This window comes from Nocardia sp. bgisy134 (assembly GCF_965341865.1).
In the GTDB taxonomy this organism is placed as follows: domain Bacteria; phylum Actinomycetota; class Actinomycetes; order Mycobacteriales; family Mycobacteriaceae; genus Nocardia.
The window spans coordinates 629,277-685,418 of the sequence record NZ_CBDQZP010000001.1; the positions used below are offsets into that span (position 1 = coordinate 629,277).

The 56,142-nt window shown below is 69.6% G+C and carries 54 protein-coding genes, 1 tRNA gene, 1 other RNA gene and 2 pseudogenes (1 of these 58 cut by a window edge); 28 read left to right on the forward strand and 30 right to left on the reverse strand.

Translation table 11 applies throughout. The features are described 5' to 3' along the window. Positions 1 to 227: 227 nt before the first annotated feature. From ACRWNM_RS02775 to ACRWNM_RS02800, 6 genes and pseudogenes are all read right to left on the reverse strand, one after another. Entirely contained in the window at positions 228 to 626 is a 399-nt protein-coding gene (locus ACRWNM_RS02775) for a GNAT family N-acetyltransferase (RefSeq protein ID WP_431963098.1), read from the reverse strand. Positions 627 to 681: 55 nt separating this feature from the next. Next, positions 682 to 1,389, reverse strand: a pseudogene (locus tag ACRWNM_RS02780) (transposase); the annotation flags it as partial. A 307-nt stretch (positions 1,390 to 1,696) separates the two neighbouring features. Further along, positions 1,697 to 1,768 (reverse strand) — tRNA-Val (locus tag ACRWNM_RS02785). Between the two features lie 30 nt (positions 1,769 to 1,798). Beyond that, entirely contained in the window at positions 1,799 to 2,263 is a 465-nt protein-coding gene (locus tag ACRWNM_RS02790) for a peroxiredoxin (RefSeq protein ID WP_431963100.1), read from the reverse strand. 73 nt (positions 2,264 to 2,336) lie between these two features. Continuing rightward, a complete protein-coding gene (locus ACRWNM_RS02795; RefSeq protein ID WP_431963581.1) occupies positions 2,337 to 2,759 on the reverse strand; it encodes a DUF3052 domain-containing protein in 423 nt (140 codons plus the stop codon). Between the two features lie 116 nt (positions 2,760 to 2,875). Further along, on the reverse strand, positions 2,876 to 3,433 hold the full coding sequence (locus ACRWNM_RS02800; RefSeq protein WP_431963102.1) for a hypothetical protein: 558 nt from the start codon (positions 3,431 to 3,433) through the stop codon (positions 2,876 to 2,878). A gap of 399 nt (positions 3,434 to 3,832) precedes the next feature. On the opposite strand from ACRWNM_RS02800, the gene aceE reads away from it, so the two are divergent. The 8 genes from aceE (at position 3,833) to ACRWNM_RS02840 (ending at position 13,077) form a co-directional block, all read left to right on the forward strand. Then, positions 3,833 to 6,631, forward strand: a complete 2,799-nt coding sequence (aceE, locus tag ACRWNM_RS02805; protein WP_431963584.1) for a pyruvate dehydrogenase (acetyl-transferring), homodimeric type — start codon at positions 3,833 to 3,835, stop codon at positions 6,629 to 6,631. Between the two features lie 71 nt (positions 6,632 to 6,702). Further along, positions 6,703 to 7,977, forward strand: coding sequence for a PucR family transcriptional regulator (locus ACRWNM_RS02810; protein WP_431963586.1), 1,275 nt, complete (start codon positions 6,703 to 6,705; stop codon positions 7,975 to 7,977). Between the two features lie 128 nt (positions 7,978 to 8,105). After that, complete coding sequence (locus ACRWNM_RS02815) at positions 8,106 to 9,020, forward strand: ACP S-malonyltransferase (protein WP_431963104.1); 915 nt, start codon at positions 8,106 to 8,108, stop codon at positions 9,018 to 9,020. Between the two features lie 126 nt (positions 9,021 to 9,146). After that, positions 9,147 to 9,446, forward strand: a complete 300-nt coding sequence (gene acpM / locus ACRWNM_RS02820; RefSeq protein ID WP_014982996.1) for a meromycolate extension acyl carrier protein AcpM — start codon at positions 9,147 to 9,149, stop codon at positions 9,444 to 9,446. A 10-nt stretch (positions 9,447 to 9,456) separates the two neighbouring features. After that, positions 9,457 to 10,707, forward strand: coding sequence for a KasA/KasB family beta-ketoacyl-ACP synthase (locus ACRWNM_RS02825; protein WP_357454036.1), 1,251 nt, complete (start codon positions 9,457 to 9,459; stop codon positions 10,705 to 10,707). Between the two features lie 122 nt (positions 10,708 to 10,829). After that, positions 10,830 to 12,263: an acyl-CoA carboxylase subunit beta gene (locus ACRWNM_RS02830; protein WP_431963108.1), complete on the forward strand. Its 1,434-nt coding sequence runs from the start codon at positions 10,830 to 10,832 to the stop codon at positions 12,261 to 12,263. Between the two features lie 71 nt (positions 12,264 to 12,334). Continuing rightward, positions 12,335 to 12,565: a hypothetical protein gene (locus ACRWNM_RS02835; RefSeq protein WP_431963110.1), complete on the forward strand. Its 231-nt coding sequence runs from the start codon at positions 12,335 to 12,337 to the stop codon at positions 12,563 to 12,565. A gap of 44 nt (positions 12,566 to 12,609) precedes the next feature. Continuing rightward, complete coding sequence (locus ACRWNM_RS02840; protein WP_431963112.1) at positions 12,610 to 13,077, forward strand: winged helix-turn-helix transcriptional regulator; 468 nt, start codon at positions 12,610 to 12,612, stop codon at positions 13,075 to 13,077. Positions 13,078 to 13,114: 37 nt separating this feature from the next. On the opposite strand, the gene ACRWNM_RS02845 is transcribed toward ACRWNM_RS02840, so the two are convergent. Continuing rightward, positions 13,115 to 13,810, reverse strand: a complete 696-nt coding sequence (locus tag ACRWNM_RS02845) for a nitroreductase (RefSeq protein WP_431963114.1) — start codon at positions 13,808 to 13,810, stop codon at positions 13,115 to 13,117. Positions 13,811 to 14,042: 232 nt separating this feature from the next. On the opposite strand from ACRWNM_RS02845, the gene ACRWNM_RS02850 reads away from it, so the two are divergent. From ACRWNM_RS02850 to ACRWNM_RS02865, 4 genes are all read left to right on the forward strand, one after another. Continuing rightward, positions 14,043 to 14,393 carry a hypothetical protein gene (locus ACRWNM_RS02850; RefSeq protein WP_431963116.1) on the forward strand — a complete coding sequence of 117 codons (351 nt, stop codon included), beginning with the start codon at positions 14,043 to 14,045 and terminating at the stop codon, positions 14,391 to 14,393. A 764-nt stretch (positions 14,394 to 15,157) separates the two neighbouring features. Continuing rightward, complete coding sequence (locus ACRWNM_RS02855) at positions 15,158 to 15,952, forward strand: SGNH/GDSL hydrolase family protein (RefSeq protein ID WP_431963118.1); 795 nt, start codon at positions 15,158 to 15,160, stop codon at positions 15,950 to 15,952. A gap of 143 nt (positions 15,953 to 16,095) precedes the next feature. Then, on the forward strand, positions 16,096 to 17,418 hold the full coding sequence (locus tag ACRWNM_RS02860; protein WP_431963120.1) for an acyltransferase family protein: 1,323 nt from the start codon (positions 16,096 to 16,098) through the stop codon (positions 17,416 to 17,418). 18 nt (positions 17,419 to 17,436) lie between these two features. Then, positions 17,437 to 19,818, forward strand: a complete 2,382-nt coding sequence (locus ACRWNM_RS02865) for an Eco57I restriction-modification methylase domain-containing protein (protein ID WP_431963122.1) — start codon at positions 17,437 to 17,439, stop codon at positions 19,816 to 19,818. Here ACRWNM_RS02865 and ACRWNM_RS02870 read toward each other — a convergent pair. Further along, a pseudogene (locus ACRWNM_RS02870) lies at positions 19,792 to 20,259 on the reverse strand (TetR/AcrR family transcriptional regulator); the annotation flags it as partial. The gene ACRWNM_RS02865 and the pseudogene ACRWNM_RS02870 overlap by 27 nt on opposite strands. 290 nt (positions 20,260 to 20,549) lie before the next feature. Here ACRWNM_RS02870 and ACRWNM_RS02875 point away from each other — a divergent pair. Then, entirely contained in the window at positions 20,550 to 21,359 is an 810-nt protein-coding gene (locus ACRWNM_RS02875) for an SDR family NAD(P)-dependent oxidoreductase (RefSeq protein ID WP_431963124.1), read from the forward strand. Between the two features lie 30 nt (positions 21,360 to 21,389). Here ACRWNM_RS02875 and ACRWNM_RS02880 read toward each other — a convergent pair whose 3' ends face one another. From ACRWNM_RS02880 to ACRWNM_RS02890, 3 genes are all read right to left on the reverse strand, one after another. Further along, positions 21,390 to 21,554, reverse strand: a complete 165-nt coding sequence (locus ACRWNM_RS02880) for a hypothetical protein (RefSeq protein WP_431963126.1) — start codon at positions 21,552 to 21,554, stop codon at positions 21,390 to 21,392. A 150-nt stretch (positions 21,555 to 21,704) separates the two neighbouring features. After that, complete coding sequence (locus tag ACRWNM_RS02885) at positions 21,705 to 22,220, reverse strand: gamma carbonic anhydrase family protein (protein ID WP_068057335.1); 516 nt, start codon at positions 22,218 to 22,220, stop codon at positions 21,705 to 21,707. A gap of 45 nt (positions 22,221 to 22,265) precedes the next feature. Next, a complete protein-coding gene (locus tag ACRWNM_RS02890) occupies positions 22,266 to 23,213 on the reverse strand; it encodes a GlxA family transcriptional regulator (protein WP_431963128.1) in 948 nt (315 codons plus the stop codon). A 71-nt stretch (positions 23,214 to 23,284) separates the two neighbouring features. On the opposite strand from ACRWNM_RS02890, the gene ACRWNM_RS02895 reads away from it, so the two are divergent. Together ACRWNM_RS02895 and ald are read left to right on the forward strand one after the other, a co-directional pair. Then, positions 23,285 to 24,052: an MBL fold metallo-hydrolase gene (locus tag ACRWNM_RS02895; RefSeq protein ID WP_431963130.1), complete on the forward strand. Its 768-nt coding sequence runs from the start codon at positions 23,285 to 23,287 to the stop codon at positions 24,050 to 24,052. Positions 24,053 to 24,112: 60 nt separating this feature from the next. Continuing rightward, entirely contained in the window at positions 24,113 to 25,228 is a 1,116-nt protein-coding gene (gene ald, locus ACRWNM_RS02900; RefSeq protein ID WP_431963132.1) for an alanine dehydrogenase, read from the forward strand. A 101-nt stretch (positions 25,229 to 25,329) separates the two neighbouring features. Here ald and sigJ read toward each other — a convergent pair whose 3' ends face one another. After that, positions 25,330 to 26,286, reverse strand: a complete 957-nt coding sequence (gene sigJ / locus ACRWNM_RS02905) for an RNA polymerase sigma factor SigJ (protein ID WP_431963134.1) — start codon at positions 26,284 to 26,286, stop codon at positions 25,330 to 25,332. A gap of 129 nt (positions 26,287 to 26,415) precedes the next feature. On the opposite strand from sigJ, the gene ACRWNM_RS02910 reads away from it, so the two are divergent. Beyond that, entirely contained in the window at positions 26,416 to 27,363 is a 948-nt protein-coding gene (locus tag ACRWNM_RS02910) for a cobalamin biosynthesis protein (protein WP_431963136.1), read from the forward strand. Between the two features lie 379 nt (positions 27,364 to 27,742). On the opposite strand, the gene ACRWNM_RS02915 is transcribed toward ACRWNM_RS02910, so the two are convergent. Beyond that, entirely contained in the window at positions 27,743 to 28,633 is an 891-nt protein-coding gene (locus ACRWNM_RS02915; RefSeq protein WP_431963138.1) for an SURF1 family cytochrome oxidase biogenesis protein, read from the reverse strand. After that, positions 28,633 to 29,136, reverse strand: a complete 504-nt coding sequence (locus tag ACRWNM_RS02920) for a low molecular weight protein-tyrosine-phosphatase (protein ID WP_431963140.1) — start codon at positions 29,134 to 29,136, stop codon at positions 28,633 to 28,635. Before ACRWNM_RS02920 ends, ACRWNM_RS02915 begins: the two co-directional genes overlap by 1 nt. 44 nt (positions 29,137 to 29,180) lie before the next feature. Between ACRWNM_RS02920 and cobC the strand changes: the two genes are divergently transcribed. The 7 genes from cobC (at position 29,181) to ACRWNM_RS02955 (ending at position 36,614) form a co-directional block, all read left to right on the forward strand. Further along, positions 29,181 to 30,224: an Rv2231c family pyridoxal phosphate-dependent protein CobC gene (cobC, locus tag ACRWNM_RS02925; protein ID WP_431963142.1), complete on the forward strand. Its 1,044-nt coding sequence runs from the start codon at positions 29,181 to 29,183 to the stop codon at positions 30,222 to 30,224. A 339-nt stretch (positions 30,225 to 30,563) separates the two neighbouring features. Then, on the forward strand, positions 30,564 to 31,688 hold the full coding sequence (locus ACRWNM_RS02930; RefSeq protein WP_431963144.1) for a Nif3-like dinuclear metal center hexameric protein: 1,125 nt from the start codon (positions 30,564 to 30,566) through the stop codon (positions 31,686 to 31,688). Between the two features lie 123 nt (positions 31,689 to 31,811). Then, complete coding sequence (locus tag ACRWNM_RS02935) at positions 31,812 to 32,456, forward strand: hypothetical protein (protein WP_431963146.1); 645 nt, start codon at positions 31,812 to 31,814, stop codon at positions 32,454 to 32,456. 142 nt (positions 32,457 to 32,598) lie between these two features. Beyond that, on the forward strand, positions 32,599 to 33,336 hold the full coding sequence (locus ACRWNM_RS02940) for a zinc ribbon domain-containing protein (RefSeq protein ID WP_431963148.1): 738 nt from the start codon (positions 32,599 to 32,601) through the stop codon (positions 33,334 to 33,336). A gap of 37 nt (positions 33,337 to 33,373) precedes the next feature. Continuing rightward, a complete protein-coding gene (locus ACRWNM_RS02945; RefSeq protein ID WP_431963150.1) occupies positions 33,374 to 34,615 on the forward strand; it encodes a bifunctional RNase H/acid phosphatase in 1,242 nt (413 codons plus the stop codon). A gap of 320 nt (positions 34,616 to 34,935) precedes the next feature. Then, positions 34,936 to 35,640 (forward strand): hypothetical protein, encoded by a 705-nt coding sequence (locus tag ACRWNM_RS02950; RefSeq protein ID WP_431963152.1) that lies wholly within the window; start codon positions 34,936 to 34,938, stop codon positions 35,638 to 35,640. 209 nt (positions 35,641 to 35,849) lie between these two features. Then, positions 35,850 to 36,614: a class I SAM-dependent methyltransferase gene (locus tag ACRWNM_RS02955; RefSeq protein ID WP_431963154.1), complete on the forward strand. Its 765-nt coding sequence runs from the start codon at positions 35,850 to 35,852 to the stop codon at positions 36,612 to 36,614. 38 nt (positions 36,615 to 36,652) lie between these two features. Here ACRWNM_RS02955 and ACRWNM_RS02960 read toward each other — a convergent pair whose 3' ends face one another. The 3 genes from ACRWNM_RS02960 to ACRWNM_RS02970 form a co-directional block, all read right to left on the reverse strand. Beyond that, positions 36,653 to 37,237 carry an NUDIX hydrolase gene (locus tag ACRWNM_RS02960; protein ID WP_431963156.1) on the reverse strand — a complete coding sequence of 195 codons (585 nt, stop codon included), beginning with the start codon at positions 37,235 to 37,237 and terminating at the stop codon, positions 36,653 to 36,655. A gap of 197 nt (positions 37,238 to 37,434) precedes the next feature. Next, entirely contained in the window at positions 37,435 to 37,953 is a 519-nt protein-coding gene (locus ACRWNM_RS02965; RefSeq protein WP_431963158.1) for a TrmH family RNA methyltransferase, read from the reverse strand. A gap of 144 nt (positions 37,954 to 38,097) precedes the next feature. After that, positions 38,098 to 38,985, reverse strand: coding sequence for an alpha/beta hydrolase (locus ACRWNM_RS02970; RefSeq protein WP_431963160.1), 888 nt, complete (start codon positions 38,983 to 38,985; stop codon positions 38,098 to 38,100). Between the two features lie 64 nt (positions 38,986 to 39,049). On the opposite strand from ACRWNM_RS02970, the gene rnpB reads away from it, so the two are divergent. Further along, positions 39,050 to 39,464, forward strand: an RNA gene (gene rnpB, locus ACRWNM_RS02975) — RNase P RNA component class A. Between the two features lie 65 nt (positions 39,465 to 39,529). Here the strand turns inward: rnpB and ACRWNM_RS02980 are convergent. Together ACRWNM_RS02980 and ACRWNM_RS02985 are read right to left on the reverse strand one after the other, a co-directional pair. Beyond that, complete coding sequence (locus ACRWNM_RS02980; RefSeq protein WP_431963162.1) at positions 39,530 to 39,790, reverse strand: hypothetical protein; 261 nt, start codon at positions 39,788 to 39,790, stop codon at positions 39,530 to 39,532. Between the two features lie 168 nt (positions 39,791 to 39,958). Further along, complete coding sequence (locus ACRWNM_RS02985) at positions 39,959 to 40,351, reverse strand: hypothetical protein (protein ID WP_431963164.1); 393 nt, start codon at positions 40,349 to 40,351, stop codon at positions 39,959 to 39,961. 417 nt (positions 40,352 to 40,768) lie between these two features. On the opposite strand from ACRWNM_RS02985, the gene ACRWNM_RS02990 reads away from it, so the two are divergent. Both ACRWNM_RS02990 and ACRWNM_RS02995 read left to right on the forward strand, forming a co-directional pair. Next, positions 40,769 to 41,101: a hypothetical protein gene (locus tag ACRWNM_RS02990; RefSeq protein WP_431963166.1), complete on the forward strand. Its 333-nt coding sequence runs from the start codon at positions 40,769 to 40,771 to the stop codon at positions 41,099 to 41,101. An 11-nt stretch (positions 41,102 to 41,112) separates the two neighbouring features. Further along, positions 41,113 to 42,549, forward strand: a complete 1,437-nt coding sequence (locus tag ACRWNM_RS02995) for an RNB domain-containing ribonuclease (protein ID WP_431963168.1) — start codon at positions 41,113 to 41,115, stop codon at positions 42,547 to 42,549. A 70-nt stretch (positions 42,550 to 42,619) separates the two neighbouring features. Here the strand turns inward: ACRWNM_RS02995 and ACRWNM_RS03000 are convergent, their stop codons facing one another. From ACRWNM_RS03000 to ACRWNM_RS03010, 3 genes are read right to left on the reverse strand one after another with little or no spacing between them, the layout of a single operon-like run. Further along, positions 42,620 to 43,492 carry a CHAD domain-containing protein gene (locus ACRWNM_RS03000; RefSeq protein WP_431963170.1) on the reverse strand — a complete coding sequence of 291 codons (873 nt, stop codon included), beginning with the start codon at positions 43,490 to 43,492 and terminating at the stop codon, positions 42,620 to 42,622. Between the two features lie 3 nt (positions 43,493 to 43,495). Then, a complete protein-coding gene (pip, locus tag ACRWNM_RS03005; protein ID WP_431963588.1) occupies positions 43,496 to 44,458 on the reverse strand; it encodes a prolyl aminopeptidase in 963 nt (320 codons plus the stop codon). Further along, on the reverse strand, positions 44,458 to 44,868 hold the full coding sequence (locus ACRWNM_RS03010) for a hypothetical protein (protein WP_431963172.1): 411 nt from the start codon (positions 44,866 to 44,868) through the stop codon (positions 44,458 to 44,460). The genes pip and ACRWNM_RS03010 overlap by 1 nt, the downstream gene beginning before the upstream one ends. Before the next feature lie 247 nt (positions 44,869 to 45,115). On the opposite strand from ACRWNM_RS03010, the gene ACRWNM_RS03015 reads away from it, so the two are divergent. After that, positions 45,116 to 45,754, forward strand: coding sequence for an FHA domain-containing protein (locus ACRWNM_RS03015; RefSeq protein WP_431963174.1), 639 nt, complete (start codon positions 45,116 to 45,118; stop codon positions 45,752 to 45,754). Here the strand turns inward: ACRWNM_RS03015 and ACRWNM_RS03020 are convergent. The 3 genes from ACRWNM_RS03020 to ACRWNM_RS03030 are packed head-to-tail and all read right to left on the reverse strand — an operon-like array spanning position 45,735 to position 48,690. Continuing rightward, on the reverse strand, positions 45,735 to 47,576 hold the full coding sequence (locus tag ACRWNM_RS03020) for a protein kinase domain-containing protein (RefSeq protein WP_431963176.1): 1,842 nt from the start codon (positions 47,574 to 47,576) through the stop codon (positions 45,735 to 45,737). The two genes, ACRWNM_RS03015 and ACRWNM_RS03020, sit on opposite strands and share 20 nt — an antisense overlap. Further along, positions 47,573 to 48,412: a hypothetical protein gene (locus ACRWNM_RS03025; protein WP_431963178.1), complete on the reverse strand. Its 840-nt coding sequence runs from the start codon at positions 48,410 to 48,412 to the stop codon at positions 47,573 to 47,575. Before ACRWNM_RS03025 ends, ACRWNM_RS03020 begins: the two co-directional genes overlap by 4 nt. Further along, entirely contained in the window at positions 48,412 to 48,690 is a 279-nt protein-coding gene (locus ACRWNM_RS03030; RefSeq protein WP_431963180.1) for a hypothetical protein, read from the reverse strand. The genes ACRWNM_RS03025 and ACRWNM_RS03030 overlap by 1 nt, the downstream gene beginning before the upstream one ends. A 165-nt stretch (positions 48,691 to 48,855) precedes the next feature. Between ACRWNM_RS03030 and ACRWNM_RS03035 the strand changes: the two genes are divergently transcribed. Beyond that, the gene (locus ACRWNM_RS03035; protein WP_431963182.1) at positions 48,856 to 49,845 is read left to right on the forward strand and encodes a hypothetical protein; all 990 of its coding nucleotides are present in this window, start codon (positions 48,856 to 48,858) and stop codon (positions 49,843 to 49,845) included. Between the two features lie 354 nt (positions 49,846 to 50,199). On the opposite strand, the gene ACRWNM_RS03040 is transcribed toward ACRWNM_RS03035, so the two are convergent. The 5 genes in view from ACRWNM_RS03040 to ACRWNM_RS03060 are tightly spaced (at most 12 nt apart) and all read right to left on the reverse strand, a layout consistent with a single transcriptional unit that may run on beyond the window. Next, a complete protein-coding gene (locus ACRWNM_RS03040) occupies positions 50,200 to 51,144 on the reverse strand; it encodes an NADP-dependent oxidoreductase (protein ID WP_431963184.1) in 945 nt (314 codons plus the stop codon). Next, positions 51,141 to 52,358 (reverse strand): FAD-dependent oxidoreductase, encoded by a 1,218-nt coding sequence (locus tag ACRWNM_RS03045; protein WP_431963186.1) that lies wholly within the window; start codon positions 52,356 to 52,358, stop codon positions 51,141 to 51,143. The genes ACRWNM_RS03040 and ACRWNM_RS03045 overlap by 4 nt, the downstream gene beginning before the upstream one ends. Then, positions 52,355 to 52,849: an ester cyclase gene (locus ACRWNM_RS03050; protein WP_431963188.1), complete on the reverse strand. Its 495-nt coding sequence runs from the start codon at positions 52,847 to 52,849 to the stop codon at positions 52,355 to 52,357. Before ACRWNM_RS03050 ends, ACRWNM_RS03045 begins: the two co-directional genes overlap by 4 nt. Then, positions 52,846 to 53,946 carry a 3-oxoacyl-ACP synthase III family protein gene (locus ACRWNM_RS03055; protein WP_431963190.1) on the reverse strand — a complete coding sequence of 367 codons (1,101 nt, stop codon included), beginning with the start codon at positions 53,944 to 53,946 and terminating at the stop codon, positions 52,846 to 52,848. The genes ACRWNM_RS03050 and ACRWNM_RS03055 overlap by 4 nt, the downstream gene beginning before the upstream one ends. Positions 53,947 to 53,958: 12 nt before the next feature. Next, positions 53,959 to 56,142, reverse strand: the 3' portion of a protein-coding gene (locus ACRWNM_RS03060; RefSeq protein ID WP_431963192.1) for a beta-ketoacyl synthase N-terminal-like domain-containing protein. Its footprint extends 165 nt past the window's final position; 2,184 of the gene's 2,349 nt are visible here — the last part of the coding sequence; its start codon lies beyond the right edge, outside the window — the gene reads right to left on this strand; the stop codon is at positions 53,959 to 53,961.

Here is a 56,142-nt window from a genome sequence, read left to right on the forward strand (position 1 = left end):
GCCTGAGGCGCAGGTCAGGGAAGCGCGGCATCCGGGATCGACCGGCTCGGGGCCGGGGTTCCGGAGGCGAAGGGTGGCACCAGGTAGGCGGGCTCGAGGTGGAAGAACGCGGCATCGGGATCGGCGGGCCTCCGGTCGGGTCCGGAGAAGGCGGGACCAGGGGTGTCCCTATGGTTTTGGTCAAGCTGGATCGGTCGTGGTCGGTTGCGCCGCTGTGGCGTTCGGTGTCAGTTCAGCCGTAGTAGGCCGGCGTCGGTGGTTCGGAACCCGCAGGTGTCGCGATAGAAGCTGTTGAGGTGTGGTTCGTAGTCGACGTGGAGCCACTCGATACCGAGTTCGCGTAGGTCGCCGATAAGAGCCGCGACCAGGCTGGTTCCGATGCGCTGATGCTGGAAGTCGGGGGCGACCACGGTGTCGAGGAGGAACGCATGCCGACCTCCGCCCCAGACCGCGTGCACGAACCCGACAAGCCGATTGCCGACGAACGCACCGACCCACGATCTGCTGTGCCGTTCCAGGCGCGCCGTCCAAGGGCTCGGCACGTGGTCACCGCCGAAGGCGTCGGTGTGGAGCCGTGAGAGCTCCTCATCGTCGACAGCGAAACGGATGCGGAGATCCGCGATCATGCGGTGTCCTCTCAGCGCAGGTCGTCATGACGAATGAAGTCACGTCATCGTGGCATCACGTCGATGCTGGGACCAGCGGATTTCGGTAGGGCTGTTTGGTTTTGAGCATGGCGTAGAGGACGTCGCAGCGGCGCCGGGCCAGGCAGACGAGGGCGGTGTTGTGGTTCTTGCCCTCGGCGTGCTTCCGGTCGTGGTAGGTGCGGCTTGCCGGGTCGTGCAGGGCGGCGAAGGCGGACAGGAACAGGGCGCGTTCGAGTTTGTGGTTGCCTGATCGAGCTGGTGATTCCCGCGGATGGAGCTGCCGGATCGGTGGGTGACCGGGGCGATCCCGGCGTAGGAGGCGAGGTGGCCTGCCGAAGCGGAGCGCGTCGGCGAGTTTCGGTAGCACGACCTCGGCGGCTTTCGCGCCGGGAACGGTGACGGTCTGTGCGGGCAGGGCGGCCAGGACCTCATCGACCAGGCGTGTGTCCATCCGGGGCGCGTGCTCGGTGGCGATCGTGGTGAGTTTGCGTTTGCCCGCGGCTCGGATCCCTGCTGGACCGCCGCACCGGGACAAGATCTCCAGAACCGCAGGATGTGAGATCAGGGGCCCCAAGACGCGTTCGAGAGCTGGGTGGATGCTGGTCAGCAGGCCACGGATGCGGTTGCTGGTGCGAGTGGCTTGGCCAGCCAGGTCGTCGTCGAAGCCGACCAGGACGCCGAGCTCGGTGAGGGCTTCGTCGCCGGTGTCGAGCCTGGGAACTAAGCGCGGCACCAAGCGGGCACAGCATGGGATTGTCGAGCCACAGGTCGGGGTCCGGAGAAGAGGGTGGCACCAGGTAGGCGGGCTCCGGGCCGAGTCCTGGTGTGGCATTGGGATCGGCGAGTCCTGGGGTGGGCCCGGGGACGAAGCGCGGCACACCAGGTGGGACGGGCCTGGAGGGGAGCGCGCCGTTGGGATCGGCGACCCTGAGGCCGGGGGTCCGGGGGCGAAGCCCGCCGGGTGGGGCGTGAGGGCTTCGCCCCCACAAAACACGACGAAACGAGAGCGGCTCATGCTCTCCATGAGCATGAGCCGCCTGCGAGTGCTGTGGGCGCAGAGGGGATCGAACCCCCGACCGCTGGTGTGTAAAACCAGTGCTCTACCGCTGAGCTATACGCCCGTCCGCCGCCGAGGGATCGGCGGCAACGGTCTATGAATCTAGCGCGGCGAGCGCTTTCTCCCAAGCCGCCTGGTCACGGGGCTCTCCGGGGCCGTTCATCTCGGAGAAGCGGATGTATCCGTCGCGGTCGACGACGAAGGTGCCGCGGTTGGGATAGCCGGACTTCTCATTGAAGACGCCGTAGGCCTGGGCGATGGCGCCGTGCGGCCAGAAATCGGAGAGCAGGGGGAAGGTGTAGCCCTGCTCGGCGGCCCAGATCTTGTGTGTGGGCGGCGGGCCGACGGAGATGGCGAGGATGTCGGCGTTGTCGTTCTGGAACTTGGGCAGCTCGTCGCGCACCTTGCACAGCTCGCCCTGGCAGATGCCGGTGAACGCCAGCGGATAGAACACGATCAGCACGTTCTTCTTGCCCCGGTAATCCGACAGCGTGACGTCCTGGTTGTTCTGGTCCCGCAGCGTGAAATCCGGCGCGAAGGTGCCCACCTCGAGCGGCATACGCGAATCCTCCATCGGTTCGGGTCTCCACCGGGCGGCGGTAACACCGCCCGGCGAAACCATAGCGAAAGGCTCAGCGCTGCTTCGACGGAGCCTTCGGCTGTACCAGTCTGCTGCCGATCCAGGCGCCGAGGCTGATCGCCGAGGTCTGGGTCAGACCTGCGGTCGGCGCTGCCTCCGCGATCTCGCTCGGATCGACATGGCCAGGCAGGCCGGTCTTGGGAGTGAGGACCCAGATGAAACCGTCGTCGGCCAGGGGGCTGATGACCTCCATCAACTCGTCGGCCAGGTCGCCGTCGCCGTCTCGCCACCACAGCAGCACGGCGTCGACGACCTCGTCGGAGTCCTCGTCGACCATCTCACCACCGCTGGCGTCCTCGACATCGGCCCTCAGGTCGTCGTCGGTATCTTCGTCCCAGCCCAGCTCCTGGACAACCAAGCCGTGTGTAATGCCAAGCTTCTGAGCGTAGTTCTGCGCGTCCGCCGCGGCGACCACGGTGGTGTCCTCCTCAACTCCCGACAGTAGATAGTTGCAAGCGAACATGGTTATCGGCTCGAGCGCAAGCCGATCGGCCGAAATGATCATCGAATGTCGCGTCGGACGCCGTGTCGTCAGCGTTTCGGGCACGCGTCGCGGACCGCGTTGCGCGCGTCGTTCACCCGCTTGCTCGCCTCGTTGAGCGCGCCGACGGGCGCGGTGTAGGTCATGGTGCGGGTCTCCGCGGCCAACGCGCGTGCGGCGGCGACGTATTCGTTGAATTTCGCGGCCAGGTCCGGGGGCAGCGGCTCCGCGGCGGTGTTCACGCCGGTTTCGACTTTCGTCGCCGCGTCCTCGAGGGTTTGCGCGGCCGCGTCGCGCTTCGCGGCGTAGTCGGGCGCGTTGGAATCGTGTGCGTCGACGAAGTCGTTGTAGCTCGACACGCCCGCACCGGTGACGGCGGGGAATTGCGCGCAGTTGTCGGTGATCGCCTGGGCTTGCGCCGCCGCCTGCCGGGACGAGGTGGCCGCGGCCGACGATGCCGCCGCCTCGGTCTTGTAAGCGGCCAGCTCCGACGTGTTCGGATAAGCGCTACCCGCCACCTGCTCGGCGCAGCCTGCGACCGTCAATCCGGTCGCGACGGCGGCGGTCGCGCACACCAGTCCGAACCCGCGTGGGTTCAGCAGTTTCATCGTCCTCCCCGCTCTTGTTCGTCCATCGGCGGTCATCGAAAAACACGTGTTCAGGCGGCTGAGCGACGCCCGGTTCCCGGCGCGTGCCGGGGCAACTGGGGAGTAACCAGTTTCCTGCAAACGGTACTGGATTTCCTGCTGACATGATGACCTGGGACGCATCCTCGGCAAGGATGGAGGGTGCGCCCGAACCTTACGTAACGGGTGGTCCGCCCACCAGCGCGCCCGCCCGGGGAAACAGACGCCACAGCATGTCCACCCCCTGTACGAGGAGCACCTTTGACCGACCTGATCGACTCTTCCACTTCAGCGAAATCCGCTGAAAGCACCGCCGCCCCCGCTCCCGCCGCCGGACGCGAATCGAACGGTTCGCAGCCGCAGTCGGGTGGACGTGTGCGGGTGATCCGCGAAGGGGTGGCGTCCTACCTGCCTGACATCGATCCGGAGGAGACGAGCGAATGGCTCGAGTCCTTCGACGAGATGCTCGACCGCGAGGGCCCGGGCCGGGCCCGCTATCTGATGCTGCGCCTGCTGGAGCGGGCCGGTGAGCGCCGGGTCGCCATCCCGTCGCTGACCTCCACCGACTACGTCAACACGATCCCCACCGAGAACGAGCCGTGGTTCCCCGGCGACGAAGAGGTGGAGCGGCGCTACCGGGCCTGGATCCGATGGAACGCGGCCATCATGGTGCACCGCGCGCAGCGGCCCGGCATCGGCGTCGGCGGCCACATCTCGACCTATGCCTCCTCCGCGGCGCTCTACGAGGTGGGCTTCAACCACTTCTTCCGCGGCAAGAACCACACCGGCGGCGGCGACCAGATCTTCATCCAGGGCCACGCCTCGCCCGGCATCTACGCGCGCGCCTTCCTCGAAGGCAGGCTCAGCGCCGACAAGCTCGACGGGTTCCGGCAGGAGTACAGCCACGGCGGCCTCGGCCACGGGCTGCCGTCCTACCCGCACCCGCGGTTGCTGAACAACTTCTGGGAGTTCCCGACGGTGTCCATGGGCCTCGGCCCGATGAACGCCATCTACCAGGCGCGGTTCAACCACTACCTGAACGACCGCGGCATCAAGGACACCTCCGACCAGCACGTCTGGGCGTTCCTCGGCGACGGCGAGATGGACGAGCCGGAGTCGCGCGGTCTCGCGCACGTGGCCGCCATGGAGGGCCTGGACAACCTGACCTTCGTGGTGAACTGCAACCTGCAGCGCCTGGACGGTCCGGTGCGCGGCAACGGCAAGATCATCCAGGAGCTGGAGTCGTTCTTCCGCGGCGCGGGCTGGAACGTCATCAAGGTGATCTGGGGCCGCGAGTGGGACGCGCTGCTCGGCGCCGATCGCGACGGCGCGCTGGTGAACCTGATGAACACCACCCCCGACGGTGATTTCCAGACCTACAAGGCCAACGACGGCGCCTACGTCCGCGACCACTTCTTCGGCCGCGACCCGCGCACCAAGGCGCTGGTGCAGAACATGTCCGATCAGGACATCTGGAATCTCAAGCGCGGCGGGCACGACTACCGCAAGGTGTACGCCGCCTACGCCGCCGCGATGGCGCACAAGGGTCAGCCGACGGTGATCCTGGCCAAGACCATCAAGGGCTACACCCTCGGCAAGCACTTCGAGGGCCGCAACGCCACGCACCAGATGAAGAAGCTGACGTTGCAGGACCTCAAGGACTTCCGCGACCTGCAGCGGATCCCGATCACCGACGCCGAGCTGGAGAAGGATCCGTACCTGCCGCCGTACTACCACCCCGGTATGGAGGCCCGCGAGATCCAGTACATGCTGGACCGGCGCCAGGCGCTCGGCGGCTTCCTGCCCGAGCGGCGCAGCTTGGCAAAGCCGCTGCAACTGCCGGGCGACGAGGCGTACCGCTCGGTGCGCAAGGGCTCGGGCAAGCAGAACGTGGCCACCACGATGGCGCTCGTGCGGTTGATGAAGGAGCTGTTGCGGGACAAGGAGATCGGCAAGCGGATCGTGCCGATCATCCCCGACGAGGCCCGCACCTTCGGTATGGACTCGTGGTTCCCTTCGTTGAAGATCTACAACCGCAACGGCCAGTTGTACACATCGGTCGACGCGGAATTGATGCTTGCCTACAAAGAGAGCGCGATCGGGCAGATCCTGCACGAGGGCATCAACGAGGCCGGTTCGACGGCGTCGTTCACCGCGGCGGGCACCTCCTACGCGACGCACGGCGAGCCGATGATCCCGCTGTACATCTTCTACTCGATGTTCGGCTTCCAGCGCACCGGCGACGGACTGTGGGCGGCCGCGGATCAGCTCGCGCGCGGATTCGTGCTCGGAGCGACCGCCGGGCGAACCACGCTGACGGGCGAGGGTCTGCAGCACAACGACGGACACTCGCTGCTGCTCGCCTCCACCAATCCCGCGGTGGTGACCTACGATCCGGCCTTCGCCTTCGAGATCGCGCACATCGTGCGCGACGGCCTGCGCCGGATGTACGGCGGCGGCGTCACGCCGCCGCATCAGGCCGCGCTGCCGGGCACCGAGCCCATGGAGCGGCCCGACACCGACACCTTCGGCGGCGAGGACATCTTCTACTACATCACCCTCTACAACGAGCCCTACCAGCAGCCGGCCGAGCCGGACGACCTGGACGTGGCTGGTCTGCTCGAGGGTCTCTATCTGTACCGGCGCGGGGGCGAGGGCGACGTGCGCGCCCAGATCCTGGTCTCCGGCGTCACGGTGCCCGACGGCTTGCGCGCGCAGGCGCTGCTCGCCGAGGAGTGGGGTGTGCAGGCGGATGTCTGGTCGGTGACCTCGTGGGGCGAGCTCCGCAAGGAGGCGCTGGCCAAGGAGATCGCGGCGCTGCGCAAGCCGGGCGAGGATCCGGGCGTCCCGTACGTCACCGAGGCGCTGTCGCGGGTCGAAGGCCCGTACGTCGCCGCGACCGACTGGATGCGCGCCGTCCCCGATCAGGTGCGCAAGTGGGTGCCCGGCGACTTCACCACGCTCGGCACGGACGGGTTCGGCTTCTCCGACACCCGGCCCGCCGCGCGACGCGTCTTCAACGTCGACGCGCAGTCGATCGCCGTCGCGGCCCTGGCCGGGCTGGGACGGACCGGCAAGATCGACCCGGCCAAGGCCGTCGAGGCCGCCGCGAAGTATCGGATCGATGATGTGGACGCCGCGCCGAAGGCGGCGGTGGGTTCGGACGAAGATCTCGCATAGCGGAACATTGGATCGTGGAACGTAAACCGCCGCGGCCCCGTCGGATCACCGAAGGCTCCTCCGAGCACGAGGTGTATCTGCCGACCGGCGCGCTCTCACCGAACCGGCAGAATCGCGACCCGCTCCCGGACACACTGCTCAAACGGGTGAAGCAGTTCTCGGGCCGACTGTCCACCGAGGCAGTGGGATCGATGCAGGATCGGTTGCCGTTCTTCGCCGATCTGGACGCCGCGCAGCGCGCGGGCGTCCAGATGCTGGTGCAGACCGCGGTGGTGAACTTCCTGGAGTGGCTGCAGGATCCCGACAGCGACATCCGATTCAGCCTGGACGCCTTCCAGGTGATTCCGCAGGATCTGGCGCGGCGGCTGACGCTGCGCCAGACCGTCGACATGGTCCGCGTGGCCATGGAGTTCTTCGAACAGTGGCTGCCTGCGCTGGCGCGCAACGACCGGCAGCTGGTCGCGCTCACCGAGGCGGTGCTGCGATACGGGCGCGAGCTCGGTTTCGCGGCCGCCTCGGTGTACGCCAGCGCCGCGGAATCGCGCGGCGCGTGGGACACCCGCCTCGAGGCGCTCGTGGTGGACGCGGTGGTGCGCGGCGACACCGGCCCGGACATGCTGTCCAGGGCCGCGACGCTGAACTGGGACGCCACCGCGCCCGCCACCGTCCTCGTCGGCACGCCGCCGGGGGAGCAGGGCGTCTCGTCCGTTGGTTCGGTGCACGCCATCGCGGCGCGGCACGGGCGGGCGGCGCTGGCCGTCGTGCAGGGCACCCGGTTGGTCATGGTGGTGAGCGGGCATCTCGGCGACGCCGGGTACGTCTCGCCGTTCCTGGCCGACCTGCTCGCCGAGGTGTTCTCCGACGGTCCTGTGGTCATCGGCCCGACCACCCGCACCCTCGGCGCGGCGCACGCGAGCGCGGTGGAAGCGCTGGCGGGCATGGAGGCCGTGGTGGGCTGGCGGGGGGCGCCGCGTCCGGTGCACGCGGCCGAGTTGTTACCCGAACGCGCTTTGTTGGGTGATCGAGGTGCGATCAACGCGCTGAACGAGTATCTTGTCCTCCCGTTGGCCGCCGCTGGATCGGCGCTCGCCGACACCCTCGATGCCTATCTGGATTGCGGGGGCGCGGTCGAGACGTGCGCCCGTCAGCTGTACGTCCATCCAAATACTGTTCGCTACCGACTCAAACGGATCGCGGAGATCACCGGCCGTGATCCGATGAATCCGAGGGACGCGTACGTACTCCGTATCGCGGCAACGGTGGGTCGTTTGACACGAACACGTAACGAAACGTCAACACCAGCCCCAGAGGTAACTCCGATCCCGATCGGTCAAGAAGGGCTGTAACGCGGAAGGCGGGTCGGTCGATCGGGGCAACCCACGTGGGATTTTGTGGGACCTCCACAAAACCCGTCCGGAAGCTTCATTCGCGCCGACATCTCGTGCGGCGGGGCTCACAGTGTTTTCTTAGAAGCGTGATCGCGTTGTTCGCCCCTGGACAGGGGTCCCAGACACCTGGCATGCTCGCGCCTTGGCTCGACCTTCCCGGCGCGAATGATCGCCTCGCCCAGTGGTCCAAGGCTTCCGGTCTCGACTTGGTTCGTCTCGGCACCATCGCGACGGCCGAAGAGATCGTCGACACCGCGGTGACCCAGCCGCTGGTGGTCGCCGCCGCGCTGCTGGCCTACTCCGAAATCGACCAGGATTCGCTTCCGGCCGCTACGATCATCGCCGGACATTCGGTCGGCGAGTTCGCCGCCGCCGCGGTCGCGGGCGTGATCAGCCCCGACGAGGCGGTCGGTCTCGCCGCTATCCGCGGCGCGGAGATGGCCAAGGCGTGCGCGCTGGAGCCGACCGGAATGTCCGCGGTACTCGGCGGCGACGAAGCCGCCGTCCTGGCGCGACTCGCGGAACTGGACCTCGTTCCGGCCAACCGCAACGCGGTGGGCCAGATCGTGGCCGCGGGCAAGCTGGACGCCCTCGCGGAGCTCGCCGCGAATCCGCCGGAAAAGGCGCGGGTTCGGGCGCTGCCCGTGGCGGGCGCCTTCCACACCGCGTTCATGGCTCCGGCCCAAGACGCGGTGGCGGAGGCCATCGCCAAGATCACGCCCAACGATCCGACCCGGGTGCTGCTGTCGAACTTCGACGGGCAGCCGGTGGCCTCGGGTCAGGACGCGATCGACAAGCTCGCCGCGCAGGTCACCCGACCCGTGCGCTGGGATCTGTGCACCGAGACCGTCCGGCAGGCCGGCGTCTCGGCGGTGGCGGAGCTGCCACCGGCCGGAACACTGGTCGGCATCGCGAAGCGGGAGCTGAAGGGCACGCCGACACTGGCGCTGAAAACCCCCGAAGACCTCCCCGCGTTGGCCGAACTGACGACCTCCGGCTAGCTTTCTCCGCGACCGTGCATCGAAATAATGCAAGGTCGTGACCGAACCAACGGTAACTACCGGAGTGCTCGGCCCGAAAAACAAAAAGAAGAAGCCCTACAAAGTAATCAAGAAGGGAGCCACCAAGTGGCCGCTCTGACCCAGGAACAAATCGTCGAGGAACTCGGCAAGATCATCGAAGAGGTTACGGGTATCGAGCCCTCCGAAGTGACGATCGAGAAGTCTTTCGTCGATGACCTGGACATCGACTCGCTGTCCATGGTCGAAATCGCTGTGCAGACCGAGGACAAGTACGGTGTGAAGATCCCGGACGAGGATCTGGCCAGCTTGAAGACGGTCGGCGACGCTGTCGCCTACATCCAGAAGCTCGAGGCCGAGAACGCTGACGCGGCCGCGGAGCTCAAGGCCAAGTTCGACGCCGAGTAGGGCCGAAAAAGTGACCACTCCTTCCACCTTGAACGGGAATTTCCCCAACGTCGTCGTAACGAGCCTGGCGGCGACCACGTCGATCGCGGGCGACGTCGATGCGACGTGGAAGGGACTCCTCAACGGCGAGAGCGGCATCGACGTTCTCGAGGATTCCTTCGTCGAGGAATACGACCTGCCGGTCCGCATCGGCGGCCACCTGAAGGTCAACCCCGACACTCTGCTGAGCAGGGTCGAGATCCGTCGCATGGCCTATGTCGAGCGACTCGCGACTGTCCTCGGTCGCGAGGTGTGGAAGAACGCGGGCAGCCCGGAGGTCGACCTCGACCGTCTGGGTGTGGCGATCGGCACCGGTCTCGGTGGCGGCGACGCGCTCATCGACTCGGTCGACAAGCTGAAGAACGGCGGCTATCGCAAGATTTCGCCGCTCGCTGTTCAGATGGTCATGCCGAACGGCCCGTCGGCCTGTGTCGGACTCGAGCTGAAGGCCCGGGCAGGAGTGGTCACTCCGGTCTCGGCGTGCTCGTCCGGATCGGAAGCCATCGCCAACGCGTGGCGGATGATCGTGATGGGTGACGCCGACATGGTCGTCACCGGCGGCGTCGAGGGTTTCATCGACTCGGTGCCGATCGCGGCGTTCTCCATGATGCGCGCGATGAGCACGCGCAACGACGACCCCAAGGGTGCGTCGCGTCCGTTCGACAAGGACCGTGACGGCTTCGTCTTCGGCGAGGCCGGTGCGCTGATGACCCTCGAGACCGAGGAGCACGCCAAGGCGCGCGGTGCCACGATCCACGCCCGTCTGCTCGGCGCAGGCATCACCTCGGACGGCTTCCACCTGGTCGCCCCCGATCCCGAGGGCACCGGCGCCGCCCGCGCGATGACCCGCGCGATGCAGACCGCCGGCCTGTCCAAGCAGGACATCACCCACATCAACGCGCACGCCACCGCGACGCCGATCGGCGACACCGCGGAAGCGAACGCGATCAACAAGGCCGTCGGCAACCACCCGTCGGTGTACGCGCCCAAGTCGGCACTGGGCCACTCGATCGGCGCCGTCGGCGCGCTCGAGTCCGTGCTGACCGTGCTCAGCATCCGGGACGGCATCGTCCCGCCGACGCTGAACCTGGAGAACCAGGATCCCGAGGTCGACCTCGACGTGGTGAAGGGCGAAGCCCGCCGCCAGGAGATCGAGTACGCGATCAACAACTCCTTTGGTTTCGGTGGGCACAATGTCGCGCTCGCCTTCGGTCGCGCATAGCCGCACGACTGACTGCAACAACGATCCCCGGTGGGGTCGGCCAGCAGGACTGGCCGACCTCACCGGCGGTTCGCCATACGCAGCCGCAGTAGCGGCACTCTTTTGATTGAGGAGAAGACGCGATGACAATCGTGGCTCCCGCGTTTCAACCAGAAACCGCGACCGATCCGCGTGACCCGCTGGGCCGGCTCCAGCGTTTCTTCGATCCCGGCACCGTTCTCCCACTACACCCGCGCGACAAGTCCGGTGTCCTCGCCGCCATCGGCGAGGTGGACGGGGTTCGCACCGTGGCTTACTGCTCCGACGCGACCGTCATGGGCGGCGCGATGGGCGTCGAGGGGTGCAAGCACATCGTCGACGCGATCGACACCGCCATCGATTCCGGTGTTCCGGTCGTCGGCCTCTGGCACTCCGGCGGCGCCCGGCTCGCCGAGGGCGTCGAGGCGCTGCACGCGGTCGGCCTGGTCTTCGAGGCCATGGTCCGCGCGTCCGGTCTCGTCCCCCAGATTTCCGTGGTGCTCGGCTTCGCCGCAGGTGGCGCCGCCTACGGCCCCGCCCTTACCGACATCGTGATCATGGCCCCCGAGGGCCGGGTCTTCGTCACCGGCCCCGACGTGGTGCGCAGTGTGACCGGCGAGCAGGTCGACATGGCGACCCTCGGCGGCCCGGAGACCCACGGCAAGAAGTCCGGCGTGTGCCACATCGTCGCCGATGACGAGGCCGACGCCATGCACCGCGCCCGCCGACTGGTGTCGATGTTCGCCGAGCAGGGTGAGTTCGACCTCGGCGCCGCCGCGCACGGTGACGTCGACCTGAAGGCGATGCTGCCGGAATCCGCCAAGCGCGCCTACGACGTCAAGCCGGTCGTGCACGAGCTGCTCGACAACGTCGACGGCGAATCCACCTTCGAGGAGCTGCAGGCCGGATACGCCCGCAGCATGGTGGTGGGTCTCGGCCGCCTCGGCGGACGCACCGTCGGCGTGCTGGCCAACAACCCGCTGCGCCTCGGTGGCTGCCTGAACTCCGAGAGCGCCGAGAAGGCGGCTCGGTTCGTGCGGCTGTGCGACGCGTTCGGCATCCCGCTGATCGTCGTCACCGACGTGCCCGGCTACCTGCCCGGTGTCGGTCAGGAGTGGGAGGGCGTCGTGCGCCGCGGCGCGAAGCTGCTGCACGCCTTCGCCGAGGCCCGCGTGCCGCGGGTCACCCTGGTCACCCGCAAGATCTACGGCGGCGCCTACATCGCCATGAACGCCCGCTCGCTGGGCGCGACCGCGGTGTACGCCTGGCCGGGTTCCGAGGTGGCCGTGATGGGCGCCAAGGCCGCGGTCGGCATCCTGCACAAGAAGGCACTCGCCGCCGCTCCCGAGGAGGAGCGCGAGGCGCTGCACGAGCGGCTCACCGCCGAGCACGAGAAGATCGCGGGCGGCGTCGAGCGCGCCATCGCGATCGGTGTGGTGGACGAGGTCATCGACCCGGCCAAGACGCGCAGTGTCATCGCCGCCGCGCTGGCCGCCGCGCCCGCGCGCAAGAGTCACCACAAGAACATCCCGCTGTGATGTGAGGACTCCGCGTGGGCCCCGGGAATCTTCCCGGGGCCCACGCTTTTTCCATCCGAAGGAGGTTCGCTGTGCCGGAACGCTACGAGGTCGGCAAGGTGCACAGCTGCGAGTTCTGCGGCACCGAGGAGCAGATACTCGGCGCCTGCTCCGACGTGGCGGACGCGCGGTCGCTCGCCGAACAGGACGCGCGCCGGACGCTGGAGTGGCGCCGTGTGCTCGAGGCGGAGCCGTGGCCGTTGCGCGCCGATCCGGAGGACGGGCATTTCGAGTACGTCATCCATCGGCGCGAAGACGTGTGAGAGACCCAGGCCGCGGGGAGAGCGGCGCTGGGTAGCATCGAAGGGTGCGTTACGAGGATCTTGCCGACGAGCCGTGTTCCATCACGCGGCCGCTGGTGGTTCTCGGTGATCGGTGGACGCTGGTCATCCTCAAGTACGCGTTCTCCGGAATTCGCCGGTTCAACGCCTTCCAGAGCGCGCTCGGCATTTCCCGCAGCAGGTTGCAGGACCGGCTGGACCGGTTGATCGAGCACGGCATTCTGGTGAAGCGTCCGGCGGCGGTCGGCGCGCACGAGGAGTATCGGCTCACCCAGAAGGGGCACGACATCTATCCGATCCTGATGGCGATCCGGGATTGGGGCGATGCCTACATGGCGCCGGACGGGCCGCCGGTGCACTACGGTCATCGCGAATGCACCGGCGAGGCGCACGTCCGGCTCGAATGCGACGTCTGCGAAAGCGAGCTCACCGCCCGCGATGTCAGCCCCGAACCGGGGCAGGGGCTGACCGGGGCGGACCGTCAGGTCGGCTGATTACTCCGTGAGAAGTATTGTCGCGGTGCGGATTTGATCAGTCGGTGAACCAGGCGGCGACCTGGTCGGTCTGCTCGCGGCTGGTGCGGAAGCCGTTCACCGGGTGGTCGGTGTCGGGGTAGCCGAACGAGATGGCTGCCACCACGCGGCGGTTCTCGGTGAGCCCGAAATACTCGCGCAGAAAAGGGGAGTAGGAGGCGAGGGCCGCCTGCGGTGCGGCGGCGAGACCGAGGCTCTGGGCGGCGAGCAAGAACGTGCCGAGGTAGAGGCCGCAGTCGACGGCGCCGTAGACGCCGAGATCGGCCTCGGTGCTGACGATCGCGACATGCGGCGCGTCGAAGAGTTCGAAATTGCGCATCGCCTGGCGCATGGTGCCCGCCTGATCGCCCTTGACGATGCCGACGCTCTCGTACAGTTGCAGCCCGCACTCGCGCCTGCGGTCACGGTAGATCCCGGCGTACTGCCCCGGGAACGCGAAATCCGGTTCGGGCGCGGCACTTTGGACGTGTTCGAGCAGCTCTTTGCGGAACCGATCGGTGGCCGCGCCCTCGGTGACCGCGACCTGCCACGGCTGGGTGTTGCACCAGGAGGGGGTGCGCTGAGCCGCGCGCAGCAGCGCCTCGATGGTGGGCCGCGGGACCTGGTCGGAGCGGAACTGCCTGCAGGTCCAGCGCTCATCGAGGATTCGGGTCAAGGTCTCGAACGCGTCGGTGGGCGCAGTGGTCGGGCTCATGGACCGGCCTCCTTCATTTCGGTTCCATTTCGAGACTGAATGCTAGCCGCTGTGGTCTTTTTTTGTAACCGGCGAACTGGGCGACCGGGCGGTGGCGGGTTGGCGAGACCTCGAAATTGGGGGCGCGCTGGACTCGGGAGTTTGCGCGAAACGGGCGGTTTCGTTGGTGCCGACTTGTAGTCTCCGGCTGAAGTGAAATACGCATGCTCCTGATTTGAGAACGGAAACGACCATGAAGCGTTGTCTCGCGACCGCCCTCGCCAGCGGTGTGGTGCTACTCGGTGCGGCAGGCTGCGGCGGCGAGACGGAGACGCACGTCGACCACGCCCCCGCGAGCACCGCTCCGGCGGCGACCAACACTGTTCAGGAGAGCGCTCCGGCCCCCGTTCCGACCGCAGAGTCGACTCCCGAGGTGCAGGCCCCGGCACCTGAACCCGCGCCCGCCGCGGAACCCGCACCCGCGCAGCAAGTCCCGCAGCAGGCGCCGGCCCCGAAGCCCGCACCGGTGCAGCAACCCGCGCCCGCGCCGCAACCCGCCCCGGCACTCACCGCACCCGGCTTCGAACCCCGGGCCGGTTACTGACGGCGGCTCCGATGACACCGTTTCGAAACAGCGTCCGCCGCAGAGGGTTCGGCGCGACCGCGCTGGTACTCACCGCTGCGGTCGCGTCGTCCGCCACCGCAGGTAGCAGGATCGCTTCCGCTGGGTTCGAGTCCGCCGGAGCCGCGTTCGCTGTGTCCGCACCCGGCACGGCAGCGGCTGCTCGTTCGATGGCTGTGCCCGCTACTTCCGGGGAGGCTGCTCCCGGCGTGGTCGGCACCGCTATGCCCGCCCGCGCGGTCGCTGCCGTCGGGACCGCGCCTGCGCTGACCCGTCACGCCGCGGCCGCCCGTGCGGTTGCGGGCATTGCCAAGGTCGCTCCCGCTGTCGGCTACGTCGAGGCCACGCCTGGCGTTGCGCCTGGCGTTGCGCCTGGCGTCGCCGTGTCCTCCGTGGTCGATCCCGCCGCGTTCGTCCGAACTGCGTCCGACGCCGCCGAGGCTTTGCCCGCCGTATCGGTCGGCACTGTGCCGGCCGTATCAGTCGGCACTGTGCCCGCCGTTTTCGACCCCTCTCGGGCTGCGCCTTCTGCCGGGGTCGCGGCTGTTGGGACCGCACCCGTCGCAACTGGCTCCGCAGGGGCGGCACCGGCTCCGATCGATTCCAGCGAAGCTGCGCCCGTCGGGGCCGTGCCTGCCGTGGTCGACTCCGTGGGAGCCGCGCCTGTGGCGGTCGATTCCGACGGAGCCGCTCGGGTGGTGGCCGACCCCGTCGCCGGGAGCCCCGCAGCGGGAAAGGCGTTAATCGTGCTCGGGGATTCGTTCACCGCCAACGGGTTTCGCTGGGATGCCAAATCCGAGGAGTGTCTGCGGGGGCCGAGTTCGTGGCCGACCCAGTTGAGCGGCTTGATGGGTGTGGCGGGGACCGAGGACTTTCTCGATGTCTCGTGCTCCGGTGCTTCGATCGATACCGGGCCCGGCTACACCCTCTCGCACGAGGCGATCGAGGCAGACAAGGTCGGTGCCTTCGGGCCCGAGACCCGGTTGATCGCGCTGCAATTCGGGCTCAACGACGAGTGGGGCGCGTCCGAGACCACCATGTGGACCTCGCTGCTGCCCTGCGTGTTCAACCACACCGATGGTTGCGGGCTGGAGGCCGCCGAGCAGGGCAGGATCACCGACTATCGGGGCGTGTCCGGGGCGCGCTTCGCCGAACGGATGCGGGCGGTGATCGAGTACCTGCGCTACTTCGCCTCGAACGCGCGCATCGTGCTGGTCGGCTATCCGGAGTTGTTCCCGGCGGGCCAGGACACGGCGTGCGTGAACGTGCTCGGCATCGGCCAGTACGTGCAGCCGCGGGGCCGCGCGGTGGTCGAATACCTCGACCGTCTCGACGCCGCGCAGCGGGAAGCGGCCGGATTGCTCGGCATCGAGTTCTTCGACACCAGGGCGCTGACCGCCGGACACGGACTGTGCTCGCCCGACCCGTGGGTGAACGGTGCGCTGGATCCGCGCGCCGATCTGATCGGATTGCCGTTCCATCCGTCGGCGCACGGTGACGCGGTGGTCGCGCGCGCGATGCATGAACGGTTCGGCCGATGACCGCGCAGCGGGAGTCGCACGTCGATACGTCCGGGAACCGCACTCGCACAGGGGTTTCGGTCGGCGCGAGGTTTACGCTCCGATCGACCGGTAGCTTGCCGGTTGAGGCGGGCCCTACTGGTAGCGAGCCGAGTACGTCGGCTGTGAGCAAGTCGGTAGGTAACTGGTCGACCGAAAGCCCGGCGGAGAACGGCTCGGCGAGACTGCCCGAGCCCAGCTCGGCCGACGCGACGCGCACCCGCCCGGCCCTGCCCTCGCTGACCGGCGCGCGCTGGTGGGCGGCGTTCGCGGTGTTCCTGCTGCACGCCTTGGTATTCCTGCCGGTGTACCCGTTCCAGAAATCGGAGCTGTTCCGGCACCTGCATCAGGCGATGCCGATGCAGCTCGGGGCGGCGGGCGTGACGTTCTTCTTCGTGCTGTCCGGGTTCATCATCTACTGGTCGTTCCGGCCGGGGAGTTCGGTGCGGCGGTTCTATCGGCGGCGGGTGCTGAAGATCTATCCCACGCACCTGGTGGCCGCCGTCGCGTTCGTTCTGGTGGCGAGCGTGCCGCTGACCCGGCCGGTGGTGTGGGCCCCGGACCTCGCGCTGGTGCACACCTGGGTGCCGAAGTGGTCGACGGTGGGCGGACTGAACGTGCCGTCCTGGTCGCTGGGTGCGGAAATGCTGTTCTACCTGTGCTTCCCCTTGGCGCTGCCGCTGGTGCGGCGGGTGCGTCCCGAGCGGGTGCTCTGGGTGATGGCCGGACTGCTGCTGGCGATCGTCGCGCTGCACGCCGCCTACTTCCTCTGGGTGCCCGGCCCCAAAGGCATCGAGAACGCCTTCGCCCCTCGGCTGGTACCGGGTGAGGCGTCACCGTTCTTCGAATTGCACGCCTCGCCCGCGTGGTTCGCGCAGCCGGATATCCCGGTCGCACAGTCCTATTGGCTCAGTTATATCTTCCCGCTCTCGCGGCTGCCCGAATTCTTCCTCGGGGTGTTGGCCGCCCGGCTGGTGCTCGAGGGCCGCTGGCGCAATACCCGGCTGTCGCCGCCGCTGCTCGCGCTCGCGGTGGCGTACGCGGCGACCTGGGTCGTCCCGGTGAACTTCAAGATGTCGGCGCTGTTGCTGGCGCCGATGACCGCGGTGGTGGCGACGCTGGCGGCCCGGGATCTGGCCGGCATCCGCGGCCTCAACGCCTCGACACGGATGGTGTGGTTCGGCAATATCTCCTTCGCCTTCTATCTGATCCAGTTCCCGGTGATGGTGCTGGTGACGAGGCTGCTCATCGGCGGACGCCAGTTCGGGCCGGTCGGCTGGCTCGGCTTCGCCGCGCTGTGCCTGGTGCTCTCGACCGCGGCCGCGGCGGCCATTTACCACGGGGTGGACGCGCCGCTGATGCGCAGGTTCGCCGGGCGACACGCGGGCGAGCGATCCCGGGCGACGCGCGCGCCGGTTCCCGCCATCGGCCCGCCCGCGGCGTCCTGACGAGGCACAATCCCAACCATGGGTTCGCATACCCACGAGCGCAAACGGCATGGGCGGCACTACACCCCGCCCGCGCTGGCGCGGTTCCTCGCGCGGCGGCTGCTCGCGCACGCCCCGCGTCCCGGCCACGGGGGAGTGCTGCGCGTGCTCGACCCGGCGTGCGGCGACGGAGAACTCCTGCTCGCCCTGCACCGGGAAGCCGCGGCGCACCTGCCCGGCGTCCGGCTCCGGCTGACGGGGTACGACCTCGACGAGTCCGGGCTCGCCGCGGCACGGACGCGGGCGGCGGCGGAGCACATCGAGGTCGACTGGCACGCCGGCGACTTCCTCGCCGACGCCGCGGACCTCGCGGACGGCTCCTTCGACGCGATCATCACCAACCCGCCCTACGTGCGCACTCAGCAGCTCGGCGGCGACACCGCGCGGCTGCTCAGCAGGCAGTACGGGCTGCGTGGTCGCATCGATCTCACCCACCCCTTCGTCGCGGTGGCGCCGCGGCTGCTGACCACGGGCGGCGCGCTCGGTCTGTTGTGCGCCAACCGATTCCTGACGACCAAGGCGGGTGCGAACATTCGCAGCATCCTGCTCGGCGAACTGTCACCGGTCGAGCTGTACGACCTCGGCGACACCAAGCTCTTCGCGGCCGCGGTGCTGCCCGCCATCACCATCGCCACCCGCGGCGGCCGCGGCGCGGTGTGCCGCCACGTCTCGGCCTACGAGGTGCCGATCGATGAATCACTCTGCTCCGGAAACCTTTTCGACGCGCTGGTTGCGGATTCCGGTTCGCTCGTCCGGCACAACGGACGGACCTTCGCCGTCGAGGTCGGCACCCTCTCGACAGGTGTGCCTGCAAGCCCCGCCCTCCGGCCCGCGAGCGCCGCCGAGCCCGCGCCCGGCCGAGACGAAGGCGCGAGTACGCCGAGTGGGCGTAGCTGGACGGAATCCGTCGGCAGCGACGTGTACGGCGGGAGCGAAGACGCAGGTGCGCCTGGTGGGCGCGGCGGGGCGGAGTCCGTCGACAGTGGCGTGTACGGCGGGAGCGAAGACGCAGGTGCGCCGGGTTGGCGTGGCCGGACGGAGTCCGTCGATGGCCGCGCGCATGGCCGGACGGAAGCCGGAGCTACGTCGAGCAGACGTAGCCGGACTGAGTCCGTCGACAGCAGCGCACACGGCCGGAGCGAAGCTGGAGGTACGTCGAGTGGACGTGGCCGGGCAGAGCGTGTCGACAGTGACGCGCACGGCCGGAGCGAAGCTGGAGGTGCGTCAGGTGGGCGTGGCCGGACGGAGTCCGTCGATAGTCCCGCGCACGGCCGGAGCGAAGCCGGAGCTACACCGAGTGGACGTAGCCGGACCGAGTCCGACGACGCCCGCGCGCACCGCCGGAGCGAAGGCGGAGGTGCGCACACCGCGTGGCGGATGTCGCGACCGAGCGTTGACGCCTGGCTGAACCGCGTCGGCGCGGGCACCTGGCGGAGTTTCGGCGAGGTGGCCCGCATTCGGGTCGGCATCAAGACGACCGCCGACCGGGTGTTCATCTCCGACCGCTGGGACCAGGCGCGTCCGTGCCCGGAGCCGGAGTTGCTGTTGGAGCTGATCACCCACCACGATCTGGCGCCGTGGCGGATCGAGCGGTCCGCCGACACCAGGGTGCTCTATCCCTACGACACCGCCGCGCCGCGCCGGGTTCCGGTGGACCTGCGCGAATTCCCCCGCGCCGCCGCGTATCTGCGCCGCCACCGGTCGACGCTGGCCGCTCGCAAGTACGTCACCGGGAGCGGTCGCGAATGGTTCGAGATCTGGGTGCCGCAGCGGCCGAACCTGTGGCGGGTGCCGAAACTGGTGTTCCCCGATATCAGCGAGCGGCCGCGTTTCGCGCTGGACCGATCGGGCGCGGTGGTGAACGGGGACTGCTATTGGATCTCGCTGGACGACCTCGGCGGCGACACCGAACGGGCGCAGCGCCTGGCGTATCTGTTGATGGGCGTGGCCAATTCGGCGCTGGGACTGCGCTACTACGACGCGGTGTGCGGTAACCGCCTGTACTCGGGGCGGCGGCGGTGGATCACCCAGTACGTGTCCCGGCTGCCGCTGCCCGACCCGGACCGCCCGGCGTCCGCGGAGATCGCGGCGCTGATCGCCCAGCTGGTCGACGGTGACCACACGCCCGACGACGCCGCGCGGCACCGTCTCGACGAGTTGGTGGACGCGGCGTTCGGGCTGGGCTCAGGCGGAAGCGCGGACGCCGACCATCGGCAGCAGGGTGCGCCGGGCGAACGCGCGACCGGCCTCGGCGTCGCCGAGCGGGATGAGCCCGTCGGGGGTCAGCGCCAGGGAGAGCGCGAGCCGGGCCATGATCTCGGCGACCAGATCGGCGTCGAAGCCGGCGTCCCCGGCGCGTAGTTCGCGCAGCTTCTCCGCCAGGTAGCCACGGCCGACCGCAAGGATCGGACCGCCCTCGGTGGTGAGCCGGGGCAGGATCAGGTCGGGCTCGGTGCGCAGCAGCCTGCGCAGCAACTCGTTGCCCGCGATCGCCGTGATGAAGGCGACGAAGATCTCCACCAGCTGGTTCTCGGTGCCCTCGACGGTCTGCACCCGCTTGTCGATCTCGGCGACGAAGCGCTGCGCCTCCCGCACGCTCACCGCCTCGACCAGGTCGTTCTTGGATTCGTAGCGCCGGTAGAGGGTCGCGGGACTGATGCCGGCCCGGCGCGCGATCTCGCCCATGCTGGTGCGCTTGATCCCGAAGTCCAGGAACGCCGAGAGGGCACTTTCCAGGAGTTTCTCGCCTTCGCCGACGGGCTTGTCGAGAATGCGCTGGAGCATGGACGGGACGGTGGGCATCGGATCTCCAGTCGTTGGCGCGGAAGCCGGTCCGCAGCGGCGCCGCGACGGTGCGGGTGATGGACGTTCATTATTTCATCCGCGCGTGAGCCGGCGGTCGGAGATCACGGAAGCTGGGAAACAGCGCATGATGGAAACTCGCACCCTCTCGGCATGCTCGGGTGACGAGTCGCGGCGCGCGTCGGAGCGAGCGACACGGCGAATCCGGTAACCGATCTTTCCCGGGCGGCTCCGTTGTGGCTAACCTGGTCGGGTGCCCGAGTCGGGCGTGGGGTGAAAGGGGTTGGACCGTGGGGTATTTCGCCGATCGGGTGGTGGTCGTCACCGGAGCGGGCTCGGGGATCGGGCGAGAACTGGCGCTGGCGCTGGCCCAGCGCGGCGCGCGGCTCGCGCTTTCGGACAAATCCGACCACGCCGTGGCGACGACGGGGAAGCTCTGTGCCGCAGTCGGCTTCACGCCGACGGTGACCGTCCTCGACGTGACCGACCGGGACGCGGTGCTGGCCCATGCCGAGCGGACCGCCGCGCGCTACGGGCGGGTGGAGGCGCTGTTCAACAATGCGGGAATCCTGCACGTCGGCGGGGTGGCGGAATCCCCGTTCGAGCACTTCGAGCAGGTCATGGACGTCGACTTCTGGGGAGTCGTCAACGGCACCAAGGCCTTTCTGCCGTACCTGCGGGCGGCCGAGCGCGCCAACGTGGTCAACGTGTCCTCGGCGTACGGCTTGGCCGCGGTGGCCGGGCACGGACCGTACAGCTCGGCCAAGTTCGCGGTGCGCGGCTTCACCGAATCACTGCGCCAGGACATGCGTGCCGCGGGCGGGCGGGTGCGGGTGACCGGCGTCTATCCCGGCGGGGTGCTCACCACCATCGCGCGCACGGCGCAGTTCGCGCCCGGCATCGATGGCGCGGCGGTGGCCAGGCGCTTCGAGGACCAGGTCGCGCGCACCAGTCCCGAGGCCGCGGCACGCACCATCCTGCGCGGTGCGGCGCGCGGGCACGCGAAGGTGCTCGTGGGGCTGGATGCGATGGTGGTCGATCTGGTCACCCGGTTCGCCGGGCCGTATCACGAGCGCGTGCTCGACCTGGTCATGCGCTGAGTTCGATCAGGCGCTGAGACCGCGCCACGGTCATTGCCGGGGCAGGTCCAGGTCCGCCATTTCCTTTTCGATCGCGTTCGCGGCGAAATCGACACCGCGGGAACGCAATTCGTGAACGCGACGCTGGAGCGCCTCGATCCCGCCCGGTTGGGCCGCGATGTCGGCTACGCTGACCCGCCGCTTCGGTCGGTGCATACTCGAGTCCCGGTACGACACCGTGATACCTCCTGCCTGTGACGCATCATGCTCGCCGTCCGCGCGGTCTCTCCGAGCCGCGGGACGCCGGTCATGCAGGCAAAATGCTATCAGTCGTTTGTGCTGGACATTTGATCAGTGTGCTACGTATCACACCACTTTCGCGCTGCGGTGATTGGCCATGTTGTGTAGGTAGACCGCGCCGTTGAGCCGGATACCGTCCTGCTCGGCCTCGCTCAATTCGCGTCGCACCTTGCCGGGCACCCCGGCCACCAAGGAGCCGGGCGGGATCTGCGCGCCCTCGGGAATCAGGGCGTTGGCCGCGATCAAGCTGCCCGCGCCGATCACCGCGCCGTTGAGCACCGTGGCGCCCATGCCGACGAGCACATCGTCGCCGATGCTGCACCCGTGCAGAATCGCGTTGTGCCCCACCGACACTCCGCTGCCGACGGTCAGCGGGAAACCGGGGTCGGCGTGCAGCACGCAGCCGTCCTGGATGTTGGTGCGCGCGCCGACGGTGATCTGTTCCAGGTCGCCGCGCAGCACCGCGCTGTACCACACGCTCACCTCGGCGCTCAGCGTCACGCGCCCGATCACCGTCGCGTTCGGGGCGAGCCACGCGCTCTCATCGATCTCCGGCGCGAAACCGCCGACCTCAATCCTCATGATGGCAACGTAGCCGCGCCGCGCCGGTCCGTGCGCGCGGGGGCGTCAGCTCGCCGCGCGGAAGAGCGCGCGGTGCGCGGCGGGACTGGTGCCGAGGAGACGCCGGAAGTGGTGGCGCAGGCTCACCGCGGTGCCGAAACCGGTGTCGGCGGCGATCCGGTCCACGGTGTCGTCGGTGGACTCGAGCAGCAGCCTGGCGCGGTCGGCGCGCTGATGCAGCAACCACTGCTGCGGACTGCTTCCGGTGCGTTCCCGGAACCGGCGGGTGAAGGTCCGCCTGGCCATCACCGCGACCGCGGCCCACGCGTCCAGATCGATCGGATCGCCGAGATGGGTACGCGCCCAGACCATGGCGCGCTCGATCGGATCGTCCTCGGCGTGGTCGGGCACGGCCACCGGGATGTACTGCGCCTGCGACCCGCTGCGGTGCGGTGCGGTGACCAGCGCCCTGGCCAGCTCGGTGGCGGCGCGGCTGCCGTGGTCTTCGCGGAACAGGTGCAGGCAGCAGTCCAGCGCCGCCGCGACGCCCGCGGAAGTGATGACATCGCCGAGATCGGACCACAGCGTATCGGCGCGCACCCGCACCGACGGATAGGCGCTGGCCAAGTCGTCGGCCGTCGACCAGTGCGTGGTGATCTCCCTGCCGTCGACGAGACCGCTGGCCGCGATGGCCCAGGCGCCGAGGCACAGGCCGACGATCCTGGCGCCGCGCGCGTGCGCCTGCCCGAGTGCGTCGCGCAGGTCGTCGGAGATCCCGGCGCCGCGCGTCCAGCTCGGCACCACGACGGTGTCGGCGTGCTCGAAGGCGGCGAGGTCGTCGGCGACGTGGATGTCGAAACCGGCGGGGGTGCGCAGGGTTCCGGGACGTTCGGCGCAGACCCGCACCGCGTACGGCGCGTTCCCGCCCGCCCCGACCCGGCCGAAGACCAGGCCGGGCACGGAGAGGTGGAAGGGGCTGATCCCGTCGTAAGCCAGGACGGTCACCGTATGCATGGCCCGATATTAGCGATAGGCGGCTCGCGGGCCACTGTTCGCATGATCTCGCAGCGGCGACGATCGACGTCATGAGCGAAACGATCGAACGCACCGCCTTGGAAGTCCTGCACATCGGCGGCCCCACCGTCCGCTTCCGCTACGGCGGCAGCACCTGGCTGACCGATCCCACCTTCGACGAACCCGGCGACTACCCGGGCCCGATCACCTTGCACAAGCTGACCGGCCCCGCGGTGCCGGTCGAGGAGGTCGGTGCGATCGACGTCGTGCTGCTCTCGCACGATCAGCACGCCGACAACCTGGACACCAAGGGCCGCGCTCTCCTCACCACCGTCGGCACGGTGTTCTCCACGACCGACGCCGCCGAGCGGTTGAACGGCGTTCGGGGACTGCGCGAGTGGGAGCGCGTCCAGGTCGGCGCGGTGACCGTCACCGCGGTGCCCGCGCTGCACGGGCCGGAGGGGTGCGAGCCGTTCAGCGGAGCGGTCACGGGTTTCGTGCTGGAGGCCGCGGGGGAGCCGACGGTGTACGTGTCCGGTGACAACGCCTCGGTGGAACTGGTCGCCGAGATCGCCGGGCGGTTCGAGCGGATCGATATCGCGTTGCTGAACGTCGGAGCGGGGAATGTGGGACGGTTCGGCGACGTCGACGTGACGTTGAACGCCAGGACCGCGGTGCAAGCCGCCGAGGCGCTCGGCGAGGCGATCATCGTGCCGGTGCACGCGGAAGGGTGGGCGCACTTCACCGAGACGCTGGATCACCTGGTCCGCGTTTTCGACTACGCGGGGCTGACCGATCGGCTGCGCATTCCGCCCATGGGGCAGGCCGTCGCCGTCTGAAGTTCACCGGGTGTGCGCGCCGTCGTGGCGAACCGTCGGCGGGTGGGCCACGATGGCGATATGAGGATCGGAGTGCCACGGGAGGTCAAGGAGCAGGAATTCCGCGTCGCGCTGACACCCGCGGGCGCCGGGGAACTGGTGCGGCAGGGGCACCGGGTGCTGATCGAGTCGGGCGCGGGTGACGGGTCGGGATTCGCCGATCGTCACTACGCCGACGCGGGGGTCACCCTGGTGGACGGCCCCGACGGCGTGTGGGCGGACGCCGAGCTGGTGCTGAAGGTGAAAGAGCCGATCGCGGAGGAGTACCCGCGGATGCACCGCGACCAGGTGCTGTTCACTTACCTGCACCTGGCCGCCTCGCGGGACTGCACCGAGGCCGTCCTGAAATCCGGCATCACCGCCATCGCCTATGAGATGGTGCGGGCGGCCGACGGCTCATTGCCGCTGCTCGCGCCGATGAGCGAGGTCGCGGGCAGGCTCGGTCCGCAGGTCGGCGCCTACCACCTGATGGCGCCGCTCGGCGGGTGCGGCGTGCTGCTCGGCGGAGTGCCCGGCGTGCGGCCCGCCGACGTGGTGGTGCTCGGCGGCGGCGTGGCGGGAACGAACGCGGCGACCATGGCGGCGGGCATGGGCGCGCGGGTCAGCGTGCTCGACACCAACCTCGCGAAGCTGCGCGAACTGGACGCGCGGTTCCAGGGGCGGGTCACCACCGTGGCGTCCAATGCCGCCGAGGTCGAGCGCGCAGTGCTCGCGGCCGACCTGGTCATCGGGTCGGTGCTGGTGCCGGGTGCGCGGGCGCCGAAACTGGTCACCGAGGAGATGGTCGCGGCGATGCGGCCCGGCTCGGTGCTGGTCGACATCGCCATCGACCAGGGTGGTTGTTTCGCCGGTTCGCGACCGACCACGCACGCGAATCCGACCTTCCGCGTCGCGAATTCGCTGTACTACTGCGTGGCGAACATGCCGGGCGCGGTCCCGCACACCGCCACTGTCGCCCTCACCAACGCCACGCTGCCGTACGTGCGCGCCATCGCCGACCACGGGTGGCGCGACGCCTGCCTCACTCACCCTGACCTCGCGCAGGGGCTGACCGCGGATCGCGGACGATTGCTTTCCGCCGAGGTCGCCGCCGCCCACGGCTACCCGCTCGCCGAGTCGGTCGGGCTCGCCGGTTGATCGGCGCGGCGGTGGGGTAGCCGCCACCACAGCCGCTCCGCACGCCGCACAACGACGAGATCTCTGTGCGGCGTGCGGAAGGCAGCGCGTCGGTGGTCGGGTTACACGTCGGGGTTCGCCTCGTTCAAGAACCAGTCCGGAGCGTCGGTCTCCGGCAGTTCGCGCAGCTTGTCCGGGTTGCGGACGATGTGCATCGCGACGATGCGGCCCCCGTCGACGGTGAAAGAGAAGACGCCGGTGTGGTTGCCGTCGAAGACGACCAGGCCGGGTTGTCCGTTGACCAGCACCGAGCGGCCCCACGCGCCGTGCGCCGACGGCGCGTTGTACCAACCCAGCAGAAGCTTCGCCACCAGCTCGGCGCCGCTCACGCTCTGGCGGATGGCAGGCACCTTGCCGCCGCCGTCGGCGGTCAGGCTGACGTTGGCGTCGAGCACGCCGAGCAGCGCGCTGAGATCACCCGACCGCCACGCCACCGCGAACGCCGACACCACCTTCTCCTGCTCGTCGGGCGACGCGGGGAATCGGGGCGTGCCGTCCTCGACCCGTTTGCGGGCGCGCGAGGCGAGCTGGCGGACCGCCGCCGGTGTTCGCCCGACCACCTCGGCGACCTCGGGCCCGCTCATGCCGAACACGTCCTGCAGCACGAACGCGGTGCGCTCGGCGGGGGAGAGGGATTCCAGCACGATCAGCAGCGCGGTGGTGACCCGCTCGTCCTGGGTGATGCGGTCGGCCGGATCGTCCACGGTGGTGACCTCCGGCTCGGGCAGCCAGTCGCCGACGTACTGTTCGCGGCGGGCGCGGGCCGAGCCGAGCTGATCCAGCGCCAATCGGCCGGTCACGGTGGTCAGCCAGGCGCGCAGGTTCTCGATCTCGCCCGCGGCGCCCGCCTCGTGCTGGCGCTGCAACCGCAGCCAGGCGTCCTGCACCACGTCGTCCGCGTCGGCGAGGCTGCCGAGCGTGCTGTAGGCGAGCCTGCGCAGGTACGGCCGGTGCTCCTCGAACCGGCGTGCCAGCTCGGCGGCGTCCAGGGACTCGGGTCCTGGCTTCTCGGATGTCACTGGAACCACCGTTCGGTCGTGCGGGCCCCGGTGCAGGGGCGCAGCGGGTGTCGTAGGTATGACGAGGCAGGACCACAGAGTGTGACATCCGGACGATCACGGCGGCCGAGCGCCCGATACTCTCGCCCGGTGCACACGGGGATCTCGGCGGGCGGCGGGCTGCTGCTCGGTTTCGCGCTGGATCGCGCGTTCGGCGATCCGCGCCGGTGGCATCCGGTGGCCGGATTCGGTTCGGCGGCAAGCGCGCTCGAGTCGCTGACCTACGCCGACCGGCGGGTGGCTGGAGTCGTGCACGAGGCGGTCGCGGTCGGCGCCGTGCTCGGCCTCGGCCTGGCGGCGCGGCGCGGCGGCATGGCGGGCACGGCGCTGGCCACCTGGACCGTGCTCGGCGGGCGCAGCCTGGCCCGCGCCGGACGCGCCATGGCCGATCATCTGGAGTCGGGCGATCTGGCCGGCGCCCGCGCGTTGCTGCCTTCGCTGTGCGGGCGGGACCCCTCGGTGCTCGACGCCGACGGATTGGCTCGCGCCGCACTGGAATCCATCGCCGAGAACACCTCCGACGCCACCGTCGCGCCGCTGTTCTGGGGTGCGGCGGCTGGTCTCCCCGGTCTGCTCGGCTATCGCGCGATCAACACCCTCGACGCGATGATCGGCTATCGGAACGACCGCTACCACCGTTTCGGCTGGGCGGCCGCCCGGCTCGACGACGTCGCGAACCTCGCGCCCGCCCGCGTCACCGGACTGCTCACCGCGGCCTTCGCGCCGCTGGTCGGCGGCAGGCCCGCCGCGGTGCTGCGCGCCTGGCGACGTGACGCGGCCAAGCATCCCAGCCCGAACGCGGGGGTCGTCGAGGCGTCGATGGCGGGCGCGCTCGGCGTCCGGCTCGGCGGCCGGACGCAGTACCGGCACGGAACGGAACTGCGGCCAACCCTCGGCGACGGGCCCGCGCCCACGGTTCCCGATCTGCGGCGGGCCGTGCGGATGTCGGAGGCGGTTCAGGTGGGGGCGGCGGTTCTCGCCGCGAGCGCGGCCTTCGCCCTGCCTTCGCTGCGCCGAAGGCTGTCGGTCTCGGGCTGACGCACGCTCGAGGGCCACGGGGCTGTCCCGGGCGGGGAGTCAGCTGCCGAGGAGCGTCCACCGGTCTCCCAGCTACCTCGCCCGTGGTGGCGTCGCTGAAGGACCTGACCGCACCCGAGGAGGTGACGCGGTGGCGCCACTCACCGTCGCGTCGGTAGCCGGTGACGGTGAGCAGTTCGTCGGGCTCGCGGTCGTTGGGTCGGATGCCCGGCCGCCGCGGCGGTGCACTGGGCAGGGCCGCCCGCAGTTGGCGAGATCGGTTCGGGCACCTGTTCCGCGGGCCGGGGTGGGCGCCCGCTGACCGATGAGCCGACCGGTCGCTGGAAGGGCGGTGAACGCGACGGACGTTCGGCGGTTCACAGTGCAAGGCGAACGCGGGTCAGGAGCGGTTGCGTCCGTATCGGTCGGCGAGCTTGGCCTCGGTCGTCGGCGGCGCCGGGGTGGTGGCGGGTTCGGTCGCGGCGGGTTCGGTCGGCGCCGGTTCCGTCGGTGCGGGCTGGGTGGCCGCGGCCTTCTCCTTGCGGCGTTCCCGCAGTTCGGCGTAGACGAAGTAGCCGAGGCCGAGCGGCGCCATGACACCGAAGGCCAGCCATTGCAGCCCGTAGGAGAGGTACGGTCCCGCGTCGAGCTGGGGGAGCGGGGTCGGCGTGAACGCGCCCGGCTGATTCTCCGAGAGCTCGAGATAGCCGCCGCGCTCACCGGCGGGAATCGGGGTCAGCGGTTGCCCGAGCACCTCGGATTCCTGCGCGGTGTCGATCGAATACACCTGGCGGTAGCCGTCCTGGGTGAGCGGCGTCTTGTCCGCACTCACGCCCTCCGACATGCGAATTCGGCCCTCGAGGCGCTGCTCGCCCGCGGGCGCTTCCTGGATCTGCGGCGGCCGCGAGGTGCCGTCGACGCCGGCGACCAGACCGCGATCGACGAGCAGCGTGCGCCCGTCCGTCAGGCGGAAGGCGGCGAGCACCGCGTAGCCGGGCGCGCCGTCCAGGTGACGCAGGCGGACCAGCACCGTCGAATCGGGCAGGTAGCTGCCGGTGGCGGTCACCCGCCGCCATTCGGTGCGCTCGTCGTCCGTGGCGGCGAGCACCGTGGTCACGTCCACCGGGTCGGCGCGCACCGAATCGGCGATCAACTGGTTGCGGTGCTCGGTGGCGGTGTTCTTGCCGAGCTGCCACGGCGCGAGCACGGTGAAGCACAGGTAGGCGAAAGCGGCCACCAGCGCGGCGAGGATCAGCCAGCTGGGGCGGAACAGAAACGTCAGGCGGCGCATCAGGGCAGTCCCTCGGCTACGGGCGCCAGCGCCAGTTCCGCGCGTACCCAGTCCAGCAGGCCGGGGATCGCCGCCTCGATCTGCGCGCGGACGAGTTCGAAATCGGCGTTGCCGCCGTAGTACGGGTCGGGCACGTCAGGGCCGTCCGCGTCGGGATCGAAACTGCGCAGCAGCCTGCGGCGATCGGACGGGACGCCCAACTTGGCCAGCGCGCGCTCGTGCCCGGTATCCAAGGCGACGAGCAGGTCGGCGTCGCGGTGATCGGCGCCCACGACGGCGGCCACATGCCCGGTGGGGTAGCCGTGCCTGCGCAGCGTCTCGGTGGTGCGCGGGTCGGCGTCGTCGCCGATGTGCCAGGAGCCCGTGCCCGCGCTGCTCACCCGCACCCGGTCGGCCAGTCCGGCCAGGCGCAAGTGGTGCGCGAACATCTTCTCCGCCATCGGCGATCGGCAGATATTGCCAGTACAGACGAACGACACGTGCAGGTCACCCACGACAGCCATTCTGGCCGGTCGCCCTGCTCGCCCGCCACGTAGGGTGTGATCCCGTGCCCTCCGACACAGTCGATCACGCGCTGCTTCGCCATCACGGCGACGTCGACGCGCGCCCGGGCATGCTCGATTTCGCGGTCAACGTGCAGGGCAGCGCGCCGCCGCCGTGGCTGCGTGAACGCCTCGCCGCCCGGCTCGCCGACCTCGGCCGCTACCCGAGCGCCGCCGAGGATCTGGCCGCCCGCATCGCCGTGACCGCACGGCACGGCCGCCGCCCGGACGAGGTGCTGCTGCTGGCGGGCGCGGCCGAGGGATTCGCGCTGCTGCCGAAGCTGGCCCCGCGTCTCGCGGCGGTGGTGCACCCGTCGTTCACCGAACCGGAGCTGGCGCTGCGGCAGGCCGATGTGCCGGTCGTCCGGGTGCTGCTCGAACCGCCCTACATCCTCGACCCGTCCGCCGTGCCCGACGCGGCCGATCTCGTCGTCCTCGGCAACCCGACCAACCCGACCTCGGTCCTGCATTCCGCCGACACCGTCCGCGCGCTGCGTCGTCCGGGCCGCGTGATCGTCGTCGACGAGGCCTTCGCCGACGCCGTCCCCGGCGAACCGGAATCCCTGGCGGCCCTCGCCACCCCAGACGTCCTCGTCCTGCGCAGCCTCACCAAGACCTGGGCGCTCGCGGGCCTGCGCTGCGGCTACGCCCTCGGCGCCCCCGACCTGCTCGCCCGCCTCGACCACGGCCGCGCGCACTGGCCACTCGGCGCACTCCAGCTCGAGGCGATCGCCGCCACCGCCGAACCCGCCGCGGTCGCCGAATCCCAGCGCCACGCGACCGCCCTCGCCGCCGCCCGCGCCGCGATGATCGAGCGCCTCACCGACCTCGGCCTGCACGTGCACACACCTGCCCGCGGGCCTTTCCTTCTCCTGCACGTTCCCGGTGGCGAGGTGCTGCGCAAGCACTTGGCCGAACAAGGCATCGCGGTGCGCCGCGCGGACACGTTCCCCGGGCTGGGGCCCGACCACCTCCGCGTCGCGGTGCGGGACGAGGCCGCGGTGGACCGTCTGTGCGCAGCGATCCGCACCGCGCCCGGTTTCCCCTGACGTGCGGCGCTGACTTCGACCGCCCGTGTTCGGGACTGCCGCCGGTGGCAGTAGGTCCGGTCTCGGCAGGACGCACGATACGCAACCGCCATTTCCTCCCGTCAGTAGAGAAAAGGCGGTCGCGTGAGGAGCTAGTTCCAGGCGGTGTCGCATGAGGGCAAACGGGTGCACCACGCCGATGACCACGGCGAGCCGGTGCTCGACTGGTCCCCGCGCCCTCTTGCGCCGGTGGGATAAGACCGGAACCAGGTGCGATGTCGGGCGACGACAGACGCGGCGGGATGATGGGACGGCCGGTATGCGCCGGGACAGGAAATACGGGAGGAGCGAGGTAGGCGGATGGTGACGACGCTGGCGGATCTCATCGGGGTGCTGGACGCGGCGTATCCGCCGAAGCTGGCGGAGTCGTGGGACTCGGTCGGGCTGGTGTGCGGTGATCCGGACGACGAGGTCAGCAGGGTGTTGTTCGCGGTGGACGCGACCGCCGCCGTCGTCGACGAAGCCATCGAGTGGCGCGCCCAGGCATTGGTCGTGCACCACCCGCTGCTGCTGCGCGGCGTGGACAGCGTGGCCGCCGACACCGCGAAAGGCGCTCTGCTGCACCGCCTCATTCGTTCCGGATGCGCCCTGTTCACCGCCCACACCAACGCCGACTCCGCCGATCCCGGCGTCTCCGACGCGCTCGCCGCGGCCATCGGGCTGACGGTGACCGGTCCGCTGGACCCGAAACCGACGGCTGCCGTGGACAACTGGGTCGTCCAGGTGCCGCGCACCCACACCGACGCCGTGCTCGGCGCGCTGTTCGACGCGGGTGCGGGCGGCGTCGGCAGTTACGACGAGTGCGCGCTGCGGGTGCCCGGCGTCGGCCAGTTCCGGCCCATGCCGGGCGCGAATCCGGCGATCGGCGCCATCGGCGAACTGCAGCGCGTCGACGAGGATCGCGTCGAGGTCATCGCGCCGCCCTCGGCGCGCTCCGCCGTGCTGGCCGCGCTGCGCGCTGCGCATCCCTACGAGGACCCGGCCTACCACGTCACCGAACGGGCCGCCCTGCCCTCCGGCCTCGGCATCGGCCGCGTCGGCATCCTCCCGGAACCGGAACCGTTGCGCGACTTCACCGCTCGCGTCTCCGCCGCCCTGCCCGCCACCGTGTGGGGTGTCCGCGCCGCGGGCGATCCGGATCGCGTGATCGAGCGCGTCGCGGTGTGCGGCGGCGCGGGTGACTCCTACCTGTCCACCGCGGCCCGGCTCGGCGTCGACGCCTATCTCACCTCCGATCTGCGCCACCACCCCGTCGACGAACACCTGCGTACCGGCGGCCCGGCCCTGATCGACGCCGCGCACTGGGCCACCGAATTCCCGTGGTGCGCCCAGGCGGAAGGCATCGTCACCGCGACGCTGCCCGATCTGGAGACCCGCGTCTCGACGCTCCGCACCGACCCGTGGACCGTAGGCGCGGCGGACTGACACCGCCGTCGGCCTTCGACCGGCAGGGCGCGCGGCTCGCCCGCCGCCGAAATGGGTTGCCGTTCGGCGAGGTTCCCCGGCGTTCGCCGGAATCGAAGGGCCGCAACCGGGTACAACTACCCCATGAGTTTCCCGGTGGATTTCGGGATCGTGCAGATCGGTTTGATCCTGCTGATCCTGATCGCGGTCGCGCTGCTCGTTTCGGCGCTGGTGAAGATGCGCAGGGTCGGGCCGCGGGTGCTGCTCGGCCGAGGCGCGGGCGGTGTCGCGCTGCTCGTCGTCGCGGTGTTGCTGCTGTGGGTGGCGACCCTCATGCAGACGTACCTGGGACTCAGCGGCGAGATCAAGGCCGCGCACGTGGTGGTGCGCGAGGTCGCGGGTGACGACCATCAGCTCGAGGTCGACCTCACCCTCTACGGGGACGACGACCACTCCGAGCGTCGCGAGAAATTCCGCGTTCAAGGCGATCTGTGGGTGTTGCAGGCCAATATCGTCGAACTGGAGCCTTGGGTGAACGCCCTGGGCTTCCACTCCGGCTACAAGGTCACCCGCCTGTACGGTCAGCGCCTCGACGGCGTCGCCACCACCCAGAACCAGATCTTCCTGAACGGCGACGACGCCGACTTCTTCGCCGACATGAGCGATGGCGCTTGGTGGACCAGCCCCTTCGTCCGCTCCGCCTACGGCAACGCCGTCATCGGGACCCCGGGTGAATACGACGTCTACATCTCCCGCGATGCGATCAAGGCCCGCGCACCCGGCAGCTGATCCGCCGCCGTCCCGGCGACTCGCCCCTCGGCCCGGTCTCGGAACCAACCGGCCCGTAGCCGGGGTACGGTTGAGCACTGGCGTTCGCCCTCCGGCGGATACCCCCGACCCGTCGTCCACAGTGTTCAGGAGTTTGTCCGCGTTGAATGTCGAACCACCGATCCAGGCCAAGCTGCTCCAGCTCGCGGCTGTCGACGCCGAACTGACGCGGATCGCGCATCGGCGCACCGTGCTGCCCGAGCAGCAGGAAGTGGCGCGGCTGGAGGGGGAGCGCAACAAGCACAAGGACGCCGCGGTCGCGGTGGAGATCGTGCTGGACGATCTGGATCGCGACATCCGCAAGCTGGAGGGCGAGATCGACGCGGTCCGCAAGCGTGAGGAGCGCGACCGCGGCATGCTGACGGCCGGTTCCGTTGGCGCCAAGCAGCTTTCGGAGATCCAGCACGAACTGGGCAGCCTGGAGCGGCGGCGCGGCGTGCTGGAGGACGAACTGCTCGAGGTGATGGAGCGCCGCGAGGCGTCCGCCTCCGACCACGATCACGCGGGCGCGCGGCTGAGCAAGACCGAGGAAGAGCTGGCCGACGCGCAGCGGGTGCGCGACGAGGCGCTGGCGGATCTGGATGTGGCGCAGGGGCGCTGCGCCGACGATCGGTCCAACCTGCTCGGCCTGTTCCCCGCGGAGCTGCTCGCCGTCTACGACAAGCAGCGCGCCGAGCGCGGCGTCGGCGCGGCGCTGCTGCAGGCCCGCAAGTGCGGCGCGTGCCGCATCGAACTGGACCGCGGCGAGATCGCGCGCATCGCGAAGACGGCGCCCGACGTGGTCGTGCGCTGCCCCGAATGCGGCGCGGTCCTGGTGCGCACCAAGGAATCCGGTCTGTGACCTGCGGGTTCGATCGGCCGGATGCCGAGGAGGTCCGGTGAGCAACGAGCACGTGATCGTCGAAGCGGACGGCGGTTCGCGGGGCAACCCCGGCCCCGCGGGGTTCGGCGCGGTGGTCTTCGACGCCGGTCACGTCGCGGTGCTGGCCGAACGGCGCGAGAGCGTGGGCATCGCCACCAACAATGTCGCCGAGTACCGCGGGCTGATCGCGGGCCTGGAGGCCGCCGCCGAGCTGGGTGCGCGCACGGTGGACGTGCGCATGGACTCCAAGCTGGTCGTCGAGCAGATGTCGGGCCGGTGGAAGGTCAAGCACGCGGCGATGATCCCGCTGGCCGACCGAGCCAGGCGCCTGGTCGCGGACTTCGACCGGGTGAGCTTCACCTGGATTCCGCGCGCCCAGAACTCGCACGCCGATCGCCTGGCCAACGAGGCGATGGACGATGCCACGCTGGTCGGCGAGGTGCGCGCGGCCAGCGAGGCCGAGACGGCGACCGCCGAAGAGCTGTCCGCCCGAGACACCGCGCCTAGCACCCGAGTCGCCGAGCCCAGCGCCCACGGCGCCGAACGCACCGCGCCCAGCTGGATCGACGAGGCGCGCGCCGCCCAGGTCGACCCCGCGAACACCGAGGCCGTCTCCGGGAGTCCGGGCTGGACCGGTGCGCTCGGCCGTCCGACCCGCCTGCTGCTGTTGCGCCACGGCCAGACCGAACTCTCCGTACAGCGGCGCTATTCGGGTCGCGGCAACCCGCCTTTGACTCGGCTGGGCCGCGAACAGGCCGCGCACGCCGCGAAAATGCTTGCGGCCAAAGGTGATATCGCCGCCATCCTGAGCTCGCCGCTGGGGCGCGCGCGGGAGACCGCCGAGGCCGCAGGCGCCGCGCTGAACCTTCCGGTGCGCACTCACGACGGACTCATCGAGACCGATTTCGGGGCCTGGGAGGGGCTGACGTTTCTCGAAGCGGCGCAACGCGATTCGGAGTTGCACGCGCGCTGGCTCGGTGACCCGTCGGTGGCCGCGCCGGGCGGGGAGAGCTTCGACGAGGTCCGCGAACGCGTCGAGGCGGTGCGCCGCGACCTGGTCGCGCTGTATCCGGGCCAGAACGTGCTGGTGGTCAGCCACGTGACGCCGATCAAGACGCTGCTACAGCTGGCGCTCGGGGTGGGGCCGTCGCTGCTGTACCGCCTGCATCTGGATCTGGCGTCGCTGTGCGTCGCGGAGTTCTATCCGGACGGCGGTTCCTCGGTGCGGCTGGTCAACGACACCTCCTACTTGTCCTGAGTGCGTTCTGTCCGCAGGCCCGGGCCGCTTCGCGTCGCCGGTCGGCCCCGCTCACCCTCGCCATGACCCGGCGCTCGTCTCCGGGTACTGTGGCGCGGCACACATCGCATCGCGCGCACCGGCCGCTACCCCTACGTTGAGGTAGCCGACAGTCGACCGAGGCTGCGTACTCGGTTCGCTCCGCATCGGCGCGGAAGGGGCCGGAACGGGCATCGGCGGAGGTTTCTGTCGGTGCGGTGCCGCACGATGTGTGGGGTGGGTCGATCCCTCGATCGAAATCGAGTGTCGGCCTGTGTCTTTCGAGAAGGAGAGTTACTGCTGTGAGATTCAGGTGGATGGCGGCCGCGACGGCCGTCATCGCGGGTGTGGGCGCAGCTGTCGCGGGCGCCGCGCAGGCTGCTCCGGGGAATGTGGTGCTGGGTGGAAGCTCCGGCCTCGTCTTCGAGAACAACTCCGCGTGCTCGCTCACCGCGATCGGCTACGACAACGCCAATCGTCTGGTGGGTCTGACCGCGGGCCACTGCGCGCCCGCCGGTGCGCGGCTGGCGTCGGAGACCGCGCTGGACGCGGGCGCGGTCGGTGTGGTGGCCTACTCCGACAACGGGGAGGGGCTGGATTTCGCGGTGCTGCAGTTCGATCCGGCGAAGGTCACGCCGGTCCGCACGGTCGGCGCCACCACCATCAACGGGATCGGCCCGACGCCGGGCCCCGGCACCACGGTGTGCTCCAACGGCCGCACCAGCGGCCCCGGCTGCGGCGTCGTCTGGGGCAACCTGGACGAGACCATCACCCTGAACCAGGCGTGCTCGAAGCCCGGTGACTCCGGCGGCCCGGTGACCGTCGGCGACCGTCTGGTCGGCATGAACCAGGGCAGGCTGACCGGTCTGGCGGGCATCGGCTTCGACGTGCCGTGCACCACCGCGGCCAACCCGATCCACTCCCCGGCGTTCTTCGCGCCGATCGACGTCATCCTCGCCACTGTCAACGCCATCGGCGGCGTCGGCGCTGGATTCCGTCCGGTCTGATCCCGTCTCGGCCGAACCTTCACCGTCGCGCGCCCGCGCTGCTTTCGAGACAGCGCAGGCCGCGGCGGTGAATTCGTCTGAGGGGTAAATAAATTCGACGGCGCGTCCCCGGTCGGCACGGTGGCCTCGCGTCAGACGGAGATCAGCGGCTCGCCGGTGTGTGGACGCCGGTCGGAGCGCGGCCGAACCCGCTCTGGTTAGCTACCCTCGTGGACGCTTCGCGTGAGCCGACGGCGTGGACGTCGAGCGAGGTCGCCGATGATTTCGTCCGGTGGGACGACACCGTCGGGTGGCTGCTCGGCTACCCCTTCGTCTTCGCCGCGCTGCGTCTGGAGCAGCCGGACGTGACCGCCCTGCTGGATCTCGGCTGCGGACCCGGGCACGTCGCGCGCCGCGTGGCCGAGGAGCACGATGTCGACGTCCACGCCGTGGACATCTCACCGGCCATGCTGGCCATCGCCCGCACGCACTACCGCCACCCCCGGGTGACCTGTCACCTCATGACCGGCTCGAATCTGGCTTTTCTGCCCGACGCCTCGGTGGACGCCGTCATGTCCTGCTTCGTCTTCGTCTGCGTGCCCGAACGGCAGCAACTCCAGGACATGGTGGCCGAAGTGCGTCGCGTGCTGCGGCCGGGTGGTCGCTTCGCCCTGCTCAACGCCCACCCAGGACATACCGGGGTGGCCTTCGACAGCTTCCAGATCGGCCGACCGGGCGTCGACTACCAGCCGGGCGATCCGATGCCCGTCCGGCTACACCGGACCGACGGCGAGTGGATGGACATCGTGGACACCTACTGGCCCGGCGAGACGTATCACGAGCTACTGCACGACGCGAACTTCACCCCAGTGTGGCAGCAGGAGCCCACGTTGGACGACGCGCGACGCCTGCTGGGCGCGGCGGCGGTCAGCAGGAGGGAGTGGACGGCCGAACGGGAAACGCCTCCGTTTCTCCTGGTGGTCGGGGAGAAGTAAGTCCTCCCCGCCACCGAATTGTCGCGCTGACAGCAGGACTAGCTCGCGACGGCATCCCGGTCGGGCCCGAGGACGGCCTCCAGCTTCGTCAGGAAGCGGGCGAAATGCGGATCGGATTCCGGCACCGCGAAGCGATCGACGTCCCACCAGCGGCCGCCGCCGAATTCCCGGGGGTCGAGGCGGTATTCGCGCGTGCGATCACCCCGGATCACGTACCAGAGGCTCACGTCTTCATCGCCGCTGTGCATGCCGATGGTGGTGGTCACGGTGAGGAACAGCGGCGCGGGGCCGACCACGTCGAATTCGGCGGCGATACCCAGTTCTTCGTGGGCCTCGCGCCGGGCCGCCGCCAGCGGATGCTCGCCCGGGTCGAGGTGTCCGCCCATCGGCAGCCACAGCCCGGCCAGCCGGTGCCGTCCGAGGAACACCGCCCGCGCCGCCGGATCCACCAGCACCGTGTACGCCACCAGATGTCGCTGCGGCACTGCCGGTTTCTCCCTGCGGAACACGTCGTCGGTCGACGCGAGCCAGTCCAGCGTGGTCGCGATGTGCTCGCGCTCGAGCTCGTCGCAAGGATCGATCCCTCGCACGATGTCGGCAACCGCGGCAGTCGCAGCGTTCATGGCCCGCGACTGTAGCCCCGGGCACCGACAACCTCGCCCGGGCATTTGGTCCCGACCGTCTCGGGTACGCGACTCCGAGCACTCGCGACGAGGAGGTTACCCATGGACCCGCGACGCCCGATCGCCCCGGACACCGACAAGCTGCACGAACTCGCCGACACCCTCGGGGATCCGCTGACGTTTCCGACCTGTCTCCGCTAGCAAAGCCCCGCGAGCTTGTACAACACCAGCGATCCCGCCACCGCCACATTGAGACTGTGCCCGGTGCCCACCATCGGGATCTCCACCGCCACGTCGAGCAGTTCGAGTCCCTCCGGCGGAATCCCGTCGGTCTCGTGACCGAGCACCATGACCGTGCGCTTGCGCGCCGTCGGCAGATCGGCCAGCCGGATGGATTCGTCGGTGAGCTCCACGCCCACCACGGCCGAACCGCCGGCCCGCTGTCGTGCCAGCCAGCGGTCGACGCGGCCGTCCACCCAGTGCACACACTGCCGGTGGCGCAACGTGTTTCCCTGGTTCAGCGCGTCCGGTACCCACGGTCGGCGGGGGACGGCCAGGCACGCGCCGACCGCGTCGCAGGTGCGCAGCAGCGTGCCGAGATTGGCGCTGTGTTTGGGCCACAGCGGCGCGGCGATCAGATGATTCCAGCAGCCGTGCGCGCGTTGCCGCCGCTGGCTGCGCAGTTCCGGGCGGCTTCGCAACCGCGCGGCGGTCATCGCTGGACGGGAAGACCCTTCCCAAGGGAGACAAGGAGTTTCATCGAGACGATGCTTCGCGGCGCATCGGGGCCATCGCAGAAGGAATCCGGTACCCGCTACGATACCCGCCCCGGCGCACCGGAAGTGCGCCGGGGACGGTGGTCACGGCCGTAGTACCGAGACCAGGAATTCGGTCTGGTCGTACACCGCCTGCTCGAAGACATCGTCGAAGTACACGTCGAAATGCCCGACGGGATAACGCTTGACGACCGCGTGCTTGGTGCGTTCGGCCGCCTTGAGCGTCGGCTTGGCGGGCGCGATCGAATCGTTGTCGGCCACCGCGTAGAACACCGGCACCTTCAGCGCCTTGGCGTGCCTGCCGGGGGAGTCGAACAACGCAGGAAAAGCGATGCGCGCGGCCACTTTCGGCTCGTAGGTCTCGCTCTCCTCGGCCAGCCTTCCGAAACCCTCCGGCACGTCCGCCGCGCTCATCAGCGCCGCCGACCGCTTGCGCCCGGCCAACCGGATGCGCACCGGCTTGCGCCGCAGCGGGCCGATCAGCAGGTCGGTGGCGGCGATGGTGGCGACCTTGGTCAGGCTGATCGGGCCCTTGGCCCACGCCGAGGCCCATCCGCTGGTGAACGGCACCTGGGCGACGACGGCGGCGAGGTAGTCGTCCTCCGGCGCCACCGTCAGCACGTGCCCTCCGCCGAAAGACGTGCCCCACAGCGCGATCCGGGTCTTGTCGATGCCGCGCAGCGTGCGCGCGTAGGAGATCGCCGAGCGCCAGTCCTCGCGTTGCCGCGCGATGTGCAGCAGCTGGCGCGGATCGCCTTGGCTCGCACCGAAATGTCGGTAGTCGAACACCAGCACCGCCATGCCTGCCGCGGCGAATCGCCGTGCGTACCTGTCCAATCCCATATCCCGCGTGCCCCCCAGACCGTGCCCCATCACCACGAGTGGCCGGGGCTTGGGGACGCCTGCGGGAGGATACAGCCAGGCGGCGCACTGCTGGCCACCTGAGGGAAAACTGACCTCGAGACGTTCCATGACGTCTAACCGTACTGGCGCGAGCGGCTGTCCACCGGACGGGGAGTATCCTGGCACGCGCGGACGAGTTGGTCGGGCGGCCGCGGCGATGGGAACGGGCACACTGTGCCGCCGCCCGTCGCCGAGGAAAGTCCGGACTCCACAGAGCAGGGCGGTTGCTAACGGCAACCCGGGGTGACCCGCGGGACAGTGCCACAGAGAACAGACCGCCCGCGTCCCTTCGGGGGCGCGCGGTGAGGGTGAAACGGTGCGGTAAGAGCGCACCAGCGCCTCGGGTGACCGGGGCGGCTCGGTAAACCCCGCCCGGAGCAAGGTCGAAGGTCGCACTCCCCGGAGTGCGGCTGCGCAGGCGTTCGAGGGCTGCTCGCCCGAGCCTGCGGGTGGGCCGCTCGAGGCACCCGGCGACGGTGTGCCCAGATGGATGGTCGCCGCCCGGTGTGAACCGGGAACAGGATCCGGCTTACAGACCAACTCGTCCGCCGCACTCGGCGCCCGCGATTCGCGTGATCGCGGGCGCCGAATGCACTCGCCAGAACTCGGTGAATCAGACCAAGCAGACTGGGAACGCGGGCGGGACCAGGACCGTGGGTATGCAGAGGAAGCCCGCGACGACCGGCGCGAGCGGGCCGAGCCACGCGAAGGTCAACCCCAGTCCGGCGGGCTGGACCGGTAGTGCGGGAGCCAACTCGGTCACGGGCGCGACGGGCGCGTGATCTGGGGCCGCGATCGCCCCGCCGGAACCGAGAATCAGAGACGTCGTGATGGCCGCTGCTGCGAAAGCAGTGCGCAGGCTGGTGCGTTTCATACTTCTCCCCTCGACTCGTCGATCAACCGGGTTGCCGCTACTTCGCGGGCAGGTTGTCACTCGCGGAGCGAAGCGGCGTCTCGATTAAGCACTGGCAAGGGGATCGCTGACCATCGGTCGGTCCGCTGAGCGGACCGCGCGCCGGGACGTGCGGCCCGCATCGAGGGGTCAGCAGAGGTACTTGGCGGTGGTGTAGATGGCCTGCGCTTCTTCCTTGGTCGCGGCGGTCTGGCCGGACTTGGTGCGGTCGACGATGTTCTGGACGGCGGCGTCCTCGGCCTTGCCGTCCTTGATGTCCTTGCACGTGCCGGTGAAGATGTCGGCGACCTGCGCGTCGCTGCGGCCATCGGCCAGCTTCGGGAAGGCGCTGCGGTAGCTCACCACGAACATGCCCGCCTTCGCGCTGTCCGGCACGGCGGCGCTGTTGGGCTGGCCTGCGGGGGAGGCGGCCGCGGAGGTGGCGGCGGGCGCGGCGGTGTCCTTGTCGTCGCTGCCGCAACCTGCCACGAGCAGGGCGAAGAGGGTCGTGCTGACCGCGATGGCGGCGGAAGTTCTTCTCACGGTGCGGGATGCTAGTGGCACCTGACGAAAGCCGCCTTCCGTGCGGTTAACGGAAGGCGACCGGCGTGTGTCGTTCTCTGTGAGATCAGGTCGGATCGACCATGAAAACCTGCGCCCAATATGCGGCCTGCTCGGGACCGAGCAGGGGCATCAGGTAGTCGAAGATGATCGATGACATCAGTGCACAGCTCCCAATTGTCGACGTACGGTGTCATTTCGGAATGGGCGGTGAGATCAGCGCCCGCACCGGCCCCGAACAGTAGCAGTCCGGCGCGACACGACGAGCCGGGCCGGGTGATTTGTACGTAACTGGCCTAGACGTGACCGACGTCATACAGTAGTCGCCGTTGGCAAGGCCCGGTGCCGGGCACCAGCGGGCCGATTCATACTTCGATTGCGGAAGCAGGTCTCAACTCTATGCGGGTAGTTCGTTCATTGGTCGCCGGCGCGCTCATCGCCGGGGCCGCATCGGTTTTCGCCGCCCTCGGCGCCGGGTCCGCCAATGCGGTCGCGCTGACTCCGCTTCCCGGCGGGGTGCAGGTCGACCTCAGCCCCGCCGACACCAAGTGGGTGGCCGAGAGCAATTTCGGCCTGGCGATCGCCGGTCTTCCGCACCCGTCCGCGGCATCGTTCGGTGAGGCGCTCGACGCCGCGGCCGACCTGTCGTCGACCTATCCGACCGGTCGGGTGACGTTCACGGTGTTCGGTCCGTTCAACGAGCTGAACGGCACGATGCTGGCATTGCAGTAACGTATTTCCACGTGGAACTGCACCAGCGGATCATCTCGGCGCCGGTGGATTTCGGCGCCATCCGATCCGAATTCGGTTTGGCCTCGGCGTACCCCGCCGAGGCCTCCGTGGAAGCCCGCGACGCGGTGGACGCGTTCGCGGGCGACCGGATCGATCGCACCGACATCGAGCTGGTGACGATCGACCCCCCGGGGGCCATGGATCTCGACCAGGCCCTCCACCTGGAGCGCAACGGCTCCCGCTTCACCCTGCACTACGCGATCGCCGACGTCGGCGCCGTCATCGCCCCCGACGGTGCGCTCGCCAGAGAATCGAGCGCCAGGGGCCAGACCTTCTACCTCCCGGACGGCACGGTGCCGTTGCATCCGCCCGTCCTTTCGGAGGGCGCGGCGAGCCTGCTGCCCGAGCAGACCAGGCCAGCGGCCCTGTGGACCATCGAACTCGACGAGAACGCCGAACCACGCGACTACTCGGTGGTGCGCGCGACCGTCCGCTCCCGCGCGCGACTCGACTACGCGGGCGTCCAAGCCGACGCCGACGCGGGCACGCTGCACCCCTCGATCGCGGCCCTGCCGGAATTCGGCACGCGGCGCATCGAGGCCGGGCTGGCCCGCGGCGCGATCGGGCTGCGACTGCCCGCCCAGAGCGTCGTCCGCGACGACACGAACCACGGACATTGGCGGCTCGTCCTCGAGCCGCGCACGGCCGCCGACGACTGGAACGAGCAGGTCTCCCTGCTGACCGGCATGTGCGCGGCGCGCATCATGCTCGACGGCGCCGACAGCGAAGGGCGGCGGATCGGTCTGCTGCGCACCATGCCGCCGCCCGCCGAATCCGCCATCGCGTCGCTGCGCCGCACCGCCGCCGCGCTCGGTGTGGCGTGGCCCGCGGATCAGCCGGTGGGCCGCATGCTGGCCGGGCTCGACCCCAACTCTCCCGCCGCCCTGGTGCTCATGTCGGAGGCCACCGGTCTGCTGCGCGGCGCCGCCTACACCGTGGTGAACGGATCGGCGCCGGAGAGCTTGGCGCACAGCGCGATCGGCGCCCCCTACGCGCACGTGACGGCCCCGCTGCGCCGCCTCGCCGACCGCTTCGCCACCGAGATCTGCCTGGCCTACTGCGCGGGCGTGCCGGTGCCGCAATGGGTTCGGGCCGGGCTTGATCCGACCGTCGACACCATGCGGCGCACCGACGGCGTCGCGGGCAAGGTGGACCGGGCCTGCATCGACCTCACCGAGGCCAGCCTGCTCGCGCAACGCCCCGACGCCGAGTTCGACGCCGTCGTCGTGCGCGAGGCCAACGGCAACCGCCCCGCGGAGGTCTTCATCGCCGACCCGCCGGTGCTCGGTCCCTGCACCGGGACACCGCCCGAAGGCGCGGCCGTCCGAGTCCGCCTGACCCGCGCCGACCCGGTCACCCGCAAGATCGGCTTTGCCTTCGTCGCCTGAATCCTGGCAGACCGTTTCCGCGGTGCGCGGCGGTCGAATCCGCTGCGAGGCGTGTGGACGGGCCGCGCGGTCACCAGAGGCTGGTGGACAGGGCTTCCGCGGATTTGGGGTAGCGGGCGAGGGCGTGGTTGGCGGCGGCGGTCTCCGCCGTGATGAGGCGGCGGTAGCTGGCGGTGTCCTCGCGCGCCGCTTCGGCTTGCGCCGCCCGTTCGATGATCGCGTCGGTGGACTCGATCGCGTCGCGGTGGTCGCCGAGCACGGTCTGGAGGCGCTTGGCACGCGTGCCGAGATCAGCGGCGGAGTCGCCGATGACCTCTTCGGCGGCCTCGCACGAATACCGTAGACGCTTGGCGCTCTTGCGGATATCGTGCAGCGTCTCGATGCGTTCGGCGCCGGGCACTGTCGGCTCGTGCAGGATGAGCGCGGCCAGCCGCTCGTGGTCGCGCAGCAACACCACGCCGAAGAAATCCGTCGCGGGCGCCGCGGCGCGGGCGCGACGCAGCGGCGGGTCGGTGCGCCACTGGGTCAGGCGTTCGCGCAGCGTGCGGTAGCGGTCGGTGTCGAGCGCGGCGAGCACTTCGGCGTGCGCGTCGTCGTAGCGCGCGCGTTCGGCCGTCACCAGCCGGTCGGCCACCGTCTCGGCGTCCGGCACGTCGCCGAGGTCGTGCAGCAGGTCGGCGAAGCGGTCGGCCCGCACCTCCGCGTCGCGGGCGACACCGAGCAGACCGGCCAGCCATTTCAGCTCCGCGCCGACCTCGGCCGCCGGATTCTTTTGGAACAGACTGCGATACGAGCGCAGCACGCTGCGCAGCCGCCGGGTGGCGACCCGCATCTGATGGACCGAATCCGGTGCGTCCGCGCGCACGTCGGGCTCGGCGGACAGCAGCCGGTCGACGTCGTCGCGCAGCGCGGCGATCAGAGCGTCCCCGGCAGCGACCACCATGGCTCAGCCCACCTTCGCGAAACCGTCGGTGGCTCGGACCAACCGGTCGACGATGCCGGGCTCGTTGGCCGCGTGGCCCGCGTCGTCGACGATGTGCAGTTGCGAACCGGGCCACGCGCGGTGCAGATCCCAGGCGCTCACCGCCGGGCAGACGATGTCGTGACGACCCTGCACGATCACGGCGGGCAGATGCGAGATGACGCCGATATCCCGCAGCAGCTGCCCATCCGTCAGGAAACCGCCGTGCCGGAAGTAGTGGTTCTCGATGCGCGCGAACGCCAGCGCGAACCGCGGCTCACCGGTTTCGGCGACCCGATCCGGGTGCGGCAGCAGCGAACTGGTGGCGCCCTCCCACACCGACCACGCGATCGCGGCCGCCGTGGCGACCTCGGGATCGGGGGAGTGCAGCAGCCGGTGGTACGCCTCGACCAGGTCGCCGTCGCGCTCGGACTCCGGCACCGGCGCCAGGAACTTCTCCCACTCGTCCGGGTAGACGTTGCCTGCCGCGCCGTTGTAGTACCAGTCGATTTCCTTGCGTCGCAACAGGAAGATGCCGCGCAACACCAGTTCGGTGACGCGTTCCGGGTGTTTCTGCGCGTACGCCAGCGCCAGCGTGGAGCCCCACGAGCCGCCGAACACCTGCCAGCGGTCGATGCCGAGATGTTCGCGCAGCGCCTCGATGTCGGCGACCAGGTGCCAGGTCGTGTTGTGCGCGAGATCGGCGCCGTCGGCGATGTGCGGCGTGGAGCGCCCGCAGCCGCGCTGGTCGAACAGCACGATGCGATAGGCCGAGGGATCGAAGAACTGCCGGTGGAACCCGGCGGTGCCGCCGCCGGGGCCGCCGTGCAGGAAGACCACCGTCTTGCCCTCGGGATTGCCGCTGACCTCCCAGTACACCGACTGGCCGTCGCCCACGTCCAGCAGGCCCGACTCGTACGGCTCGATCGGGGGGTACAGGGTGCGCATCACAGGCCCACGATGATCGAGGCCAGGTCGGGCGTCTCCAGCGCTTCGATGGCCTGCTGGCGCACGTCCGGGCAGCTCTTCAGGGTGACGGTGTCGACGACGGCCTTGTTGCCGAGCACGTCGATGCCGTTCTGCAGACCCCACGGGTGGACGATCAGGTTGAGGCCGACCCGCCCCAGCGTCGGACCCTGCACCCGGAAGTTGGACAGCTCGGGCCGGATGGCGTCGCACAGCTGCTTGGCGGCGGCGTCGGTGACCTCGACCGTCGGCTTCTGGGTGCCGGTGCCCTGGGCGCGGGTCGTGGTGGCCGAGGCGGGCGCCGACGTGGTCGATCCCGTGCTACCGGTGGGCTCGGGGTTCCCGTTCGTCCCGCACGCGGCCAGTGTCGCGGCGGCGAACACGGCGGCCACCAGCGGGGTGCTACGGGAAATCCAACGGCTGTGCGGCATCGGTACCTCTGATCGAGTCGGGAATGTCGGCTTCGAGTCTGCCATTGTTTGCCCGAGGCGGCCCGTGCACTGCGTCCCACGAGCGGGCAGGCAGGCCGCCTCGCGGCAGTGACACCCGCACCGCGTCGCGGTCGCCGTCGAAGGCTCGCACCGTAGGGCGAAGAACTAGAATATGAGTACCCAAAGCCCCCGTGTATCGGTAAAGGGAATGGCCATGACCTGGGATTCTACTGAGCCGCGCCTCACATACACAGACGATCATGGGCATCGCCGAGGTGTGACCCTGTCCGGCGATGTGCCGCGGGTGACGGTCGGCAGATCGTCTCTGGCCGATATCGCCCTGACCGCTGATGGACAGGTGTCGAGGCTGCACGCGACGGTGGAGCAGATGGGCGGGCAGTGGACCATCGTCGACGACGGGCTGTCGCGGAACGGCACGTTCGTCAACGGGGAACGTCTCGCCGGCCGCCATCGGCTGCAAACAGGGGACAGCATCCGGATCGGCAACACGGTGCTGACCTATCTGGATCTGGGCCGCCGGGCGACCAGTGCGAAAACCCAAGCCGATTCTTCCCAACGCATGCCGACGCGACGGTCGTTGACGGACGCGCAGATGGCCGTGCTGGTCGCGCTGTGCAGGCCGTTCAAGCACAACGCCACGTATGCCACTCCGGCATCGAATCAGCAGATCGCCAAGGAACTCTTCGTGACCGACCAGACGGTGAAGACCCACATGCGAGCGTTGTTCGGAAAGTTCGGTGTCGAGGATCTCCCACAGAATCAGAAGCGGGCCAAGCTCGTCGAGCGAGCCATGAACAGCGGAATCGTCAGCGAGCACGACTTTTGATCTCGGCTTTGCGGCGATAGCGTCGACGCTGTCCGATCCGCCAGGCGCCGACGGCTCCCGCGACGCCTGCCAGCGCTCCGAACACCGCCGCGGTCACCAACGTCGCGATCGTCGGCTGCTTGCCGAGCAGAATCCACACGGCGCCCACCATCCCGACCGCGACCAGACCCGCGCTCGCGGGAACGCCCACACCGCCGGACACTCGACGTCGGCGGTGGCGTAGCGAACGCAGGAACGACTCCAGATACGCGAGCGCGAACAAGATGAGCGCCGCGACGCCGACCGCGGCGGCGGTGGATATCGCCGGCTGCGTCGTCCTGACCGGGAAGCTCGACGTGGCGGGCGGCACGCCCGCTTCGGTCAGCGCCAGTTCACCGGTGAGTTCGCCTGCGAGCAGGTACCGGCCGCCCAGCGGGGGCAGCGTGGCCACGCTGCGGCCGGATTCCGGGACCAGCGGGGCGCTCTGCTGAGCGACCGTGGCTCCCAGCGCCTTCAGCCGTAGCTCGGCCGTGGTGGCGGAGGGCGGCCCGGCCGCGCTGACGACCACCGGTTGGTTCAGGTCGATCTCGATCTTTTCGCCGGAGGCGGGATCGACGCCGCCGACCGTGGCAGCTCCTGGCGGCAGGGTCCCGCCGGTGCTCGGCGAGCCGAGGCCGATCACCGCGACGGCGAGCGCGATCAGCGTCAGGCCCGCCGCCGTCAGCAGTGGCACCCGGGGCGACCGCAGCTTCACCACCTCCTTGACCGGGATCAGGTCGGCTTCGGCGACATCGGCCAGGCGCGCGCCCTGTGCACGCTCGGCCGGCACGGGCCGCACGGTCGGCGTGGCCGGCGCGGTCGGCCCGTGTGCGAAGGAGCGCGCAGCGACGGTCGTGGCTACCGGGGCGGTCGTGCGTGTCGCCGCGGCGGAGATCGTCTCCGCACCCATCACCGGAATGCCCTGGGCAGCAAGCCAACCCGGCCCCCATGGCTCGGTGGACGCCTCGGCGAGGGCGATTCCGAACGCTTCGGCCGTCGGATACCGCTGCGCCGGATCGGTAGCCAGACCGCGCATGACCACATCCGCGAGGTGCTCCGGGATATTCGGAGCGACCTCACCCAACGGCGTCGGCTCGTCGAAGGCGTGCATGAACAGCGTCGCCAGCGCATCCGTCCCTGCGGGGAAGGGCAAGGAGCCGGAAAGCAATTCGTAGAGCATCGTCGCCAGGGCGTAGACGTCGGTGGCCGGGGTCAACTCGCCCCCGCGAGCCTGCTCGGGGGCGATGTAGGACGGTGTGCCGATCACCTCGCCGGTTTTGGTGGCCATGGTCTCGTCGCCGCCGACCACCTTCGCGATGCCGAAATCGGTCACCTTGAGCGCCCCGGAGGCGGCGAACAGCAGGTTCTCCGGTTTGACATCACGGTGCAGGATGCCGCGATCGTGCGCCGCCTTCAGCCCCGCCGCGCACGACAGCGCGACGGCGACCGCCGACGGCGCGTCGAACCCGTCACCGGTGAATCGACTCCACACGGTGCCGCCCGGCAACAATTCCATGACCAGCAGGCACAGCCCGTCGCTTTCGACGTAGTCATAGACCGGAACCACGTGCGGATGGTCCAGCGAGGCGAGCATCCTGCCCTCGGAGGCGAATCGGCGGCGCACGATCGGGTCGGCGGCGAAGGTCGAGGGGAGTTGTTTGATCGCGACCGCGCGGTCGAGGCCGCGGTGCCTGCCTGCGAGGACGACACCCCAGCCTCCCTTCCCCAACTGGCCGCCGATCTCGTAGGCGGGCAGCGCCGCGGCGATCCGGTCGACATCGGTTGTTATCGGATCGGTAGTCATCGGCCCGATACCTCGAGACCGACCGGCACGGTGCGCTGCTCGCGCTCGTCCTCCTCCTCGAGTTCGGCCTCTTCCTCCTCCCGCTCGGCCGCTTCCTCTTCGGCGGTCGTCGGGGTGGGGGTGAGGTAACCGAGCACGAAGAACCCGCCCGTGACGACCAGTGCGACGAGCACCCACCGTTCGGCGCTCGGCACCCAGAATCGCAGCGCCGACAGCGAGAACACCAGCACGAGTCCGATGCCGAGTCCCGGCCCCATGAGGCGCATGCCGCGCTGCCAGCGGTTGGCCGACATCCGGTGCCGGGCAACCATCAGTGCCGCATCGGCGATCGCCACCAGCGTGAGGACCAACAGCGCCAGCCCGAACAGGCCGTATACCGAATGCAGCGAGCCACGCACGTCGGTGACGGTCGCGGTGCTACCGAGCACAGTGTTGCCGGAGTCGAATGCCGTCACCGATCCGCTGATCAATCCTGTTGCCTGTTCGGCCAAACCGGACATCTCGAGCGAATAGCTGAGTCGCCCGGTCGATTTCGGTGGGACGGTCAGATTCACCGAAGTGCTGAAGGAGTAGAGCGTGAGCCCGGCCACTTGGCCGGACAGTTCGATGCGCCGGACGGTGACCGGATCGTTTCCCTCATTGGTGACATCAACGTCCACCGCCGCGGAACCGTTGGGGTCCAGGCGAATCGGATCGGCCTCGGTCGCCGTGGCGATGTCTCGGCCGTTGATGCGGACCGCAAGGCCGACGGAATCGGCTGCCGCCTGCGCCGGTGCGGATGCGGGTGCGAGCACGCTGAACACGACCAGCGCGATGAATATGCCAAGGGTTTTCACTATCGCTCCTCTGGTCGCGGCGGCGGGCTCAGCAGCCGCCGTGTATAAACGAAGACCCCGATCAGCACGAAGAACGCGATCACGGCGAGCGTCGAGGTCGCTGCGTCGACATTGCTGGCCAGCACGACGTCCAGCGCCGCGGTGAGTACCGGTCCGCACGCCGCGGTGACCTGGTGGTGGCCGACCGGGATCGAACCCGTATCCAGCCGGGATTGGAATGCGCCGGTCTCGTCGGCGACGGTCGCGCCGGCCGGTGCGCCGCCGACGGCCATGTCCACTGTGGCTCCGGCTGGGCAGCCGTAGCCCGAACCGGAAACGGGCTCACCCGGGGCCACGGCCGGTGCGCTCAGCAGCAGCGCACCACCGGGCTGCCGAACCGGCGGCAGCGGCGGGGGGACCGCCTGGCTGGTTTCCTGCTGCGGCTGCGGCGGATCCTGGGGCTGTTGTCGCTGCGGCTGGGGCTGCGGCTGCTGCGCTTCCTGTCGCGGCTGTTCCTGTTGCGGCTGTTGCTGTTGCGGCTCTTGATGCTGTTGCTGACGCGGCTCTTGCACCGGCTGCGGTTGCGGCGGCTGCGGCTGCGGCTGCGGTTGCGGTTGTTGCTGCGGCTGCGGCTGCGGTTGTTGTTGCTGCGGTTGTTGTTGCGTTTGCGGCTGCTGCTCCGTGCCGCGACCACCCGGTGGTGGGTTTTCGACGACCGGTGGAACGACGACCGGATCCTCCTTGGGCGGATCCTTCTTTGGATCCTCCTGCGGCGGATCGGCCGTGTCGTCTGGGGGACCCACATCGTCCCCGCGCGGACCATCCGAATTGCCCCCGCCTCCGCCGTCCTGGCCGGGCGGCGGCCATGCTCCGCCTCCGCCTCCGCCTCCCTGGTCGGGTGGCGGGTCGGATTGTCCTCCGCCGTTCTCGCCGGGCGGCGGCCATGCTCCGCCTCCGCCTCCGCGTCCCTGGTCGGGTGGTGGGTCGGATTGTCCTCCGCGTCCCTGCTCGGGTGGCGGATCGGCCTTGGCGTCCGGGGGACCCACATCGTCCCCGCGCCGACCATCCGGATTGCCCCCGCCCCCGCTCGACGGATCGCTCGGGTTTGCCCACGGCGAATTCTGTTGCTGTTGCCCTGGCTGCTGTTGCCCTGGCTGTTGCTGTTGCCCGCCCGGTCCCACCGGTTCCGGTCCGGCGGGCGCCGGTCCGACGGGTTCAGGTCCGCCCGGTCCCGGCCCGGGCCCACCCGGCTGTCTGGCCGGCTGCTGCGGCCACTGCTGGTGAAATGCGGGCGGAGTGGGAGCCGCGTGCGCCTCGAGGTCCGGCGTGAGACCGCCGAAGACCGCGAATCCGCCGATGACGATCAGGAGGCAGGGCCGTGCGACTGCACCTATAGGAGTGCGTACATCACCCATCCGTCTCACCCCCGAGCGTGTGCCCGTACGTCCGAGTAGTGTTCGCCCACCCGTACGGGACGACAGTGGGGCGAGTCGCGGCGGAACAGTCCGCCAACTGCCGAATCGTGCTCCGCGGTCGACGAGCAATGCTCGCTTCCTGTGGAAGCGGCAGTGGACGCCGTCCGGTCGCTTCGTCGACGGCGTCGGATTCGGCCAAGACGTTCGGGATACTCACTGGGATTATGCCTTCCGAATGGAGAATTGCGGTGCGTCAATCGTCCATCCCGCCGACGTCCGATGCATCACCCTCAGGGGTGGAATGACATCACCTTGGGGGGGTTCAGCAAATTGTCAAAGTGGTTGATACTACGGATTATCGAGCTGGTTGAGATCGCAACGGTAACCGCGATATCAAACCTCGGGCGGTGCACATCCGACAGCCACGACGATCTTTCCGCGGGTATGACCGGCTTGGCTCTCGCGAAAACCATCGACCGCATTCTCGAGCGGATGGACGGCCGATATCTGCGCGTGCATTGTTCCCTCTTCGGCAAGCGCGACCATTTCCCGGATATCGGTCGAGATCGGCTGGGCGAACACGTACGTGCCGCCTGCCGAGCGCACCGCGGGATCGGCAACCGATGCCAGCCTCCCGCCCGCCTTCAGCAGCGGTGCGACGGTGCGCAGCGTCCGCTTACCGGACGCGTCGAGCACGGCGTCGACGCCACCGGGAGCGAGTGCGGCGACCGATTCCGTCAGTCCGCGGCGGTAGCCGACCGGCTCGGCTCCCAGCGAACGGAGGAAGTCGTGGTTGTGGTGGCCGGCCGTTCCGATGACGCGGGCGCCGAGACTCAGCGCGTACTGGACCGCCATCGAACCCACTCCACCTGCGGCTCCGTGCACCAGCACGACCTCACCGCGCCGCACGGCGAGGTGCTTCATGCTCTGATACGCGGACAACCCGACCAGCGGGAGCGCGGCGGCCTCGAACCAGTTCAAACACGACGGCTTTCGGACCACGCAGCGCGCGGGGGCGGATGTCAGTTCGGCGAGGGTTCCCCGAGACAGGTACTCGTCGTTCGGTACACACCCCATCACCTCGTCGCCCGGCGCAAGGCCGCGGACACCGAATCCGACGCGCTCGACGACGCCGGAGAAATCGATGCCGGGGATCACGGGAAATATCGAGTCCATCAACCTGTCGTACAAGCCTTCGCGGGCCTTCCAATCGAGCGGGTTCACCGACGCCGCCGCGACCCGAACGAGTACCGAGGAGGGACCCATTTTCGGCTCGGGCAGGTCGCCGTACTCCATGACATCCGCATCGCCGAAGGTGCGGTAGAAAATTGCTTTCATAGTCGTTCCCTCGAATCGTGGGTTGGTAGCGAGAATTTTTGATCCGAATTGCTCAGCGCCCGCGCGGCACAGCGCATCTGGTTCCGCTCGGCCGCGAAGAGGATTTTCGGATAGGTCGAACGCATGAATGCTTCCCGCATTCGAACCAGGGCCGGATGCTCCACCGCCGCCATTCGTCCGAGCCACCAGGCGGCCCGCTGCAGGCGCGCGGTCCGGGCCCGGCGTTCTTTCTCGTAAGCGCGCAGCGCGGATACCGGATCGGCCGGTGCCGAGGCGAGGCATTCGGCCAGCACCACGGCGTCCTCCACGGCCTGGCATGCGCCCTGCCCGATGTTGAACGCCATGGGATGTGCCGCGTCCCCGAGCAGCGTGACCCGGCCTGCGCCCCACCGCCGGTCCGGCTTTCGGTCGAGCGCCTCGCTGCGGATGATGCCCGACGGCGGTGTCGCCGCCAGAATGTCCCCGACGGGTGCGGCCCAATCGCGATGACGTTCGGTGAGCGTCCGAAGGACACCCGGGTCGTCGTGGCCTGCGGCAGGCCCGTTGGCTACCGACATCCAATGCACGACTCCCGGCGCCACGTCGTAGTAGACGAACCGGATGCCGGGACCGAACATGGCGTTGAAGCTTCCCGGTGGAATCAGGTCGTGACGTAGAAAAGCCTTGCCACGCTGCGCGATATAGCCGTTGTACCGCGGTGGCCTCGTTCCGTGTAGCCCGGCGCGCACCGCGCTGTGGATGCCGTCCGCGCCGATCAGGAGGTCGCCGCGTTCGACTTGCCCGTCGGCGAGCCGCACCGCCACGCCGCGCTCATCCTGCGTGCAGCCGATGACACGTGCTCCGGCATGGATCTGGCTGCCGCCCAGCGCATTCCGCAACGCCGCGTGCAGAGCCGAGCGCTCGACGCCGATCGTGGGCTGGCCGTGCCGTTCGGCGAACTCGCCCACCCGCCAGGCGGCCATGACCTCGCCGCGCCACGTGCTGAAGTGGCAGAACTGCTGCGCGACCGTGCTTTTCAGCAGGTGGTCGGCAACACCGAGCGAGTCGAGCGCGAGCATCCCGTTGGTCCAGAGGTGGACTCCGGCGCCCCCGTCGCGCAGCGCCTGCGCCCGTTCGAAGACGACCGAGTCGAATCCCTTGTGTTGCAAGGCCAGCGCCGCGGCCATCCCGCCGATGCCGCCGCCCGCGACGATGACTCGGCGAATACCGGTCATCGTTGTGTCCCTTCGGCTCGCCTGCGCGCTCGCGCCGACCGGAATTTCCCGGCCCGCAGCCGGCCGCGAGCCAGCCACCCCAGGCCGAGCGCGGGCAGAATGCCGGATCCGATGCCCAGGTCCCAGCGGTCGGCGATGCGCCCGTCTATCAGGCGCCACTCGGCGACGCCCTGGTACTCGATGGAGCGTCCGGTCGGTGCGATGCCCAACAATTCGCGCGTGTGGGTGCCTCGCCAGGTGTAACGGATGACCACGCGGTCGGCGTATGCGTGGCTCTCGTCGATCGTCACGTGCAGGTCGGGGAAGCTGTCGCGCAGCACGGCGATCGTGTACCGCACCCCCTCGCGTCCGGCGGGTGCGCCGGGTAATGGCTGATGATCGACGACATCCGGTCGATAGATGTCGTCCACCACGGTGAAATCGCCTGCGTTGACCAGTTCGTGGAACAGTCTCCGGATGACGCTCTGGTTCAGCTCTTCGGTGGTGGTCATGGCGTCGGCGCCTCCCACGGGAGGGTCAGCCCGGCATAGAGATACCGGCTGGCCTCGATCGCCATCAGCGCGACGGTGTGGCCGGGGCTGATCTTGCCCTTCACCCAGGCATCGTCGAGCGCCAGCGGCACCGCGGCCGAACCCGTGGCGCCCACGTCGCCGAGGTTCTCGGTGATGCTCTTCTGGAGCGCCGCCTGGTCCTGCGCCGAGATGCCCGCGGCCGCGAACTCGCCGGCGAAGTAGTCCGCGTTGCCTTCCGGCAGGACGACGGAGTCGAGGTCGCCCATCTCCAGTCCGGAGCGGTCGAGCAGGTCCCGAAGACCGGCGGCCAGGACCTGCGGTCCGAACCGGGTGGTGCCAGGAATGTCGATCCGAAGTTCGACGGGGCGCTTGCGGCGCATCTGTTCGGCGGCCGAGGCGTGCGATCCGCCACCGATGATCTGCATGCCGGGTGTGCGGTCGCCGCCCATGCACTGGGTCGCGAAGACGTATCCCGGTGCGGCGGGCTTCTGGGTATCGCTCGCGCGCAGCAGCACCGCGCCCGCGCCATCGCCGAAGGTGTAGATCGGCAGCCGGTCGCGCATCCGCACTCGCTCGGGGTCCTGGTCGAGGTACAGCGGGGCAAGCATCGGCGAAATCGATTCGGCGCCGATGACTACGGCGCAGTTGTACGTGCCGTCCGCCAGGTAGCGCCGGGCCAGATCCAGGCCCTGCACGGCGCCGACACAACCGGCGCGCAGCTCGATCACGGCGCAGCGGTCCAGTCCGAGGTACTCCTGGACATAGGTGCCTGCCACCGGAAGCGGGTAATCGGGGCTTGCCGTCGACATGACGATCAGGTCGACGTCGCCGGGCTGCAGGCCCGCTCGGTCGAGAGCTTGCCGTGCCGCGGCGGCGGCCATCGCGGCGGTTCCGGTCCGGTGCTCGCCGGTTTCGGGATCTATCATCCAATGACGTTGTCGCACTTGGATTCCATCGAGGACCTCGTGCGCCAGTGGTCCGCAGAGTCGTTCCAGATCACGGTTGTCGATGGGAGCGCCGGGCAGGTGCGATCCGGTTGCCAGGATCGATACGTGGCGGTTGGTCGGGTGAGACATGAGGTGGCTCCGTCAGTTCTGGGGCGGTCGGTTCTGGGGTGGGTGAAGGACGAGGCTGGTGTGCGTGCCACCGAGCGACGAGCTGTTGATCAGGACGGGTCCGGCGGAAGTGTCGTGCCGGAACGACGCGGTCGCCAGGGCCGCGGCCAGCTGAGCGCCCGCGCCGATCGGTTCGCCCAGTACCCGTTTGGGCGCTTCCCTCCGGCAGCGCTCCGGGGGGCCGAGACGGTCGATGGCACGTATTTCCGGCCCGTCGACAACCCGCAGTCCGGCGGCGTTCGTCCAGATCGCCGAGAGCTGCGCGGCATCGATCCGGGCGTCGGCCAAGGCGTTTCGCATCGCGCGCTCGATACCGTGGCCGTAGCGATCCCAACGTCCGATTCCGAGGGCGTCGGAAGTGGTTGCGTGTCCGGCGAACTCGGCCAGGATCGGGGCCCCGCGGGAGGCCGCCGTCGACGCTCGCTCGAGCAGCAGCGTGACGCTGCCCTCCGCGAGCAGGTAGTCCCATCCGGTCCGGCCGCCGAACAGTGGCATGCCCCGGTAGGCGTCGATGACATGTTCGGTCAGTTCGTCGACGGCGGGACAGAGGATGGCGTCCGCCTTACCGGTGCGCAGCAGGTCGAACGCGATGGTCAGGGCGGAGGCGCCTGCGGCGTGCGCCGCCGTCGCGGTGGACGTCGGACCCTTGGCTCCGAGCACCATGGCCACCTGGCCCGCCGCCGCGTTGAAGACGGTGTTGGGGAAGATGGCGGGACTGGACATCGAGGGACCGCCCGCCAACATCGGCAAGAAGAAGTCCTCGATGCTGCGCATCGGGCCGATTCCGGTACCCAGTACGACGCCGGTCCGCTCGTCGGGCTCGAGCCCGGCGTCCTCGAGAGCGATGCGGCAGGTCGCCACCGCGAGCCGGCCGAATCGGTCCATTCGGCGTCGCTCGCGCGGCGTGGTGTACGCATCGAGATCGGCCTCGAGCTGCGCGACGCGCAGCCCGCGCTCCTCGCGTCCGAGCCGGCGCCCAGCCCGAAAGGTCTGCCACAGCTCGTCTGCGCTCGTACCTCCCGGCGCGAGCACACCCAGCCCCGTCACGACGACGGCGTCGGTGTCACCCGCCGCGGGGTCTCCGCACAGCTCGCCGGGCCTGCGGAAGGCGACCGTCGCGTTGGCTCCGCCGAATGCGAAGTTGTTCGACAGCGCGACGCCGATAGCGGCGGGGCGTGCGGTGCCCGGCGCGGCATCCAGGCCGCAGCGCGGATCGACCGCGGTGAACCCGGCGGTGGGCGGCGCGAGCTGCTCGCGCAGCGCCAAGACCGTGACGATGCCCTCGACCGCGCCCGCCGCGCCGAGCAGATGCCCGATCATCGATTTGGTGCTGCTCAGGACGACCTTGTCGGCGGCGTCACCGAACGCCGCGCGGACCGCATTGCATTCGGCCGGATCGTTTTTCGGTGTTCCGGTGCCGTGCCCGTTGATGTAGGCGACATCGGTGGGTACGAGCCCGCCGCTGTCGAGCGCGGCGCGGATGGCACGCGCGGCGCCTTCGCCCTGCGGATGCGGCGCGGTCGGGTGATAGCCGTCGGCGGACATGCCATAACCGAGCACCTCGGCCAGGATGGGCGCACCGGCGGCACGCGCGATCGACTCTTCCGCGAGGACGAGCATTCCGCTGCCTTCGCCGAGGGACAGGCCGTCGCGGTCCCGCGAGTACGGCGCGCACGGCCGCTCGGACAGGGCCTCCACGCTGTCGAACCCGGCGAAGGCCGACTCCGTGAGGGCGTCACTTCCGCCGACGAGCATCGCGTCGGCGCGTCCGGCGCGAATGATCTCCGTGGCATGCGCGATCGCGTGCGCCCCCGACGCGCACGCGGTGTTGACCGACACGACAGGTCCGGCGAGTCCAAAGGCCGCACTCAGGGCCTCGGCCAGGCCGTGCGGCGGTACGAGCAGCAGGTGCCGGTCGCCGCCCGGCGTCGCGGAGCCGTGGCGAGCTCGGCGCAGTGCCTGCTCGCCGCTGAACGTTCCACCGTTGCAGGTTCCGAACGCCACACCCCAGCGGTCCGCGGGGACCGCTATCCCAGCCGCCGCCATGGCCTCCTCGGCGGCGACCAGGGCGAAGTCGAGCGCAGGTTCCGGGTGCTCGATGCCGAGTTCGGTCAGGTAGTCGTAGGTGGGGCGGCGCATGTCCGGCACCTGCCCGCC

What these genes read in the sequence shown, in the direction of transcription:
- ACRWNM_RS02775 (WP_431963098.1), bottom strand. Translation starts at nt 626, where the DNA reads ATGATCGCGGATCTCCGCATCCGTTTCGCTGTCGACGATGAGGAGCTC.
- ACRWNM_RS02790 (WP_431963100.1), bottom strand. Translation starts at nt 2,263, where the DNA reads ATGCCGCTCGAGGTGGGCACCTTCGCGCCGGATTTCACGCTGCGGGAC.
- ACRWNM_RS02800 (WP_431963102.1), bottom strand. Translation starts at nt 3,433, where the DNA reads ATGAAACTGCTGAACCCACGCGGGTTCGGACTGGTGTGCGCGACCGCC.
- ACRWNM_RS02830 (WP_431963108.1), top strand. Translation starts at nt 10,830, where the DNA reads ATGACAATCGTGGCTCCCGCGTTTCAACCAGAAACCGCGACCGATCCG.
- ACRWNM_RS02845 (WP_431963114.1), bottom strand. Translation starts at nt 13,810, where the DNA reads ATGAGCCCGACCACTGCGCCCACCGACGCGTTCGAGACCTTGACCCGA.
- ACRWNM_RS02850 (WP_431963116.1), top strand. Translation starts at nt 14,043, where the DNA reads ATGAAGCGTTGTCTCGCGACCGCCCTCGCCAGCGGTGTGGTGCTACTC.
- ACRWNM_RS02865 (WP_431963122.1), top strand. Translation starts at nt 17,437, where the DNA reads ATGGGTTCGCATACCCACGAGCGCAAACGGCATGGGCGGCACTACACC.
- ACRWNM_RS02880 (WP_431963126.1), bottom strand. Translation starts at nt 21,554, where the DNA reads ATGCACCGACCGAAGCGGCGGGTCAGCGTAGCCGACATCGCGGCCCAA.
- ACRWNM_RS02885 (WP_068057335.1), bottom strand. Translation starts at nt 22,220, where the DNA reads ATGAGGATTGAGGTCGGCGGTTTCGCGCCGGAGATCGATGAGAGCGCG.
- ACRWNM_RS02890 (WP_431963128.1), bottom strand. Translation starts at nt 23,213, where the DNA reads ATGCATACGGTGACCGTCCTGGCTTACGACGGGATCAGCCCCTTCCAC.
- ACRWNM_RS02895 (WP_431963130.1), top strand. Translation starts at nt 23,285, where the DNA reads ATGAGCGAAACGATCGAACGCACCGCCTTGGAAGTCCTGCACATCGGC.
- ald (WP_431963132.1), top strand. Translation starts at nt 24,113, where the DNA reads ATGAGGATCGGAGTGCCACGGGAGGTCAAGGAGCAGGAATTCCGCGTC.
- ACRWNM_RS02915 (WP_431963138.1), bottom strand. Translation starts at nt 28,633, where the DNA reads ATGCGCCGCCTGACGTTTCTGTTCCGCCCCAGCTGGCTGATCCTCGCC.
- ACRWNM_RS02920 (WP_431963140.1), bottom strand. Translation starts at nt 29,136, where the DNA reads ATGGCTGTCGTGGGTGACCTGCACGTGTCGTTCGTCTGTACTGGCAAT.
- ACRWNM_RS02930 (WP_431963144.1), top strand. Translation starts at nt 30,564, where the DNA reads ATGGTGACGACGCTGGCGGATCTCATCGGGGTGCTGGACGCGGCGTAT.
- ACRWNM_RS02935 (WP_431963146.1), top strand. Translation starts at nt 31,812, where the DNA reads ATGAGTTTCCCGGTGGATTTCGGGATCGTGCAGATCGGTTTGATCCTG.
- ACRWNM_RS02960 (WP_431963156.1), bottom strand. Translation starts at nt 37,237, where the DNA reads ATGAACGCTGCGACTGCCGCGGTTGCCGACATCGTGCGAGGGATCGAT.
- ACRWNM_RS02965 (WP_431963158.1), bottom strand. Translation starts at nt 37,953, where the DNA reads ATGACCGCCGCGCGGTTGCGAAGCCGCCCGGAACTGCGCAGCCAGCGG.
- ACRWNM_RS02970 (WP_431963160.1), bottom strand. Translation starts at nt 38,985, where the DNA reads ATGGAACGTCTCGAGGTCAGTTTTCCCTCAGGTGGCCAGCAGTGCGCC.
- ACRWNM_RS02980 (WP_431963162.1), bottom strand. Translation starts at nt 39,790, where the DNA reads ATGAAACGCACCAGCCTGCGCACTGCTTTCGCAGCAGCGGCCATCACG.
- ACRWNM_RS02990 (WP_431963166.1), top strand. Translation starts at nt 40,769, where the DNA reads ATGCGGGTAGTTCGTTCATTGGTCGCCGGCGCGCTCATCGCCGGGGCC.
- ACRWNM_RS03000 (WP_431963170.1), bottom strand. Translation starts at nt 43,492, where the DNA reads ATGGTGGTCGCTGCCGGGGACGCTCTGATCGCCGCGCTGCGCGACGAC.
- pip (WP_431963588.1), bottom strand. Translation starts at nt 44,458, where the DNA reads ATGCGCACCCTGTACCCCCCGATCGAGCCGTACGAGTCGGGCCTGCTG.
- ACRWNM_RS03015 (WP_431963174.1), top strand. Translation starts at nt 45,116, where the DNA reads ATGGCCATGACCTGGGATTCTACTGAGCCGCGCCTCACATACACAGAC.
- ACRWNM_RS03020 (WP_431963176.1), bottom strand. Translation starts at nt 47,576, where the DNA reads ATGACTACCGATCCGATAACAACCGATGTCGACCGGATCGCCGCGGCG.
- ACRWNM_RS03040 (WP_431963184.1), bottom strand. Translation starts at nt 51,144, where the DNA reads ATGAAAGCAATTTTCTACCGCACCTTCGGCGATGCGGATGTCATGGAG.
- ACRWNM_RS03045 (WP_431963186.1), bottom strand. Translation starts at nt 52,358, where the DNA reads ATGACCGGTATTCGCCGAGTCATCGTCGCGGGCGGCGGCATCGGCGGG.
- ACRWNM_RS03050 (WP_431963188.1), bottom strand. Translation starts at nt 52,849, where the DNA reads ATGACCACCACCGAAGAGCTGAACCAGAGCGTCATCCGGAGACTGTTC.
- ACRWNM_RS03055 (WP_431963190.1), bottom strand. Translation starts at nt 53,946, where the DNA reads ATGTCTCACCCGACCAACCGCCACGTATCGATCCTGGCAACCGGATCG.